The sequence below is a fragment of the Tychonema sp. LEGE 06208 genome, from assembly GCF_015207505.1.
Lineage (GTDB): Bacteria > Cyanobacteriota > Cyanobacteriia > Cyanobacteriales > Microcoleaceae > Microcoleus.
The window spans coordinates 1-57,671 of the sequence record NZ_JADEWT010000004.1; the positions used below are offsets into that span (position 1 = coordinate 1).

At 45.2% G+C, this 57,671-nt stretch carries 46 protein-coding genes (1 of these 46 running past the window's edge); 29 read left to right on the forward strand and 17 right to left on the reverse strand.

Annotated features, from left to right (window positions below; genetic code table 11):
* Nucleotides 1-165: 165 nt before the first annotated feature.
* The 4 genes from IQ263_RS01720 to IQ263_RS28120 all read left to right on the forward strand — a co-directional run bounded on the left by IQ263_RS01720 (nt 166) and on the right by IQ263_RS28120 (nt 2,952).
* A complete protein-coding gene (locus IQ263_RS01720) occupies nt 166-879 on the forward strand; it encodes an urease accessory protein UreF (protein WP_194065895.1) in 714 nt (237 codons plus the stop codon).
* A 574-nt stretch (nt 880-1,453) separates the two neighbouring features.
* Complete coding sequence (ureG, locus tag IQ263_RS01725; protein WP_194065896.1) at nt 1,454-2,050, forward strand: urease accessory protein UreG; 597 nt, start codon at nt 1,454-1,456, stop codon at nt 2,048-2,050.
* Nucleotides 2,051-2,105: 55 nt separating this feature from the next.
* Nucleotides 2,106-2,555: a Panacea domain-containing protein gene (locus IQ263_RS01730; protein ID WP_194065897.1), complete on the forward strand. Its 450-nt coding sequence runs from the start codon at nt 2,106-2,108 to the stop codon at nt 2,553-2,555.
* 253 nt (nt 2,556-2,808) lie between these two features.
* Complete coding sequence (locus tag IQ263_RS28120; protein WP_228049719.1) at nt 2,809-2,952, forward strand: hypothetical protein; 144 nt, start codon at nt 2,809-2,811, stop codon at nt 2,950-2,952.
* A 39-nt stretch (nt 2,953-2,991) separates the two neighbouring features.
* On the opposite strand, the gene murG is transcribed toward IQ263_RS28120, so the two are convergent.
* Entirely contained in the window at nt 2,992-4,083 is a 1,092-nt protein-coding gene (gene murG / locus IQ263_RS01740; RefSeq protein WP_370588920.1) for an undecaprenyldiphospho-muramoylpentapeptide beta-N-acetylglucosaminyltransferase, read from the reverse strand.
* Nucleotides 4,084-4,268: 185 nt separating this feature from the next.
* Between murG and IQ263_RS01750 the strand changes: the two genes are divergently transcribed.
* Nucleotides 4,269-5,216 carry a nuclear transport factor 2 family protein gene (locus IQ263_RS01750; RefSeq protein ID WP_194065899.1) on the forward strand — a complete coding sequence of 316 codons (948 nt, stop codon included), beginning with the start codon at nt 4,269-4,271 and terminating at the stop codon, nt 5,214-5,216.
* Between the two features lie 450 nt (nt 5,217-5,666).
* A complete protein-coding gene (locus IQ263_RS01755) occupies nt 5,667-6,455 on the forward strand; it encodes an SDR family oxidoreductase (RefSeq protein WP_194065900.1) in 789 nt (262 codons plus the stop codon).
* A gap of 604 nt (nt 6,456-7,059) precedes the next feature.
* On the opposite strand, the gene IQ263_RS01760 is transcribed toward IQ263_RS01755, so the two are convergent.
* From IQ263_RS01760 to IQ263_RS01775, 4 genes are all read right to left on the reverse strand, one after another.
* Nucleotides 7,060-7,467, reverse strand: coding sequence for a helix-turn-helix domain-containing protein (locus tag IQ263_RS01760; protein WP_194065901.1), 408 nt, complete (start codon nt 7,465-7,467; stop codon nt 7,060-7,062).
* Nucleotides 7,442-7,699 (reverse strand): type II toxin-antitoxin system HigB family toxin, encoded by a 258-nt coding sequence (locus IQ263_RS01765; protein WP_255515787.1) that lies wholly within the window; start codon nt 7,697-7,699, stop codon nt 7,442-7,444. Before IQ263_RS01765 ends, IQ263_RS01760 begins: the two co-directional genes overlap by 26 nt.
* Before the next feature lie 968 nt (nt 7,700-8,667).
* Nucleotides 8,668-8,889 carry a hypothetical protein gene (locus IQ263_RS01770; protein ID WP_194065902.1) on the reverse strand — a complete coding sequence of 74 codons (222 nt, stop codon included), beginning with the start codon at nt 8,887-8,889 and terminating at the stop codon, nt 8,668-8,670.
* A complete protein-coding gene (locus IQ263_RS01775) occupies nt 8,886-10,655 on the reverse strand; it encodes a S8 family peptidase (protein ID WP_194065977.1) in 1,770 nt (589 codons plus the stop codon). The genes IQ263_RS01770 and IQ263_RS01775 overlap by 4 nt, the downstream gene beginning before the upstream one ends.
* Nucleotides 10,656-10,910: 255 nt before the next feature.
* Here IQ263_RS01775 and IQ263_RS01780 point away from each other — a divergent pair, with 255 nt between their 5' ends.
* Both IQ263_RS01780 and IQ263_RS01785 read left to right on the forward strand, forming a co-directional pair.
* Nucleotides 10,911-11,327 carry a hypothetical protein gene (locus IQ263_RS01780; protein ID WP_194065903.1) on the forward strand — a complete coding sequence of 139 codons (417 nt, stop codon included), beginning with the start codon at nt 10,911-10,913 and terminating at the stop codon, nt 11,325-11,327.
* Between the two features lie 495 nt (nt 11,328-11,822).
* Entirely contained in the window at nt 11,823-13,529 is a 1,707-nt protein-coding gene (locus IQ263_RS01785) for a pentapeptide repeat-containing protein (protein WP_194065904.1), read from the forward strand.
* Nucleotides 13,530-13,744: 215 nt separating this feature from the next.
* On the opposite strand, the gene IQ263_RS01790 is transcribed toward IQ263_RS01785, so the two are convergent.
* The 4 genes from IQ263_RS01790 to IQ263_RS01805 form a co-directional block, all read right to left on the reverse strand.
* On the reverse strand, nt 13,745-15,871 hold the full coding sequence (locus IQ263_RS01790) for a HEAT repeat domain-containing protein (protein WP_228049720.1): 2,127 nt from the start codon (nt 15,869-15,871) through the stop codon (nt 13,745-13,747).
* Nucleotides 15,872-16,090: 219 nt separating this feature from the next.
* Complete coding sequence (locus IQ263_RS28125) at nt 16,091-16,297, reverse strand: Rieske (2Fe-2S) protein (protein ID WP_228049721.1); 207 nt, start codon at nt 16,295-16,297, stop codon at nt 16,091-16,093.
* Nucleotides 16,298-16,363: 66 nt separating this feature from the next.
* Entirely contained in the window at nt 16,364-17,152 is a 789-nt protein-coding gene (locus tag IQ263_RS01800; protein ID WP_194065905.1) for an ABC transporter permease, read from the reverse strand.
* A 248-nt stretch (nt 17,153-17,400) separates the two neighbouring features.
* Nucleotides 17,401-18,381 carry an ABC transporter ATP-binding protein gene (locus tag IQ263_RS01805; RefSeq protein ID WP_194065906.1) on the reverse strand — a complete coding sequence of 327 codons (981 nt, stop codon included), beginning with the start codon at nt 18,379-18,381 and terminating at the stop codon, nt 17,401-17,403.
* A 115-nt stretch (nt 18,382-18,496) separates the two neighbouring features.
* Between IQ263_RS01805 and IQ263_RS01810 the strand changes: the two genes are divergently transcribed.
* The gene (locus IQ263_RS01810) at nt 18,497-19,306 is read left to right on the forward strand and encodes a calcium-binding protein (RefSeq protein ID WP_194065907.1); all 810 of its coding nucleotides are present in this window, start codon (nt 18,497-18,499) and stop codon (nt 19,304-19,306) included.
* Between the two features lie 41 nt (nt 19,307-19,347).
* On the opposite strand, the gene IQ263_RS01815 is transcribed toward IQ263_RS01810, so the two are convergent.
* Together IQ263_RS01815 and IQ263_RS01820 are read right to left on the reverse strand one after the other, a co-directional pair.
* On the reverse strand, nt 19,348-20,382 hold the full coding sequence (locus IQ263_RS01815; protein WP_228049722.1) for an NAD(P)-dependent alcohol dehydrogenase: 1,035 nt from the start codon (nt 20,380-20,382) through the stop codon (nt 19,348-19,350).
* A gap of 473 nt (nt 20,383-20,855) precedes the next feature.
* The gene (locus IQ263_RS01820; protein WP_194065908.1) at nt 20,856-21,650 is read right to left on the reverse strand and encodes an SDR family NAD(P)-dependent oxidoreductase; all 795 of its coding nucleotides are present in this window, start codon (nt 21,648-21,650) and stop codon (nt 20,856-20,858) included.
* A gap of 445 nt (nt 21,651-22,095) precedes the next feature.
* On the opposite strand from IQ263_RS01820, the gene IQ263_RS01825 reads away from it, so the two are divergent.
* Nucleotides 22,096-23,022 (forward strand): DMT family transporter, encoded by a 927-nt coding sequence (locus IQ263_RS01825; RefSeq protein ID WP_194065909.1) that lies wholly within the window; start codon nt 22,096-22,098, stop codon nt 23,020-23,022.
* Between the two features lie 546 nt (nt 23,023-23,568).
* On the forward strand, nt 23,569-24,423 hold the full coding sequence (locus IQ263_RS01830; protein ID WP_194065910.1) for an Hpt domain-containing protein: 855 nt from the start codon (nt 23,569-23,571) through the stop codon (nt 24,421-24,423).
* A gap of 244 nt (nt 24,424-24,667) precedes the next feature.
* On the opposite strand, the gene IQ263_RS01835 is transcribed toward IQ263_RS01830, so the two are convergent.
* Nucleotides 24,668-25,057: a hypothetical protein gene (locus tag IQ263_RS01835; RefSeq protein WP_194065911.1), complete on the reverse strand. Its 390-nt coding sequence runs from the start codon at nt 25,055-25,057 to the stop codon at nt 24,668-24,670.
* 584 nt (nt 25,058-25,641) lie between these two features.
* Between IQ263_RS01835 and IQ263_RS01845 the strand changes: the two genes are divergently transcribed.
* The 6 genes from IQ263_RS01845 (at nt 25,642) to IQ263_RS01870 (ending at nt 38,953) form a co-directional block, all read left to right on the forward strand.
* Nucleotides 25,642-28,188 carry an ATP-binding protein gene (locus tag IQ263_RS01845; RefSeq protein ID WP_194065913.1) on the forward strand — a complete coding sequence of 849 codons (2,547 nt, stop codon included), beginning with the start codon at nt 25,642-25,644 and terminating at the stop codon, nt 28,186-28,188.
* Between the two features lie 96 nt (nt 28,189-28,284).
* On the forward strand, nt 28,285-29,748 hold the full coding sequence (locus IQ263_RS01850; protein WP_194065914.1) for a CIA30 family protein: 1,464 nt from the start codon (nt 28,285-28,287) through the stop codon (nt 29,746-29,748).
* Nucleotides 29,749-29,931: 183 nt separating this feature from the next.
* On the forward strand, nt 29,932-30,810 hold the full coding sequence (locus tag IQ263_RS01855) for a carbohydrate ABC transporter permease (protein ID WP_194065915.1): 879 nt from the start codon (nt 29,932-29,934) through the stop codon (nt 30,808-30,810).
* 424 nt (nt 30,811-31,234) lie between these two features.
* The gene (locus IQ263_RS01860) at nt 31,235-36,856 is read left to right on the forward strand and encodes a hybrid sensor histidine kinase/response regulator (protein WP_194065916.1); all 5,622 of its coding nucleotides are present in this window, start codon (nt 31,235-31,237) and stop codon (nt 36,854-36,856) included.
* Entirely contained in the window at nt 36,820-37,449 is a 630-nt protein-coding gene (locus IQ263_RS01865) for a response regulator (protein ID WP_194065917.1), read from the forward strand. The genes IQ263_RS01860 and IQ263_RS01865 overlap by 37 nt, the downstream gene beginning before the upstream one ends.
* Before the next feature lie 7 nt (nt 37,450-37,456).
* Nucleotides 37,457-38,953 carry a hybrid sensor histidine kinase/response regulator gene (locus tag IQ263_RS01870; RefSeq protein ID WP_194065918.1) on the forward strand — a complete coding sequence of 499 codons (1,497 nt, stop codon included), beginning with the start codon at nt 37,457-37,459 and terminating at the stop codon, nt 38,951-38,953.
* A 203-nt stretch (nt 38,954-39,156) separates the two neighbouring features.
* Here the strand turns inward: IQ263_RS01870 and IQ263_RS01875 are convergent, their stop codons facing one another.
* Complete coding sequence (locus tag IQ263_RS01875; RefSeq protein WP_194065919.1) at nt 39,157-39,582, reverse strand: DUF6335 family protein; 426 nt, start codon at nt 39,580-39,582, stop codon at nt 39,157-39,159.
* A gap of 363 nt (nt 39,583-39,945) precedes the next feature.
* On the reverse strand, nt 39,946-40,152 hold the full coding sequence (locus tag IQ263_RS01880; RefSeq protein WP_194009348.1) for a hypothetical protein: 207 nt from the start codon (nt 40,150-40,152) through the stop codon (nt 39,946-39,948).
* A 586-nt stretch (nt 40,153-40,738) separates the two neighbouring features.
* Between IQ263_RS01880 and IQ263_RS01885 the strand changes: the two genes are divergently transcribed.
* The gene (locus tag IQ263_RS01885; RefSeq protein ID WP_194065920.1) at nt 40,739-41,152 is read left to right on the forward strand and encodes a peptide chain release factor 1; all 414 of its coding nucleotides are present in this window, start codon (nt 40,739-40,741) and stop codon (nt 41,150-41,152) included.
* Between the two features lie 306 nt (nt 41,153-41,458).
* Here IQ263_RS01885 and IQ263_RS01890 read toward each other — a convergent pair whose 3' ends face one another.
* Nucleotides 41,459-42,970, reverse strand: a complete 1,512-nt coding sequence (locus tag IQ263_RS01890) for a hydroxysqualene dehydroxylase (protein ID WP_194065921.1) — start codon at nt 42,968-42,970, stop codon at nt 41,459-41,461.
* A 183-nt stretch (nt 42,971-43,153) separates the two neighbouring features.
* Here IQ263_RS01890 and IQ263_RS01895 point away from each other — a divergent pair, with 183 nt between their 5' ends.
* From IQ263_RS01895 to IQ263_RS01920, 6 genes are all read left to right on the forward strand, one after another.
* Entirely contained in the window at nt 43,154-45,373 is a 2,220-nt protein-coding gene (locus tag IQ263_RS01895; protein WP_194065922.1) for a hypothetical protein, read from the forward strand.
* Nucleotides 45,374-45,522: 149 nt separating this feature from the next.
* Complete coding sequence (locus IQ263_RS01900) at nt 45,523-46,266, forward strand: OmpA family protein (protein ID WP_194065923.1); 744 nt, start codon at nt 45,523-45,525, stop codon at nt 46,264-46,266.
* Between the two features lie 155 nt (nt 46,267-46,421).
* On the forward strand, nt 46,422-47,294 hold the full coding sequence (locus IQ263_RS01905) for an ABC transporter permease (protein WP_228049723.1): 873 nt from the start codon (nt 46,422-46,424) through the stop codon (nt 47,292-47,294).
* A gap of 365 nt (nt 47,295-47,659) precedes the next feature.
* The gene (locus tag IQ263_RS01910) at nt 47,660-48,517 is read left to right on the forward strand and encodes an ABC transporter permease (protein ID WP_194065925.1); all 858 of its coding nucleotides are present in this window, start codon (nt 47,660-47,662) and stop codon (nt 48,515-48,517) included.
* A gap of 50 nt (nt 48,518-48,567) precedes the next feature.
* A complete protein-coding gene (locus IQ263_RS01915; protein ID WP_194065926.1) occupies nt 48,568-49,629 on the forward strand; it encodes an ABC transporter substrate-binding protein in 1,062 nt (353 codons plus the stop codon).
* Between the two features lie 289 nt (nt 49,630-49,918).
* Complete coding sequence (locus IQ263_RS01920; protein WP_194065927.1) at nt 49,919-51,007, forward strand: ABC transporter ATP-binding protein; 1,089 nt, start codon at nt 49,919-49,921, stop codon at nt 51,005-51,007.
* A gap of 25 nt (nt 51,008-51,032) precedes the next feature.
* On the opposite strand, the gene IQ263_RS01925 is transcribed toward IQ263_RS01920, so the two are convergent.
* Nucleotides 51,033-53,249, reverse strand: coding sequence for a protein phosphatase 2C domain-containing protein (locus tag IQ263_RS01925; RefSeq protein WP_194065928.1), 2,217 nt, complete (start codon nt 53,247-53,249; stop codon nt 51,033-51,035).
* Between the two features lie 339 nt (nt 53,250-53,588).
* Between IQ263_RS01925 and IQ263_RS01930 the strand changes: the two genes are divergently transcribed.
* Nucleotides 53,589-54,020: an NfeD family protein gene (locus tag IQ263_RS01930; RefSeq protein ID WP_194065929.1), complete on the forward strand. Its 432-nt coding sequence runs from the start codon at nt 53,589-53,591 to the stop codon at nt 54,018-54,020.
* 182 nt (nt 54,021-54,202) lie between these two features.
* A complete protein-coding gene (locus tag IQ263_RS01935; protein ID WP_194065930.1) occupies nt 54,203-55,162 on the forward strand; it encodes an SPFH domain-containing protein in 960 nt (319 codons plus the stop codon).
* A 109-nt stretch (nt 55,163-55,271) separates the two neighbouring features.
* Here IQ263_RS01935 and IQ263_RS01940 read toward each other — a convergent pair whose 3' ends face one another.
* Nucleotides 55,272-55,664: a Fur family transcriptional regulator gene (locus IQ263_RS01940; protein ID WP_194065931.1), complete on the reverse strand. Its 393-nt coding sequence runs from the start codon at nt 55,662-55,664 to the stop codon at nt 55,272-55,274.
* Between the two features lie 268 nt (nt 55,665-55,932).
* On the opposite strand from IQ263_RS01940, the gene purS reads away from it, so the two are divergent.
* From purS to IQ263_RS01955, 3 genes are all read left to right on the forward strand, one after another.
* A complete protein-coding gene (purS, locus tag IQ263_RS01945) occupies nt 55,933-56,217 on the forward strand; it encodes a phosphoribosylformylglycinamidine synthase subunit PurS (protein ID WP_194065932.1) in 285 nt (94 codons plus the stop codon).
* Between the two features lie 2 nt (nt 56,218-56,219).
* A complete protein-coding gene (gene purQ, locus IQ263_RS01950) occupies nt 56,220-56,921 on the forward strand; it encodes a phosphoribosylformylglycinamidine synthase subunit PurQ (protein WP_194065933.1) in 702 nt (233 codons plus the stop codon).
* Nucleotides 56,922-57,091: 170 nt separating this feature from the next.
* Nucleotides 57,092-57,671, forward strand: the 5' portion of a protein-coding gene (locus tag IQ263_RS01955) for a DUF4058 family protein (RefSeq protein WP_194065934.1). The gene runs 224 nt beyond the window's last position; the window shows 580 of its 804 coding nt (coding positions 1-580); its start codon is at nt 57,092-57,094; the stop codon falls past the right edge of the window.

Below are 57,671 nucleotides of genomic sequence, written 5' to 3' on the forward strand. Positions count from 1 at the left end.
GGGGAATGGGGAATGGGCCAAACAGGGCATCGGCCAAACAGGGCATCGGGCATCGGGCATTGCAAACAACAACCAACAAATAACAAATAACAAATAACAAATAACAACAGTCAACAGTCAACAGTCAACAGTCAACAGTCAACAGTCAACAGTCAACAGTCAACAGTGAACAATCAACTTTTATGTTTGTTGCAGTTAGCTTTTGCGCCTGTGGGAGCTTATAGTTATTCTGAGGGAATCGAAAGTCTGGTAGAAACCGGTGCGATCGACAGCGAGATTAGTTTGAGGAATTGGTTGGAAAATTCGCTGCAATTCGGGGCGGTGCGAGTAGAAGCTGCTGTGGCGATACGGGCTTTGAGGGCGGCAAAAATTGGGGATTTGAGGGCTTTGAATTACTGGAATGCTTGGGCGACTGCTGCTAAGGAAAGTGAAGAGTTGCGCTTGCAAAGTTGGCAGATGGGACGGACTTTGACGCGGTTGTTGCTGGATTTGCGTGAAGCGAAGCTATCCCGCAGGGAATCGCCCGTTGTTTCTGATTTAACAACTATTGTCAAAGATTTGGTGGAATCTGGCGGCAATCCGTGCAATTTTGCGATCGGCTTTGGCATTGCCGCCGCCAACTGGCAGATAGAAGAGGAAGCCGCCGTGTTAGGATATTTGTACAGTTGGGCTGCAAATTTGGCGAGTGCGGGCGTGAAACTGATTCCTTTGGGTCAAACTGCAGGCCAGCAGTTGCTGTTAGATTTACAGTTTCAAATTAACTCTACGGCGCGAGAAGTTTTACAATTAGAAGACGATGATCTTGCTAGTTGTAGTTGGGGATTGGGACTGGCTAGCATGGCCCATGAAATTCAGTACACTCGATTGTTTCGGAGTTGAAAATTGGAAGTCATTAGTCATCAGTCATTAGTCATTAGTCATCAGTCATTAGTCATTAGTCATTAGTCATTAGTCATCAGTCATTAGTCATTAGTCATTAGTCATCAGTCATTAGTCATCAGTCATCAGTCATTAGTCATTAGTCATTAGTCATTAGTCATCAGTCATTAGTCATTAGTCATCAGTCATTAGTCATTAGTCATTAGTCATTAGTCATTAGTCATTAGTCATTAGTCATTAGTCATTAGTCATCAGTCATTAGTCATTAGTCATTAGTCATCAGTCATGTTTTGCTGTCGCCTCGGAGCTTTCCGTACAACGTCATCAGGAAGAAGGAAGTTCGGCAACGAGCAATGTACGGGATGTAACGGATGTAACGGATGTAACGGATGTAAGTCCGTCGGAAGAAGGAAGAGGGAAGAATGTTTGAACTTTCGACTTCCCATCCCCGATGCCCTGTTTGGCCGATGCCCTGTTTGGCCAATGCCCTGTTTGGCCGATGCCCAATGCCCTGTTTGGCCGATGCCCAATGCCCTGTTTGGCCCATGCCCAATGCCCAATTACCAAAATAATTATGAGTGCTTTTCGTGTAGGAATTGCTGGCCCGGTTGGTTCGGGGAAAACTGCTTTGCTTGATGCTTTGTGTAAGGCGCTGCGACTGCAGTACCAGATTGCTGTGGTGACTAATGATATCTATACTCAGGAAGATGCACAGTTTTTGGTTCGGAGTCAAGCTTTGGAGAGCGATCGCATTTTGGGCGTAGAAACGGGAGGCTGTCCCCACACAGCCATCCGCGAAGATGCTTCGATCAACTTGGTAGCTATAGAAGAGTTAGAACACAAATTTACTGATTTAGATTTAGTCTTTGTCGAAAGCGGCGGCGACAATTTGGCGGCGACTTTTAGCCCGGAGTTGGTAGATTTGACAATTTATGTAATTGATGTGGCTGCGGGCGATAAAATTCCGCGCAAGGGCGGGCCGGGAATTACTAAATCGGATTTATTAGTGATTAATAAGATAGACCTCGCGCCTTTTGTGGGTGCAGATTTGGGGGTGATGGAACGGGATGCTAAAAAGATGCGCGGGGAGAAACCTTTTGTTTTTACTAACTTGAAGACTCAGGATGGCTTAGCGTCGGTGGTTGATTTTGTGAAGCTGAATGTCGCCTAGGGCGATCGCATCTAGTATTATGGAAATAAGCCGTTTAATGATAACCAAGTAAGTTATGCTGAGTTGTGATGATACAGCCAAATACTTTTTGGCTCAGGTAAGTGAAGATGCTGGCGATCTGATATCTAATCTCAAACTTCAGAAATTGCTTTACTATGCTCAAGGCTTTCGTTTAGCTTTGTACGACGAACTGCTATTTCCTGAAGCGATAGAAGCATGGACTCACGGCCCGGTTGTTCCTGATTTATACCGTCACTATAAAAAGTATGGTGCTGGTGCAATTCCATGTCCTGAAGATATAGACTTTTCGATTTATGACGAAACAACTAAGAGCCTGCTTGATGAAGTTTACTCAGTGTTTGGGCAGTTTGCTGCATGGAAGTTACGCAACATGACGCAAGAAGAATATCCCTGGAAACTTGCAGCTCAAAATAGCGGTACAATTACTCATCAATCGCTTCAGGAATACTTCAAGACTCAACTCAATTGTCAAGAAGCAGTTTAAGGCAAATCAGGGCCAAGAAACAAGAACCAAGATTTCAGCTAGGGAAACTGTTGATTTAGGGCCCCAGCAGCAGTCGCCTTTATTTTCTTTGCGATACATGAATAAAGATTACTTTCTTTCTCAGTGTACAAAAGATGAAAAGGCAGCTTTTGCAGATACTCTCTACAAGTTAAGTCAGCTTACCTGAAGCCAGATTAATGCTTCTGGCCGTCACGGCTCTGGCTATGAGAAGATTGCTAAAAGTTCCATGAGAGTGGCTATTCCTAGCCATCTTCAGGATGATGTAAATTTTATTGCTTTTCGGTTTGGCGGGATGGCTCCGATGGTTGGTTATCGAGATGGGGCTGTGCTTTATATTATTTGGCTGGATAGAGACTTTACGCTTTACCCTGATTAAAAAATATCTTGTTAAATTAGTAGCGATGTCAAATTTTTACTACCGACTCAACAATTCTCTGACCAAATTTGCCAAACGTTCCGTACTGTCTGTCACCGCTAAGTGAGCAGCAGCTTGAGACATTTTGGCCAAATATTCGGAATCTTTTAATAAATACAACACTTTGCTTTGCAATACTTCTGCTGTGAGTTCGCTTTGACGGAATACTGCGGCGGCTCCTGATGCGGCAAATACTTCGGCGTTAAATCTTTGGTGGTCGTCAGCGGCGTAAGGAAAAGGAATTAAAATAGAAGGTACTCCGGTAACAGCTAATTCTGTCAGAGCACTAGCGCCCGATCGACTAATTGCTATATTTGCTCGCTGCAACAAACTCGCCATATTGTCGTAAAATGGCATTGACAAATATTGCTCGTGCTTCAAACTCTCAGCATCCGGGTCATTATTTCCGGTGAGGTGAACTACCCAAGCACCTGCATCAAACCAAGCCGGTGCACACTCGCGCACTAATTGATTGACTGCGACAGCACCTTGAGAGCCGCCCATGACTAAAATTACAGGTACGCTGTCAGGAATTGGTAACTTTAGAGGTTGCGGCGTGAGGAATTGCGATCGCACCGGTGTACCAGCAACCACGGTTTTCGCGCGGGGTAAATGTTTGGCTGCTGCTGCAAATCCGATCGCCACAGCAGTGCAAAAAGGACTAAACCACCGCGTCACCTTTCCGGGAATTGCGTTAGATTCGTGGAGAATCACCGGCAAACCCAAAGAGCGAGCCGCCAAAATTGTCGGTGCTGCGATGTAACCGCCGGTAGTAAACACTCCCTGAAAATTTCCTTCTTTAAGCAACTTTCGCACCTTAAGGATCGAGCCGAGCAGTCCGCCCAAAATACGCGCTGTACCGAGTCCAAATCGCTGCTGAAAGCCTTCGACGGCGATCGTGTGGAGGGGGTAAAGCGATGAAACTAACTGCGTTTCCATGCGGTCTGGGACTCCCAGCCATTCGATGTGACAGTCGGTCAACTCGGCGGCGGTGGCGATCGCTGGAAATAAATGTCCTCCGGTACCGCTAGCTGCAACCAACAACCGCAGGGGGGCTTTTGTCAAGGTATTTGTCTCTTTTACAAGTTCCACAGGTCGATCGATTTTAGATTAGAGGTTTTAGATTATTATGCTTATTATTCCGGCAGTTTCAGCCAATTTTCAATCAGCCATCTAAAATTAGATTGTGCCATGTCCCTCCTTCCGTTGTCAGTTTTCGTTGCAGGCGAACAATTGCCCGTGCCGCGACCCCTGACAAATAACCAAAGTATCATCTAATGCGTAATTTGTTGAATTTAGTGCCAAGTGTATCTCAGTATTTTTGCAGCCGTCGGGACGAAAAAGCCGATCCTCTTCGTTGGCGCAGCCCCCGTAGGGGCGGGCTGCGCCAACGCCCGATCGTTTTTGGCTTTAACTGCGGGCTGTCGATCGCTCAAATGTTGTTATGTTTAACAGCGGTAAGTGCTGGCGTGCTGCATCCAACTGCTGTAGGGGCGATCGCGCCGATGGGGGCTACTCCCAGGGCGATCGTCCAAACCCCAGCCAATGCGCCCGCCCCCCTCACCAAACTGCTAACAGAAATTGACGCAGCAGCCAACCGACGCGATGTCAAAGCAGTCATGGCATTTTACAGCGCAAATTTCACCCATTCTGACGGCTTAAACAGCCGCATCATGGAAAAAGCCCTCACCCAACTCTGGGATCGATATCCGAGTTTAAATTACCGCACCGATCTCAAATCTTGGAAAACCGAAGGTAGCGCCATTATCGCCGAAACCGTAACTACAATTACCGGCACTCAGAAAAAAGATGGCCTCGACTTAAATCTCAAAGCTACCATCCGTTCTCAGCAGCGTTTTGAAGGTGAAAAAATAGTTAAGCAAGAGATTTTAGCAGAACAAACTGAGCTGACTTCTGGTAAAAATCCTCCCACAATTCAAGTGAGTTGGCCCGAACAAGTGAAAGTGGGGGAAGAGTACCATTTTGATGCCATTGTTCGAGAACCAATCGGCGACGATATTTTAATAGGAACTGTTTTGGATGAACCGATTACCGAAAAAACATTGTTTAATCCGTCAGAAATCGACTTGGAGTTGCTGAATTCTGGGGGTATTTTTAAAGTAGGGAAAGCCCCGGCCACGCCAGAGAATCGCTGGATATCAGCAGTTTTGATGAGACAAGGCGGAATTGCAACGGTTAGCGTGCGGTTGCGGGTTGTCAAGTAATAAAAATAGGTGTTATGGGAATTGTTGAGTGTTGATTGTTGACTGTTGACTGTTGGCTGTTGACAGTTAGCAGTTGACAGTTGGCTGTGAATATTAATGTTATTAGTTATTAGTAGCCCCAAGTGAGTAACTAAGCTGTCACGCATTTAAATTGTATGTTCAGGGCGGGCGGTACACCCACAAGATTTAGATGTTTTTTGACATTCAATTTAACTGTCGCAACAGCTTAATAACAAATAACCAACAACGAATAACCAATAAACAACAACGAATAACCAATAACAAATAACCAATAACCAATAACCAATAACAAATAACCAATAACCAACAACGAATAACGAATAACAAATAACCAATAACCAATAACAAATAACCAATAACCAACAACGAATAACGAATAACAAATAACCAATAACCAATAACCAATAACCAATAACCAATAACCAAAAAATGATTTCTATCCAAAATCAAATTGTTTTCATTACGGGTGCGAGTAGCGGTATCGGAGCGGCTTGTGCCCAGATATTTGCCAAAGGTGGAGCTAAACTAATTTTAGCAGCCCGCCGCGTTGAAAAGCTCGATCGACTGGCAAAGGAACTTGTAGAAACAAAATCCGTCCCGTCGATGAACGAGATTTACTTGCTAGAATTGGACGTGCGCGATCGCCCGCAAGTCGAATCGGCGATCGCTGCGCTTCCCGATGCGTGGAAAAACATCGATATTCTGATTAACAATGCCGGATTGAGCCGCGGTTTAGACAAACTGCACGAAGGCAACTTTCAAGATTGGGAAGAAATGATTGATACCAATGTGAAAGGCTTGCTTTACATGACTCGCTACATCGTACCGGGAATGGTCAGCCGAGGCGGCGGCCACGTAGTCAATATCGGCTCAATAGCAGGCCGCCAAGCTTACCCGAAAGGTAGTGTTTATTGTGCTTCCAAAGCAGCGGTGAGAGCGATTTCTGATGGGTTGAAACAAGACCTTTTGGGAACAGCGGTGCGAGTGACGGAAATAGAACCCGGTTTGGTGGAAACAGAATTTAGCAATGTCCGGTTTCACGGCGATGCAGAAAAAGCGAAGAATGTCTATCAAGGACTGACACCTTTGACGGCGGATGATGTAGCCGATGTAGTATATTTTTGCGCCACGCGATCGCCCCACGTCAATATTAGCGAAGTCTTGCTAGTTCCGACAGACCAAGCTAGTGCAACTCTGGTTCACCGCAAAGAAATTTGAGTTTTTAGTGGCGACTGTCCGGATTGCGATGAAATTCCCAGGAAAGTGGATTGGTAGATGCACCCTGATTAATTAACTCCCGACCAATTTTGGCCGGGTTTTTTTTGGCAAAAGTTAGGGATAACGACAGGTAGCGACAGTTTGATGGCTGAGTCATCGGGGCCGAGAAACCCGGTTTCTAGGAGTTTTGGACTCTGTGACAAGAAATGTTGAAAGAAACCGGGTTTCTGAAATCATCAATTTTCCGCAATTGTCCTGAAAAAGGTGCTGTCGGGTGGGAGATTAGATTAGTAGATGCACCCTGATTAATTAACTCCCGACCAATTTTGGTTTGGGTTTTTTTTTTGCGGTATCCAAGCTGAGCCGCCAATTTTCGCAAATTCTGCCAAATTGTCCTGAAAGAGGTGCTGTGTTAGCGGAGATTAGATTAGTAGATGCACCCTGATTAATTAACTCCCGACCAATGAAGGCCGGGTTTTTTTTGCGATCGCACTTTTTACCACAAATCAGCACTAAATCAACGCCTGTCAGGGTCAATCTGCCTGTATCGCGGTTAAAAGTCAGATTTTCCCTGAAAAAGGTGCTGTGAGGCTAGAGAAAAGTTTTAGTCCACAAAAGCAGATGGCGAGATGTGAAATAACTCTCCGAGTTTTTTTAATTGACTGACAGTTAGTTCTCTCTTGCTCATCATAACTTCGTTAAAAATCTCTTCACTCTCAAAGATTTCTAACAATTTTTCTGGCGAAACGTTATCTTCATTTATTAATGTTTTCACCAGGGCAATTCCTTTCAAGGTAGGCCAAATTTCGTGTTCTTCTTCATAGTCATAGACCAGTGTACCCAACACTTTTAAATAATCCCGATCGTCGGAGGTGATACTCGATCGATCGAGAATTTCATTGATGCGAGTTTGCGTGGCGATTAATTCATCATCATTAGCGATCGGGCGCGGTGGAAAGGTGGTGATGAGTTCCATATAGTAGTTGCTAGGAGTTTTTAAACCAACTGTCATTTTTCCAATTCTCCTTGTTATATTCGGCATGAGTTAGTAGGCGACGGATGAAAATTAGCTGATATTCATAATCGATAAAGGTAATGAGTCGGTAGTTGTTGCCACTGATATTAAAAATTGTAAAATTTCCTACGATATCGGCACGCGAGAAAAACTTGGCGGACTTCTGCGAGGTTTTTCCATGCTGCCTCGGACGTTCGCTGATACCATTGTAATAAATTGGGTTCGGCATTGGGGTGTTTTTCCCAAAAGTCTCTCAGGGTTCTTTTGCTGATAACTCGCATAAATTTAAAAAAAACATCAGGTATCAATTCATCAAAATAAACTCATTGAGTATATTTTAAACTGTTTTATAAACCATCGCTGTAAAAACGATAACTAGATTAGTAGATGCACCCTGATTAATTAACTCCCGACCAATTTTGGTTTGGTTTTTTTTTGCGTATCCAAGCTGAGCCGCGAATTTTCGCAAATTCTGCCAAATTATCCTGAAAGAGGTGCGGTGTTACCGGAGATTAGATTAGTAGATGCACCCTGATTAATTAACCCCCGACCAATTTTGGCCGGGTTTTTTTTGGCAAAAATTAGGGATAACGACAGGTAGCGACAGTTTTATGGCTGAGTCATCGGGGCCGAGAAACCCGGTTTCTAGGAGTTTTGGACTCTGTGACGAGAAATGTTGAAAGAAACCGGGTTTCTGAAATCATCAATTTTCCGAAATTGTCCCGAAAGAGGTACGGTGCTACCGGAGACTAGATTAGTAGATGCACCCTGATTAATTAACTCCCGACCAATTTTGGCCGGGTTTTTTTTGTGTTAAGGCTGATGCTGAACAAATTTGAGGTGAGTTTCCGGATTGTGGTGGAATTCCCAGGAAGCTTAATTGGTAGATGCACCCTGATTAATTAACTCCCGACCAATTTTGGCCGGGGTTTTTTTGGCAAAAATTAGCTATAACGACAGCTAGCGACAGTTTTAGGGCTGACGTATGGGCCGAGAAACCCGGTTTCTAGGAGTTTTGGGCTTTGTGACAAGAAATGTTGAAAGAAACCGGGTTTCTGAAATCATCAATTTTATGAAATTGTCCTGAAAGAGGTGCGGTGTTACCGGAGACTAGATTAGTAGATGCACCCTGATTAATAAACCCCAGCCAATGAAGGCCGGGGTTTTTTTGTTTGAAAGCTGGATTAGTCGATCGAGCTACAAGACTTCAAAAGACTGCACCTCAAGCACCGGGCCGATCATCGCAAAAGTCATGATATCCTTGCGGACTATACCTTTGACACTAACTTTCAAACCATCTTTTTTCAAGTCAGAAGGAGCATCCTTAAGTTCATAAGTTTCTCCATTTTCGCCAACCAAAGCCCAGGTACCAGGGCCTAATCCTTGGCGTTCAATTTTGCCTTTGACAGTAATACTCATGCTGACTGCGCCTCTGTTTTAAGTGCTAAATGTGCCAATCCAAAACACAACAAAGCATTGACAATCAAGAATGTTTGTGCTACTAAACCAGTTCCCAATCCCCAAACTGCAGGAGAGATTACAGCATTCACTGCTAAACAGCTAGCAAAGCCGATCGAAGTGGCGATCGCAATCCACTTCCACTGTTGATGTCCCAACAGCAAAACAATCAAAATCCCCGGAATCAAAACACTAGCAAACAAAGGATTCAGCATACTGCTGCCATTAATTGCACCGCCGAGTTCGGGAATAGAACTGCCCATGATTCTCATCGGCCACTGCGGCAAGTCAAATACAAACAAGTTGCGGAGGAAAAAGAACCCAGAACTTCCAGCCATCAAGCCGCCGGAAAAGCCCCAAGTCCACTGGAACGGAAAATAATTCCGCATAATGAAAGCCAGCAGGTAAGAACCGAGCACCATTGCAATTTTCGGCAACAGGGCGACTGCACCGCCGTCTATCCAGAAGCGGGGGCTGAGATAGCCGTTGTCGCGCAGCCAGCGGAAGAAGTCGCGGAAGTTGATTTGTCCGCGCTGGGCTAGCTGAACTGCTGCGCCTGCGTCTAGGTGTCCCGAACCAAAATGGTTTAAGGGGTCTTCTGTGACATTTCGCGACGACTGCAAGAGTATGCTGCGAATTTGGTCTGGTTCTGTGACACCGGAGGCTTTGATCAGGGCTGCAACGCCGGCAACGTGAGGTGCAGCCATGCTGGTACCTTGGTAGCCTTCAAAGATTTCGGCACCGGTTTCTGGGTCGATGGTACTTTGGAGAATTTTGCCTAGTTCAGAACCGCCGGGGGCTGAAATGTCAACACCCGCGCCGAAATTGGAATAATCAGCTTTTTCTTCGTTGGGGCCGAGGGCGGAAACGCCGATGACGTGGGGATAGCGGGCGGGATAGGATGCCGAACTGTCGCCGGAGTTGCCGGCGGCGGCGATGATGACAACGCCTTTAGAGTGGGCGTAGTCGATGGCTTCTTCCATTAATTGACTTTCGCCGCCGCCGCCTAAACTCATGTTGATGACATCTGCGCCGTTGTCTGCTGCAAATTTAATTGCTTCAGCAATGTCGGAAACTGTACCGCCGCCGCTGCCGCTTAATACTTTCAGCGGCATTAAAGCTGCTTCGTAAGCGATGCCTGCAACGCCGTAGTTGTTGTTAGTTGATTGGGCGACAGTACCTGCGACGTGAGTGCCGTGGCCGTTGTCATCGTAGGCTTCGGCGCGATCGTTTACAAAGTCGTAGCCCGGTACAAATTTGGTTTCTTTTAAGTCGGCGACGGGAGTAATGCCGGTATCAATTACCGCTACTGTTGTGCCGCTGCCTTTTGTTTCGTTCCAAGCCGATTCTACGTTGATGCTGCGGAGATTCCACTGCTTGACATACATTGGGTCGTTGGGAATCTCGTAAGCGCTGTAAATGTAGTTCGGTTCAATGTATTCGGTATCTTTAGCCAACTTTGATTTTCTCAGGGCGTTTAGCAAAGTGCGATCGCCCTTGACAACATACACATTATCCTCTTTAGAAAACTCACTGTTGAGTTGCGGTGTGACTTTGTACTGCTGGGCGAGTTCTTCTACTCGTTTTGCAATATCAGGATTACCGATATCTTCGCGGAAATCCAGCACAATCGAGTCGTAGGTGCCTTGAGTAGCAAGTCCTGGGAAATTAGAAATTGCCCAGCCAAGCCCGATTAAAAATAAGCACAGAAAGAAAATTTTTTTCATTGCCGATCGTCCGTTGAGGGAAGGCTTGTTCACCACAATAACCGAATTTTCATCGCGATCGCCAGTTTTCTTGGTTGTGGCTGCGGTCAAACTCGCGGGCGGGCTTTTGGTATATGGTGGCGGTGGCTACCCGCGCGATCGCAAATGGGTGTAATTTCTAGTTTAAATTGCCAAGCAAGTTTGAGTAGTTCAATAAATTGTATCATTAAAGCAGATGGCAAAGAAAACCGGGAGTATTTTTCACAAGGATATTGCATGGAAAGAGGTTTAATGTGGTTGCCGCTGCTAGCAATTTTTATTGCTCTGGCTTGGGCTGGATGGAACGAGTATCAAAAGTTAGAAGCCTATCGCGTCTGGGCGGAACAATTCGCCAAGGCCAAGTACGATATTTATGCTGTACTGGGTCAGCAAGAAGACTGTTTGACTTGGGGGAAACCTACTCGCAGCGGGCCTGTGAATTTGCAAACTTTTTCTTTAAAAGATGTGCAGTCGCTCAGGTTGTTAGTTAACGGCGCTGTGGTAGATTTAGAGTCGCCACCGAATTCGGGAAGTGCGATCGCCCTAGAGTTTTTGTTGAAAGATGCTGCGGCCGTGCAGGTTCCTTTTACAGAAGTTCCTCTAGCAACTAAATGGGCCAAGTATTTGCAGGGAGAATTGCAGCGATTCCTCTAAAAATATCCTATTAGCACAAATTACGAATCACATAAATTCCGTGGTTCTAGCAAAATCAAAATGATTTGTCGTGAGGACTTGAGTCCGCAAACAATCAAAGGAATAAATTCTTAATTACTAACTTAAAAATGGTTCGTAGTGAGGAATGTATTCGGGAGCATCTCAGTTTGGCATTTGAGCGTGCGAGCGTCCCCGAAGAGCGAGTATAATAGACGAGTCGCGAGTATAATAAGGGAGCGGGGAGTATAATAGGCGAGGGTGGACGCTCGCACTACCATAAAAAAATGCTTTTTGCCAAACTGAGATGCTCCCATATATTCTGCAATAAAATAGAAAAATAAATTCCCAAATGGCAACCTAAAAATAATTTGTAATGAGGAATGTCTTCCGCAATAAATTAGAGGAATAAATTCCTCGCTGCCAACGGGATAACAGTTATTTTACAAGACTAGAGATAGTTGTTTCATTCCTATTCCCCTTCCCCTTCCCCTCCGAATGCAAGTACAAGAATTTTTGCTGCGCTACCAAGAAGGAGAGCGCAACTTTGCTCACATTGACCTCAGCGGTGCTAGTTTAAGCGGTGTCAACCTGCGAGAAATAAACCTCACAGGTGCTAACTTGACCGGTGCTAATTTGAGCTGGTCTTGTTTGAGCAATGCTAAGTTAATTGGAGCTTGTTTGCGCCGCGCGGATCTCCGCAATGCAGTGATGTCCGGGGCAAATTTGAGCGGGGCAAATTTGAGCGGGGCAAATGTTGCGAAAGCGGATTTGCGCTTTGCTTGTTTGGAAGCTGCAGAACTCAATTGGACGGTGCTTTCTGAAGCGGATTTGGGCGGTGCTAATCTTCAAAAAGTTAAATCTGACCAAATTAATTTGGAGAAAGCTAAACTCGACGGCGCGCAGTTGATGGGGGCGAAGTTGATGGAGGCGAATCTCAACTGCGCCAGTCTTGTTGGTGCTAATTTAACGGATGCTAATTTGCGGGAAGCGCATTTGGTGGAAGCAAATTTGCGATCGGCAATTTTGAGCGGTGTAAATTTGATTGAAGCTGATTTAAATGGTGCTCAAATGCGATCGGCAAATCTGGCGGGCGCTGACTTGCACCGAGCTGTGCTGGCGGGGGCGGATTTGACGGAGGCTGTACTCGATAATGCTGATTTGAGTCGGGCTAATTTGGCGGGTGCTTATTTGTTGAAAGCGAGTTTTAAGAAGGCACTTTTGCTGCGAGCTAACTTGCAAGGAGTGTATTTGCTGCGGGCGGATTTGAGCGAGGCTAATTTGCGCGGTGCTGATTTGCGGAAAGCTGATTTGAGTGGCGCTTATTTGATGGATGCGATGTTAGGTGAGGCGGATTTAAGAGAAGCTTGTTTGATTGAGTGTCGTTTGATTCGGACGAGTTTGGAGGGGGCGCAGCTTACGGGTTGCTGCATTCAAAATTGGCAGGTTCAAGATGTGGATCTGTCAAAAGTTGACTGCGGGTATGTTTTTACTCAGTTTGATTATGCTGCGAAAGTTGCGGCAAATCGCTTTCCGGCGGCTCGCGATTTTGAGTCTGGGGAATTGGGGCGGCAGAATCAAGAGGAAAGTTCTATTGTGGAGGTCTATTTTGCTGATTTTCCTAATTGGGAGGCTTTGGTGTTTACGGTGCGTCGGGTGGAGTTGGAGAGTTGGCAACTTCAGTTGAATGTTCAATTTTTTGAGTCTGCTGGAGAACAAAATTTACTGCGGCTGAGCGCTAACCGTTTGGTGAATGGCAAGATTTTGGGCGATCGCATTTTGGCGCTTTATCCAGATATGTTGGAAAAGGTTTTAGCCAAGCGGGCAGAAATTTGGGGTTTGCTAGATTTGGCTGTTGCGAGTAACAGTGTGGAGCCGCAGGAGCCAAGTCACAACGAAGTGTTGGTCAGAAAACAGGAAATCTACCAGCGAATGGTGCGTCAAATTTCGTTTATTTTGATGTCTCAAACGCCGGATAAATTCTCTGAAAGTGTACAGCGGCTGTTGGATTATTTGAAGCAGCAAGGTATTCCGACTATTCAGATTCAGAGGAAAGTCATTAGTCAGGCGATCGTGCAGCGGGCCAAGCAAGACCCTGGTTTTCGGGAACAGTTGATTTTGTGGGAAAAAACGGCGCCCGCCAACGTTCGCGGCTCGATGATGGGGGAAGCGGTGCGGGGTGCGATCGGGCTTTTGTCGGAATGATATCGTTTCCCCTTGCATCGTCAGGTGATTTAACCTTATTAGTACGCAGAGTACACAGAGTCCGAGAATATATATCTGAATCATTCCGATGCTACCGGATTTGATATGAATTGAGTTTTTGGTGGAACCATAACCCGCGCTCCGGGGCAAAAATTAACATAAATCGCGCGGAAAAATCAACATAAATCGCCGCAATTTATGTCCCAGCTAACCACTTACCAGTCTTGGCTCCTGAGTCGGCGGCCCGCTAAGGCTCGCACTTGCTCGTCGGCGTCGGAAACGGCCAGCGATCGCACCAGAGGCAAAGTTTCCGCATTTTCGGGATAATGTTCGATAATTGCTTCGAGTGCTGTAAATCTGGGATTGTAAGCAAAAGAACCTGTTCTATCGTAGGAGTCAGTCAGAGCTCTCTGGCGCAAAAACTCAAACATTCCAGGCTCGTCTTTCCACCCCCGCATTAACTCTACCAGAGCGATCGCCCGCACCTGAGAATCTTCATCCTGCGCTGCCCGAATTTTCAGCCACTCAAAAGTTTGAGACTCATTTGTCCGCCCGCGAGCTAACTTTTGCAAAGCGATTTGCCTAACCGCCGGACTCTCATCGCCCTCTGCTTTAACCTCCAGCATCCTCCAAGTTTCAGCACCCGAAGGCCAGTTGCGAGCGAGTTCCTGCACCGCCACTTCCCGCACCTCCTCCTCGCCAGAATCAAGCTGAATTTTCAACCACAGCAAGGTTTCCGGCTCTTCGGGCCATTTCCGCGCTATTTCTCGCACCAGCACGCTCAGCAGGTGAGCGTCTCCCTCCGACTCCGCGAGTTTTTTGAGAAAAAGCAAAGTCTCGTCGCGGTGTCCCCAGCCCCTTGCTATCTGTTCCACCGCAGTTTCTCGGACGTTGAGGTGTCTGTCTGACTCGGCGAGATTTTTCAACCACTCAAAGACTTCGAGACTGGCTGACGGTAAGGTGGCTGCGGCTGCTACTACTACTTGGCGCACAGTCCAATAATCCTCTGAGGCCGCTATTTTTTGCAACAGGGGCAATGTCTCCGGGCTGTCGGGCCATCCTGCGGCAATCTGTTGCAGGGCTATTTCGCGCAGTTCGGCGTCGCGATCGCCCGCAGCTATATTTTGCAAAAAAGGCAGAGTTGCGGGGTTAGACGGCCAGCCAGAGGCAATTCCTTGGACTGCTGCCTGCCGGACGGTGGAACTCTGGTCGGACTCGGCGATACTTTTGAGCAGCGGGTAAATCTCTGGTTGGGCCCGCCAGCGCGAAGCTAATTCTTCGATCGCTGCTGTCCGCACTTGTTCGCTGCTGTCGGATACGGCTAGGGTTTTCAGCAGCAGGCCAACTTCTGCCACGGCCTGCCAGCCCGCTGCCAACTCCCGCACAGCTAATGTTCGCAGGGTAGAAGTTCCTGTCTCGGTCAAGTTTTTGAGCAGGGAGAAAGTACCTAAAACGCTGTGCCAACCTCTGGCTATTTCTTGCCACGCTGCGACTCGCACTCCCAAATTTTCGTCGGATTCGGCGGCGGTTCTCAGCAGCAGTAAGGTATCTGTTCGATCGCGCCAACGACGGGCCAACAGTTCCAGCGCGCAGGTGCGGACGGTCGGACTGCGATCGAACTGAGCCAGGGCGGTCACCACTTGCAAGGTATCCTTTTTATCGGGCCAACCCGCGACCATTTCTGCGATCGCAGCCGATCGCACTGCCCAACTTGTATCGAATTTAGCGAGTTTTTTGAGCATCAGGTAAATTTCTGGCTCGTCAGACCAACTGCGGGCTATGGCTTTGACTGCTGTGGCCCGGACTTCGCCGCTGTCGCTGGAGTGTGCGAGTATTTTCAGCCAGGGCAGGGTTTGGGGGTCGTTTTTCCAGGTTTGGGCGATCGTTGCGATCGAGCGATCGCGAATTTGATAAGTTTCCTGCAATTCTTGAGCGTTTTGATAAAGAATCAGGAAAGCCGTACCGTATTGTGATAGCTTTTTTAAAGCATTTAACAGTTTTTTTTCGGTGTTTTTATTGATGCCATTTTTAACTTTTAACAGGCAGCCCGCTGCTAAAAACAAATTAATAAATTTTTCCGGTTGACCGTTTTGATCCGTCAAACATTCTATCAGTTCGCTCGCTGTTTCTCTATCTAATTTAGCTGCAATTTCTGTGAAGACATCCTGCAAAGATTCGTCCCGCCAGTGCTGCTCGAAAACTTGTGTTTTGAGTTGAGTCCAAGTCAGTTGACCAGTTTTGAGTTGTGCGTCGATTAACTCTGCAACTGTCTGGGGATTATTTTCGCAAACAAGTTTTTTTAACAACATACCAATATCTTGTCCCCTAGAGTTTGTTTGCATTTAAAAAAGACTCGGCGGTTGACATCAGGTTTATACAGGCTTGAACCATAAAAGAGTGGCTTGAAGAAAGGGCGATTAAAATTACCTTATTTTCTTTACACCGCAAAGGTGTTCGCCCTCGATGGCCCAAGCAAACGCAAGTTTGACGCTGGCGGGGTTTCAACCTTCCTCTGCTCCGTATTGTAGTATGCAGCCGATCGACTCTATTTTATACCACAATTATTTACCAGCGTCGCGCCTCAATGCAAAAGCCGCCAGCACCCACAGAAATATTGGGTTTTGGCGGAGGGTGATCGAACAATTCAGGCGGTAATTGCTCAAAGCATTAACTTCATCACCGTTTCCGACTCGCAAAATCCCCACTTGTTTTGCAGCAACCAAAGCACAAACACCTGTATTCGGGGCGATCGTTGGAGGCGATCGCACACCTACCCAAAACCATCGATATCTTACTGGGACGCACTCTACAATTTTTTAAATTTTAATGATTATTTAAGCTCCCATGCTGGAATACTGCTTTAAACCCTGCCGCCACAGCCAGCGATTCCACACAAAAAACACCGCACTCCAACCCAACATTACCAGTAAACCGCGGCCTACATCTACGGGCAATCCTATCAAGATTGCAGCGGGAAAATGAATTAAATAAGGAAACGGTGTCCACAAAACTACTTCGCGCACGGCTGGGGGAAACACTTCTAGCGGCGCGACAAGTCCCGATAAAAACAGGTACATTAAAAACCAGAATTGTTCGATCGCACTTGCCCTCTCGATCCAAAAAGCAAACAGCGCAAAGGTATACTGAATCAGGAACCGCAAACAAAAAGCGAAAACGAGAACCAACAAAAACAGCAAAAATCTGCCCAAACTCGGCAGCCAAAAAGACTGCGGGTAAAGTGCAAAAAATAGCAGCACTAATCCTAATACAAACGGTAGCCTCGCAAACCTTTCGGAAACGTGAGATGCGAAGTGATGCCATACGGGATCTAGAGGCTGCAACAATCTATTAGATAACTTACCTTCCACGACTTCTTTTTCAAACTCCCAAATCACCCAAACCACATTAGTTTGTCTGACTATGAAAGCTGCTAAAAAGTAACGGGCAAAGTCGATCTGCTTCAGCGCAAATTCACCACTTTCGGCCGCTTGCATCCACACACCCATCAAGATAAACGGCAAAGCTCCCGACAGCGCCCACAAAAACAATTCCTCCCGGTATTCGAGCATATAAGCGTAGTAGGTGACGAGCAAAGTTTTAGCAATTTTAATGTTTTTTTTCATATTCATTTTCACTGAAAGAATACTGAATTTAACTCAAGGAAAGAAGAAATAGGTAGAGATTCTTAATGTGCGCTACCAGGCAGATTCTGGTAACGAGACACGAGCAGGGTAAAAAGGCTGGTAATAATAAATCACGATCTCCCGAAATCCCCTTTCTTAAAAGATAATTTGATGCTTTCTTGACCCCTTAACAAAGAAAATGTTTGACGGTTGTTTGCTCCCTTTGTCAAGGGAGATAGGAGTAAGATCTACACTTTACCCGTGCGAAAAACTCGACCGATTACCTCTTCAATTGGCGGATCGGTAACACTCAAATCGATAACTTCTAATTCTGCTAAAATCTTCGACACGCTTACCGTCAGTTCCTCCCTTTTTACCAAAAACCGCACGGAATTACCTTCAATTGATTCTACCTCGCCGTAACCAAAAGCGCTATCTTTGGCCAAGGGTTCGGCTAATTTTACTTGAACTTCCCGATAAGGTGCAAACCTGTCGAGCAATCCGTCCAAACTGCCATCATAAACTAATTGCCCTTCATGGATTAACAAAACGCGCTTGCACAAAGCAGTAATATCAGCCATGTAGTGACTTGTCAAAAGTACCGTTGCTTGATAGCGCTCGTTATATTCCCGGAGAAATTGCCTGACGCTAAACTGTGCGTTGATATCCAAACCTAAAGTCGGTTCATCTAAAAATAATACCTCCGGCTGGTGCAGCAAGGCAGCCATGAATTCTGCTTTCATGCGTTCGCCCAAAGATAGCTTTCGCACTGCTTGATTTAACTTGCCTTCTAGTGACAGCATTTCTGTCAATTCTCCGACTCGCCGCCGATAATCTGCATCGGAAATTCCATAGACAGCGGCGTTGATTCGCAGAGAATCGAGCACTGGTAAATCCCAAATTAACTGTTGTTTCTGCCCCATCACTAAGGTAATTTTTTGCAGAAAATCTGCTTGGCGGCGGAAGGGAGTGCGATCGCACACTGTCACTGTACCATCAGAGGGATAAATTAAACCAGTCAGCATTTTCAGCGTCGTAGTTTTGCCCGCACCGTTAGCGCCGAGAAACCCCACCACTTCTCCGGGTTCAATACTGAAAGAAACGCCGTCAACTGCTTTGATATTGCGGTAAGTGCGGTTAAAAAAGTGCTGGACTGTTCCCTTAAGTCCCGGTTGTTTAATCGCTACTGGATAAACTTTGCTCAAGTCTTCTACAAAGATAATTGACATCGGCTTTAATTTTAACTTTAATTTTAACTTTTATTTTAATCTGCGATTTTGCGATCGGCTGTGCCAAGATGGAAATAATTGTCAGATATCCATTAATCGCAAAAAATTTACAACTATGGTACTCACTCCCGATCGTTCACGCATCTCTCGTTTGGTAGGAGACAATTCTCCTGAAAATATTACACTTGTACCGGGACAACTTGCTAGTTTTTCTGGGGGAGTTTGGATGCTGGGCGGCAATGATACTGTCACGGGTTCATCGGATGCAGAACGGATTTTCGGCAACGATGGTAAGGACAGTCTGTCAGGCGGGCCCGGCAATGATTCTATTTACGGCGGCAAAGGTGATGACGATATTTTGGGAAAAAGTGGGAATGATGTTTTGACAGGGGATAGAAATAGCGATTTTATTGATGGCGGTGTGGGAAATGATTTGCTGCGCGGCGGTCAAGGTGTTGATTTGTTAGTTGGCGGTGATGGTAACGATACTTTAATTGGCGACAGAGATGTGGATATTTACAAAGGAGGTGCGGGGAGAGATGTTTTTGTTTTTCGAGTCGATCAAGCGGGAATGGGAGTAGGGGGAATAGAAGTTCCTGATGCAGTAATTGTGGACTTTGATAAGTCGAATGATTCTATCGGACTTAGTGTGGATTTTAGCACTACTCTTGTCTTCTTGGAACAGACAAGTTATAGCTTGGACGATCCGAGACTGCTGCTGCTAAATCCTGGAACTATAACGGGGGGAATGAGTTTGTTAGCCAAGGGCGGTATCTCGCAGGAAAGTCTCGATCCAGACGGCAACGGGCGCGTGGAAGCTACTAATATTAGATTTGGTTCTAATCAGGCTTTGTTGGGTACTGTGCTGAATGTAACGCCTGCTGATTTAACCGGCCGTTTGATTAATGCTAGTTCTCTGCTGTAATTTGTAGGTCTGGGGTGCGAATTACGCACCTTACTAAGGATCTAACTTACTGTCAAAACTGCGCGATAGCGCACTTTATTGTCGCGGACTTTCTGGATTGCTTCATTCGCTTGTGCGATCGCAAAAACTTCGACAATCGGCTCAATTCCAAACTTCTCTGAAACTGACAGCATTTCATGAATCATAGCGCGACCGCCGATCGGAGAAGCCGTAATTCGGCGGCGCTTCGCCAGCAGCGAAAATAACGGAATACTCAAAGGTGCGTCGGGAACTCCCACAAAAGCCAGGGCACCGTCAGAATCGAGAAAATCAATGTAGGGAACCCAATCCAAAGCAGCAGGAACAGTGCTCAACAAAATATCTAATTTACTGCTAGGCGGTTGAGGAACTTCGCCTTTTCCTACTACAATAGCTTCGTCCGCCCCCATTTTATGGGCAAATTCTGCCTTATCTTGGGAAGTAGTAAAAACTGTAACGCGGTTGCCTAATTTTTTAGCAAATTGCACGGCCAGATGTCCCAAACCGCCGATGCCGAGAATGCCGATTTCTTGCCCAGAACTCATTCCCGCGTTTCGCAAACCGGCGTAAACAGTAGTTCCGCCACACAGCAACGGCCCGGCTACTTTGGAATCGATGCCTTTGGGAATAGGAAAAGCAAAGCGGGAATCTACCATTAAATAATCGGCTAAACCGCCGGGCCCTGTAACAATTAATCCCTGGTTTTCATCGCAGAGATTTTCGTTACCGCGCAAGCAGTCGCGACAATGCAAGCAAGACGACCTTTGCCAGCCGACACCAACGCGATCGCCTACTTTTAAATGAGTCACTTGCGACCCTATTTCTGCCACTTCTCCGATAACTTCGTGACCGGGAACCAGGGGATATTTTGATTGACCCCAATCGTTGTCAATCATGTGCAAATCCGAGTGACAGATGCCACAAATTAACACTTTTATTAGACATTCGTGCACCTTGGGCGCTGCGACATCAAATTTGTATTCTTCAAGCAACCCGCCTGCTTTTTTTGCTGCTAATGCTGTGATTTGCATGGTGATATTTTCTGGTTTTTTTGTCATTATAATAGTATTTGGTCTGGTTGAACCGTCTATTTTTTGAGAAATTTAAATTTAATAACTCAAACTATCTGCCACACTCCTCTCTCCCGAAGCAGAGAGGTCAACAGAGGCTTTTTTTCGCCCCTGAAGCGCGATCGGGTTCTGCCTGCTGACAAGCACTAATAACGTTCGTGGGGGACAGCACTAATAATTAATATAGCCTTTCTCAAAAAGGTACAGGCCTAGATTGAAGGATTGAAGGATTGAAAGATTGCGCGATCGCTCATCGAAAGTGAAAACTGCTATGACTAATGACCAATGACGAATGACTAACCTTCGACTTCGCTCTTCGGCTAAAATAACTAATAACTAATAACTAATAACTAATAACTAATAACTAATAACTAATAACTAATAACTAATAACTAATAACTAATAACTAATAACTAATAACTAATAACTAATAACTAATAACTAATAACTAATAACCATGACTAATTACCCATGAATAATTGCATCAAACCGGGGAATAATCGATAGGCTTCCGATGCAAAGAAAGCTGGGCCGACGGTAACTTCTGCACGCTGATTCTTTACAGCATCCCAGATTGCTTTAGCAATATCTTCCGGCTGAGAAGCCCAGTTTGATTTCAACATTTCGGTCATTTGTTGGCGGCGCAATTCGACTGCTGGTTCGTCTCGATCGCGAAATTGAGCTCTTTCCAAAAAATCGCTGTCGATCAAACCCGGATGTACGGCACAAACGTGAATGCCTCGGGGCGCTAATTCCAATCGCAAAGTTTCTGTTAAACCGGTTACTGCATATTTGCTGGCGCAATAAGCGGTCATTTGAGGCAAGGGCATTTTGCCGCCTATGGAACCAACATTGACGATTGTACCCGTTTTGCGATCGAGAAAATGTGGTAAAAGTTCTTGAATTGTGTTAACGCAGCCCCAAAAATTGGTATTCATTAATTGCTGCCAATCTTCGGAGGTGGTTTGCTCGATCGCCCCCGCGAGACAAATCCCGGCATTATTCACCAAAACATCAATGTTTCCGCAAGTATCTAGGGCTTTTTGGACGATCGCCCGCACTTGTTGAATGTCGCCCACATCCCCCGCAATAGGGAAAGCGGAAGTGCCTTCACGCTGCACCTGAGCCGCTGCTGCTGCCAATCTCTCTGGCTCGCGAGCCACCATCACTACATCGTAACCTTTGCTGGCAAATAACAGTGCCGTTGCTTTGCCGCTTCCTTGAGAAGCGCCTGTAATCAAAACTGTAGGAGCCATAGATAGTTATACTTTGTAAGATAAATTCCGGTTCAACCGGAATGACTGTTGACTGTTGACTGTTGGCTGTTGACTGTTGGAACAATACCGATGCAACTAAAAACGAAATGATTCGGACTTGTGTGATGTTGAATTTTGTAGGGGCGGGTTCGCCAACAATAATTGCCCACAATCTACAATCTCATAAACCCGCCCTGCCCTGCGGTATTGAAACTATAGCAGATTTAAGGTTATTTTAGGCGCGCTCTAGATTGTTGTTTTTGATTGTGGTAATTTTTAAGGATTGGCGATGGGCTTTTTTTTAACGAACCGCGAAGGCGCAAAGAACGCGAAGAAAGAGAGGAGAAGGTAAGATAAAATTAAAAGTTATGATTGGCTGCACAGATTGGGATCTAGATTTTACTAATTACCAATTACCAATTCCCCATTACCAATTCTCGAAAAAATGAATTTTCCGAAACAACCGCAGAATTGGTCGATCGCCCTATTGTTAATTATCGGCGTTTTGGCAGTCTCAACTTCTTCGATTTTAATTCGGCTGGCGAACATGGAAGCAGGCGCGGGCGGCCTCGGTTTCAGTCTGATCCTCGCCGCTTCTCGCTTGAGTTTGTCTTCCTTAATTCTGCTTCCGGCTTGGCAGAAAATTCAGTGGAATTCTTTGCAACCGGGAGCTCGGCGCTATGCTGCGGCGGCTGGTTTGTGTCTCGCCCTGCACTTTGCTCTCTGGATTACCTCACTTTCTTATACTTCGATTGCGGCTTCGACAGCCCTCGTCACCACAACTCCGGTTTGGATAGCGCTGTTGTCGCGCTTCTGGTTTGGCGAAAAACTCACCAAAATGTCGATCGCTGGCATTACTATAGCCCTTGCAGGGGGAATGGCGATCGCCCTGGGGAGTGCGGGCGCAGAAAGTGCCGGCAGCAGTAAACTCCTAGGCGATTTCCTGGCTCTGGCTGGTTCCTGGGCTGTCAGCTTGTACCTGCTGTTGGGGCGCGAAGCTCAGCGGCGGGGACTGGGAATTGGCGGTTATATCGCGATCGCCTATACTGTTAGTGCGATCGTCCTGCTGCCTCTCCCCCTCGCCTTGGGCACCCGTTATACCGATTATTCGCACATTGTATATTTTTATATTTTGTTGACGGCTGTCTTGCCTCAATTAATCGGCCACACCATTTTAAACTGGGCCGTAGTGCAAATTTCCCCAACTATAGTAACTCTTGCCGTATTGTTTGAACCAGTAGCGGCGAGTTTTTTGGGTTATTTGCTGTTTCGGGAAGTGCCCGCGCTGGCGGTACTCGCAGGTGCTGCGATACTGCTATTTGGCGTAGCAACCGCTACAGTCGGAGCAAAAAAAAGCACAGTCAACAGTTAAGAATTCTCAGCCTTGCCACTACAGTTGGCGTGAGTCAGAATAAAAAAGATTAGAGCTACAAAATACAAATCAGTGGGGAGCATATCAAGGAGTTTCCACAGTTTATAGCAAACAGCATACAGGTTGATAGTTACCTCGGACTTACGCGCGAGGAGATTGCCAGCGAGGGCAATTAATTTTTCCTTTCCCTCCTACAAGGGCTTGTGATTAATCACATTTTGGATTTTTCGTTTACCGACTAGCTCGCATTGGGTTAAAAAAAACTAAAAAACCCAGAAAATGGGTGGGTTTTAACCGACTTACACGCCTGCTCTCAGGGAATAAATTCCCTGGCAGAATTGGTTGGTAGTGCGGACTAAAGTCCGCAATCCGGGAACGGAATTTAGTCTGCACTAGGAACCTTTTTTGTTACGATCGTAGACCGAACGTGATATGACCAATGACGAATGACTAGCCTTCGACTTCGCGAGCAGCTAAAATGACTAATGACTAATGACTAATAATTAATGACTAATAATATTTGGGTGCATTTCGGAGAATAAAATTATGCTGCCAGAACAATTACAGCGGGTCATCGGCTACTTTCTAGAAGAAGCCACAGAACACATCCAAATCATCGAACAAGGCTTGCTTGGCCTGCAAAACACTGTGCAAGCTCCCCAAAGAATACACCAGCTCATCCGAGCCTCGCACTCGATCAAAGGGGGAGCTGCTATGCTCGGATTTAGCAGCATTCAGCGAATTGCCCATCGCTTGGAGGATTATTTAAAAGTGCTTAGAGAATGTCCGATCGCCGTTGATAACAGGCTGCAATCGCTGTTAACTGAAGTATCTGATATTTTAGCAGCCCTCATGCACAAGGTTTCTAAATTTTTTGGCCTCAACCACGAAGATGCAAATCAAATGCTCTCCCTCGCTGAACCGGTTTTTGACGAACTCGACGCTTATTTGAGAGTGCTGATTCCGACTCGCCTGACTGTGAGAGTTACTACCGACGAACACATTCACATTTTCTCCGGTTACTGCACATCATTGGATGAATTTTCCTCCGCCATTGCGTCGCGCGTCGGTTTGCTCCGAGGTACTATTACTCGCCACGAGCAAGAAGGCGATGGCCTTCGCCTTTATCTTGACATTTACCTGCCTCCTTACACCAGGATCGAAAACATCCGCCAAGCTGTCGAACTCTCGGGCGCTATTATCGGGACTTTTCAGACTCAGCGAGACTTTTCGTTACTGGTGACGGATTATCCGCTTTACCCAAGTGCGATCGAGCCTCCCGCAATTTGCAACGGATGTCGCTACTATTACGGCAGAAGCGACGGCGGCCATGCGCTCAACTGCACGATCCATCCCCGCGGCCCGGAAGATGAAGATTGTCGCGATCGCGAACCAGAATAAGGATTATAAAAATCAGATTGCGAACCAGGATTAGCCACCAAGGAATATTTTAGAAAAAATCAATATTCTCCATCAAACTTTTGATATAGCTCGCTATCAAATTCTTCTTTCTTCCTTGTTAATGCTATCAAATGCCAAGTTCTTTCTTCTTCCTTATTCCTTCTTCCTGATGACGTTGTACGGAAAGCTCGCGGGGGACAGGACTAATACTAATGACTAATGACTAATGACTGATGACTGATGATTAATGATTAATGACTTCTTCCTTCTTCCTTCTTCCTTCTTCTAAAATCCCCCTGAAAGCTGATATCACAACTTTAATTAATTGCATCATGCTGGAAGGATGCGCCACTGCCCAGATATTGATAGTCAGACAAGCGATCGCCATAGCTAGCAAGATGTATGTCGGAGGCATTACAACCCCGATCGCGAACCAGGTAAAAACGTGAAATAACATTGCGGCAGCCCAAAATCCAGCCACAACAGCAGACGCCCAAACTTGCATTCGAGGTCGGTTTAGTCCGATCAAAATCCCTGTTTGCAAAGTAGTCAGCAAGTTTGCCGGAACTAAAAAAGCACAGATACCTATGCAGTAGGTATGGGAAAACTGAGTAGCTGTATTGAAGTCGAGCATTAGTCTAATTGTCGGGCCTGTTGGATATACTTAAAGAGCTTAACGTAACTTGACTTTCAGCTCCTGTCATCATTAGCTTAACTTAATATTTTCCTCCCAGGGCCGGTCGGAAGACACATCTCTCTCTCCCCGTTCCAGCGAGCCATATTTTACCACAAAATTAACTTTGTGGAAAATTATTAAAAGTTCTTGAAGAATAGTAAGAAGTGCTGGCATAATTAACAGGGGGGATCGATCGCAACTGAAGAGCCAAGTCTGCAAAAATATCTAGAATGCCCGGGCCGGTAGAGCAGCAACACAACTGCTGGTTGATTTTTGACTAGATCGTTTTCGACTAGCGGACGCTCGGATGATTAATTGCTAGGGTCAGTCAAGGAATCGAGCCGTTACGCGATCGAACACTTCTGGAGATGATTGCAAAGCCCATTTTCTAGCAACTACCAAGGTAACGCCCGACAAATTATAGTAGGGGCTCCCCTCACCAACAAATCAATCCACCAGTCTAGAGATATCAACCCGCCCCCACGACTCAAATCTCAAATCTATAGAACCCTCTCAAAATTTTACAGAACCAAATAGAGAAAATGAATCGACAAATCACAATCCCAGCACTCGAAGAAGTTGACTTAACAAACTGCGACAAAGAGCCCATTCACCTATCGGGACACATTCAGCCGCACGGGGTGCTAATTGTTGTGCGAGAACCTGAACTAGAAATACTGCAAGTTAGCGAAAATACGCAAGAGTTGTTGGGATTCGATGCCAAAAGTGCGATCGGTCAAAATTTGAGCTTATTATTCGATCGCGCTCAGCTAGAAAAATTTAATGCTTGCTTGGAAAAGGAAAACTTAAAAACCGTCAATCCCATTAAAGTCTCCATCGAACAAGCAGGTAAATCATTAAAATTTGACTGCATACTCCACCGAACAGAAGGAGTTTTGATGGTCGAATTAGAATTAGCCACTACCACAGAAAGTCTTTCGGTATTTAGCTTTTATCATTCAGTAAGATCCACTGTCAGCCAAATTCAAAACGCCACAAATCTCCAAAATTTATGTCAGCAAACTGTCAAAGAAATCAGAAGAATTTCCCAATTTGATAGAGTAATGGTCTATCAATTTGACCCCGACGGTAACGGCGCTGTCATCGCCGAAGACAAAGCAGAAAACCTGACTCCTTTCTTAGGATTAAACTACCCCAATACAGATATTCCAAAACAAGCCAGAAAACTGTATTCGTTAAATTGGTTGAGGTTGATTCCCGATATTAATTATCAACCAGTCCCCCTCGTCTCCGGCAACAATTCTATTCCCAACAAACCTGTAGACCTCAGCTTTTGCGTATTGAGAAGCGTTTCTCCCATTCACATAGAATACCTGCAAAATATGGGTGTGACAGCTTCGATGTCAATTTCATTAATCAAAGATCAAAAACTGTGGGGATTGATTGCTTGCCACAACTATACACCAAAATATCTCAACTATGAAGTGCGCGCCGCCTGCGAATTTATCGGACAAGTAATGTCCTTAGAACTGCAATCAAAAGAAGGAAACGAAGACTACGATTACAAACTTTATTTAAAATCAATTCAAACCAAGATTTTTGAAGACATATCAACCGCCGAAAACTTGTCAGAAGTGTTCGGTAAATGCCAGCACAATTTGCTGGAAGCAGTCAACGCCCAGGGAGCAGCAATAATATTTGGAGACAATTGCTATCGAATCGGAGAAACACCTCAAGGAGAATCTCTTAAATGCTTAACTAATTGGGTGCAAAAAAACCTCAAAAAAGAAATATTTTATACAGACTCGTTGACCAAATTCTATCCAGAAGCTGAGGCTTTTAAAGATACAGTCAGCGGGTGTTTAGCCGTAGCAATATCGCCAATTCAAAAAATATACGTTTTGTGGTTTCGCCCAGAAGTAATTCAGACAGTCAATTGGGCGGGAAACCCCAACAAAAAACTTGAAATAGATGAAGATGGCAGCCCCAGACTGTCTCCTCGCAAATCCTTCGAGCTGTGGAAAGAAAATGTTAGTTGCCAATCATTGCCTTGGAAACCATGCGAAATAGAAGCAGCATTGGAACTAAAAAAAGCAATGATTAATATAGTCCTGCGCCAAGCCGACAAACTCAACAAATTAAATACAGCATTAGAAGCATCTGTCGCCAGAGAACGCGAAAAAACCGCTCATTTAAAAATAGCGATGTCTGAGCTTAAGCGCGCTCAAACTCAATTAGTGCAAAGCGAAAGAATGTCGAGTTTGGGACAGTTGGTGGCGGCGGTAGCCTATGAAGTCACTAACCCGATTAATTTCATTTACGGAAATCTTACCTATGCCAACGAATACAGCGAAAAACTCATCAATTTATTGCAGCTTTACGAACAGCACTATCCCTCGCCTTCGCCAGAAATTAAAGTAGAAATAGAAGCAGCAGAAGTAGAGTTTATAGTTGAAGACTTACCCAAGTTGCTGGGTTCAATGAAAGTAGGAGCTAACCGCATCCGCGAGATAGTTCAGTCGCTGCGAAATTTCTCTAGAATTGACGAAGCAGAGATTAAACCAGTTGACATTCACGATGGATTGGACAGCGCTTTGTTGATTTTGAGCAACCGACTTAAGCCGAAGCCCGTGAAGCAAAGCTATCCCCTTGGGAATCGCCCTGCAATTCATCTCATCAAAGAATATGGCTCTCTGCCTTTGGTTGAGTGTTACGCAGTTGAGATTAACCAAGTGTTTATGAATGTGCTGACAAATGCAATTGATGCCCTAGAAGATGCCTTTGTCAACAAGCACTTATCGTCGCAGCGCGGCGGCAAAGAAGAGCCAGCCAAGAGCGGACAAATTCGGATCGTGACAGAAGTTTGTTCGGAAGAAAAAGCCGTAAAAGTTCGGATCGAGGACAACGGTTGGGGTATGGAAGAAACAGTCCGCCAGAAAATATTTGAGCCGTTTTTTTCCACCAAACCGGTGGGTAAAGGTGCAGGAATAGGTTTGGCAATTTCCTGGGAAATTGTGGTGAAACAACACGGCGGCAAATTGAGCTGCATTTCTGCCCCCGGAGAGGGAACCGAGTTGATTATTGAGATTCCGCTGAGACAAATTCATCCGAAACCGATTGTTAAATGAAAAAAAGTGCGATCGCCTCCCAAATCCACAAATCGAAAATTCGACTAAAATACAAAAGCAGCTAAGTAGATTTGAGCCAAATTTGAGGAAGCGACTGTGACAGAAAAAAATACCGCCCAATGGGATGCCGGCAGATTTGTCAAAACCTTGGCTTATTTCGGCGTTATTCCCTTCATTGGCAGCATTAGCTGGCTGCAACAACTGTTCGGAAGCAGCAGCAACCAGAAAAAAGACGAACCCAAACTCGTACTCGTAGCCGGTGCGACTGGCGGGGTGGGAAAGCGAGTTGTCAAGCGGCTGCAACAGCGGGGATATAAAGTCCGCTGTCTCGTCAGAGATACCAAAAGAGCAACAGAAATTCTCGGAAAAAATGTTGAATTAGTCGAAGGAGATATCACTCTCGCCGAGACGCTAACGCCCTTAGTAACCGAGGGGGTAGATGCAGTTATCTGCTGCACCGGCACCAAAGTTCAACCTGTAGAAGGAGACACCCCAACCAGGGAAAAATACTATCAAGGCATCAAGTTTTATATGCCGGAAGTTGTGGATGTTCCCGAAATAGTTGAATACAAAGGCATCAAGAATTTAGTGCAAGCTGTTCGCAGCCAGCTCGTTAAAGCAGGCGAAAAAATCATTTTCGACTTCACAAAACCTACCCAAGATTTAAAAGAAACTTGGGGCGCTCTCGACGATGTTGTGATGGGCGGCACTAGCGAAAGTTCGATCGTCCTTACAGACAGTACAGCTATATTCACGGGCAATGTTTCCACGGCAAACTCCGGCGGCTTTGCTTCCGTCCGCACCCGAAACTTCGATTCTCCCCTCAATCTCACAGGATTTAGCGGCCTCCAACTGCGGGTAAAAGGGGATGGTAAGCGCTACAAGTTGATCGTGCGTAGCGAGGCTAAATGGGACGGCATTGGCTATAGCTATTCGTTTGATACTGTTTACAATACTTGGATTACTGTCACCGTTCCCTTCGATAAGTTAATTCCAGTATTCCGGGCGAAAACTGTGAAAGATGGCTCGAAATTAGATCCGAGCAATATTTATTCTTTTCAGTTAATGCTGAGCAAGTTTGAATACGACGGCGGGCTGAATCCAAAATTTACACCGGGCGTTTTTCAACTGGAATTAGAATCTATTAAAGCTGATGGCGGGCAGACGTTGCCGCGATTTGTGATGGTGAGTTCGGCTGGAGTGACGCGCCCGGGCCGCCCTGGACTTAATTTGGAAGAGGAACCGCCGGCTGTGAGGATGAATGATATGTTGGGGGGAATTTTGACTTGGAAGTTGAAAGGTGAGGATTGCGTGCGATCGAGCGGCATACCTTATACTGTTGTCAGACCTTGTGCTTTGACTGAAGAAGCGGGCGGCAAAGCTTTGATATTCGAGCAAGGAGACAATATTCGAGGTAAAGTTAGCCGGGAAGATATTGCAGAATTGTGCGTGCAAGCTTTGTCAGAACCGCAGGCTTGTAAGGTGACATTTGAGGTAAAAGAGGGGGAAGATTCTCGTTCTCCGGGAGATTGGGAGGCTTTGTTTTCTGGGGTTAAATAACAATTATGGAATAAGATTAAACGAACCGCGAAGACGCAAAGAACACGAAGGAAGAGGAAGAAGAAGATGCAGTTCTTCCTTCGCGCTTTTCGCGTCTTCGCGGTTTAATCATTCCGATGAAACTAGATTTGGTATGATGAGTAAAATAATAACTAATAACTAATAACCAATAACAACTAATTTATGCATTTGAATTTTTCCCGACGAAATCTGACGCCTTATTTGTTTTTGTTTCCGGCTTTGTTTATTTTGACTTTAACGGTTTTGTGGCCGGCGCTGCAAGCTTTTTATTTGAGTTTTACTAATTACGAATACGATTTAACTCAAATGCCGCAGTGGGTGGGTTTGAAGAATTTCGATCGGTTGTGGCGCGATCGCACTTTTTGGCAAACTTTGACCAATACGCTGCTGTATCTGATCTGTGTAGTGCCTGTATTGGTTGTTATACCGCTGGGAATGGCCATTTTGTGCAATCAAAAGCTGCGGGGGATGAACTGGTTCCGCGCAGCATACTACACGCCTGCGGTGATTTCGATGGTTGTCGCCGGGATTGCTTGGAAGTGGCTGTTTGCTGAAACTGGATTGCTGAATCAGTTGGGGGAATTGTTAGGTTTACCTCCGGTTTCTTGGCTGGCAAACCCCAAGGTGGTACTCTTTAGCGTGATGGCAGTTACTATATGGAAAGGCTTGGGTTATTACATGGTGATTTATTTGGCGGGGCTGCAATCTATTCCGGCAGAACTTTACGAAGCTGCTGCGATTGATGGTTCGGAAGGTTTGCGGAAACACTGGGATATTACTGTGCCGCTGATGAAGCCTTATTTAGTTTTGGTGGCGGTGATTTCGGCGATTTCTGCTACTAAGGTTTTTGAAGAAGTTTATATTATGACTCAGGGCGGCCCTCGCAATAGTTCTAAGACTGTTGTTTATTATCTTTACGAACGGGCTTTTAAGGATTTGGAAATTGGTTATGCTTGTACCATCGCCCTAGTGTTATTTTTGCTGATTTTAGGTTTGTCGGTTTTGCAAGTTAGCCTTCAGGGTTTGACTCGCAATGATTGAGGAGTCATTGGTCATTGGTCATTAGTCATTGGTCATTGGTCATTTGTCATTAGTCATTGGTAATTTGTCATTGGTCATTGGTCATTAGTCATTGGTCATTGGTCATTAGTCATTGGTCATTGGTCATTGGTCATTGGTCATTAGGAAGAAGATAAGACGGCGGTTTCAACCGCAGAATCTCATTTAATTAAGTAAAATTTAGCACATTTTCCCTACGCAATAACACGCAAGTACCAAGCCTGTTTAAAGATTAAGTTAAATAACTAATGACAAAGCTCTGAGACTTGTACTAAGCTTGAGTATATCTCGGAAGTTTTGCGATCGCCCGCGCCGACCACCCCTCTGACACAACTAATTAACTTTCGTCAATAGTACAACTCGTGCAAATGGGCTGCAAACCCTTTAAATTCAAATTTATTAAACTATGATTTTACTAACAGGCTATCAAATCACTGAAAAGATTTACTCTGGTGTCAATACTGCAATTTATCGGGGAATCTGGCAAGAACAGGATTTGCCAGTCATCGTCAAAACCCTGAACAGCGAGTATCCAACTCTGGAAGAAATTACCCGATTGAGACATGAATATAAAATCCGAGAAAATCTGAAAGATATCGAAGAAATTGTCAATTGCTACCGTCTAGAAACCAATCAAAATGGTGTAGCGCTGACCTTAGAAGATTTTGGAGGCTTGGCTTTATCTATTTTTTTAATGGCGACCAAACTTGACTTAAAACAATTTCTGGAAATTGCCGTTGAACTAGCCAAAAGTTTAGGCAAAATCCATCAAAACCAAATAATTCACAAAGATATTAAACCGCACAATATTATTATCCATCCCGAAACCTATCAGGTCAAAATTACTGACTTCAGCATCTCCTCGCACTTGGTTCGAGAAAACGCAACTCCCAGCTATCCCAATTTGCTCGAAGGTACGTTAGCTTATATTTCGCCGGAACAAACTGGTAGAATGAATCGGGCAATTGATTACCGCAGCGATTTCTATTCCTTGGGTGTTACTTTTTACGAGATGCTGACTGGTGAATTGCCATTTAGGGCGATCGACCCTTTAGAATTAGTTCACTGTCACATCGCTAAAATCCCCCCCACTCCCCGCAGTTTGAAGCCGGAAATTCCCGAAGCAATCTCTGCCATCGTGATGAAGTTGTTGGCGAAGATGGCGGAAGATAGGTATCAAAGCGCTGACGGGCTGAGATTTGACCTCGAAACTTGTCTGGCGCAACTACAAGCTACTGGCAATATATCTGATTTTACTGCCGGAAATGCCGATCGCGCCGGTCAACTCCTCATCCCCCAAAAACTCTACGGTAGAGAAGCTGAAGTCGCCGCTTTACTCAGCGCTTTCGAGAGAGTTAGCGGTGTAGAACCCCCCCAATCCCCCCTTGTTAATGGGGGGATTTCGGAGCGAATTCCCCTTGTTCAAGGGGGAATTTCGGAGTGGCATTCCGTTGGTAAAGCGGGGCTTTCAGGGCTTTCTTCACCCCCCTTAGCAAGGGGGGCAGGGGGGGTCGAATTAATCCTGGTTTCCGGTTACTCCGGCATCGGCAAATCCTGCTTGGTAAATGAAGTTCAAAAACCCATTGTTCGGCAGCGCGGCTATTTCATCTCCGGTAAATTTGACCAATTCAAGCGCAACATTCCCTACGCTTCCCTAATTCAAGCATTCCAGTCATTGATTCGGCAGTTGCTAACAGAAAGTGCAGCATCTATTCAGACTTGGAAACAAAAATTGCTAGCCGCTTTGGGAACCAGCGGTAAAGTTGTCACAGACGTGATTCCCGAAGTCGAACTAATTATCGGGAAACAGCCGGAAGTCCCGCAATTGGGGCCGGCAGAATCGCAAAACCGATTTAATCTGGTGTTTAAACAATTCCTTAGCGTTTTTACTGCCAAACAACACCCGCTAGTGGTTTTTCTCGACGATTTGCAGTGGGCAGATTCCGCATCGCTGAAATTCATTGAACTGCTAGTGACGGATTCAGAAAGCAAATATTTGCTGCTAATTGGAGCCTATCGAGATAACGAAGTCAGCGCCACCAATCCGCTGATTCAAACCATCGAAAACATCCAAAAAAATGATGCAGGACTTCCAGCAAAAGTCACTAATATTGTTTTGAATCCCTTAGATTTGAGTCATGTAGAGCAATTAATTTCTGAAACTTTAGAAAGCCAAATTTCCCCAAACATCAAAGTTTTAGCAGAGCTACTTTTTAACAAAACCCAAGGAAATCCCTTCTTTCTGACTCAGTTAATCAGAACTCTTTATCAAGAAACACTGTTAGTTTACGATTTTCCATCGAGTAGGTGGCAGTGGGATATCGGGCACATCCAAGCAATCGGGATTACTGACTGCAATGTCGTAGAGTTAATCGCTCGAAATATTCGGAAGTTGTCCGCTGCAGCGCAGTCAGCCTTAAAATTAGGGGCCTGTATTGGCAACCGGTTTAATTTAGAAGTCCTGGCAATTGTCAGCCAAAAATCTCAAAAAGAAACAGCATTAAGTCTCTGGGATGCTCTTCAGGCAGGGCTAATTTTGCCGCTGAGCAACGATTACAAAATTCCGCTGGTTTTTGAAGGTTCGGAAACCGGGCTGTCGGGGCTGCAAGATGTTAAGGTTGGCTACAAGTTTTTGCACGACAGAGTGCAGCAAGCAGCTTATTCTTTGATTCCCGATGAGGCCAAGCAAGCAACGCACCTCACAATCGGTCAACTGCTGCTGGAGAATACTCCCGTCTCCGAGATTGAAGAAAATGTCTTTGATATTGTCAATCAACTTAATTTTGGTGTTGAATTACTCACAGAAAAATCCGCAAAAGATCAACTGGCAAAACTGAATCTGATTGCTGGTAAAAAAGCTAAAGCATCCAATGCTTACGAAGCTGCTGTCAGATATTTAAATGTCGGTTTGGAACTGATTAATTCCCCTCAGTCCCCCGTAAGTATAGGGTCAAGTTGGCAGACGGATTATGACTTGACGCTGAACCTGCACGTAGAAGCGGCGGAGGCTGAATATCTCAATACTAACTTTGGGCGATCGCAAGAATTAGCCGATATCTTGTTGCAACAAGCCACTATCCTGCTCGACAAAGTTAAGGTTTACGAACTCCAAATCCAGTCTTATATATCTCAAAACCAGATGCTGAAAGCCATCGATACTGGTTTAAAAGCTTTGGAAATGTTGGAATTTTCCCTGTTGGAAATCCCCCCAGAGGGTTTGGGTGGAGTTAATTTACCTCAGATTGAGGAACTAGAAAATATTCCGGTAATGACTGATGACTATGAGTTGGCGATAATGCGTATACTTTCGGTTCTGCTTTCTTCTGTTTTTACAACACAACCAGAACTATTGCCGCAAATTGTCTTCACAATGGTTGATTTTTCGATTAAACGGGGTAATTCAGCACTTGGGGCGATCGCCTATAGTTGGTATGGCTTGTTGCTGACTGGGGCCTTAGGAGATATAGACGCTGGATATCATTCGGGACAATTAGGTTTGAAGTTATTAGAGCAATTTAATGCTAAAGAACTGAAATGCAAAGTTTATACTATGTTTAACACTTTTATCCGCCACTCGAAAGAACACGGTAGGGAGATCATCGCACCTTTGAGCGAGGCGATACAAAGCGGTCTAGAAACAGGAGATATGGAATATACTTGTTATTCTGCTCTCAACAGTTGTTCTGCTTCATTTTTGATTGGAGAACCCTTAGAAAAGGCACTACAAAAACAATTACAATACTTCACTTTAGCACAGAATGTAAAACAAGACGTTTCTCTAGAAATGCTGGGAATATGGGGGGGGATTATTTTAAATTTGCGAGATATATACCCAAACAAATCTCAATCAACAGGTAAAGATTTTAAAGGGACAGAAATATTGGCTCGCCTGCCACAAGTTAACAATTATCTGTCAAATTTTAATTATTATCTTGCTAAATTGCTGCTAAATTACTTATTTAAAAAGCCAGAACAAGCAGTTATTGATGGATCTGTAGCAGCCAAATATGCACCAGCAGCAATTGGCTTCATGATGCTAGGTACGCACAATTTTTACTATTCCCTCGCACTCCTGGCTGTGTATCCAACTGCTGACAGTGCAGAACAGGAAAAACATTTGATGCAGGTAGCAGCGAATCAGGAAAAAATGCAGAAAAGGGCGCACCACGCACCGATGAATTACCAGCACAAATACGAGTTAGTTGAGGCAGAAAAGGCGCGGGTGTTGGGAGAAAAAGACCGGGCGATGGATTTTTACGATCGCGCAATTCAACATTCCGGCGAACAGGAATACATTCAGGAAGAAGCTTTGGCTAATGAATTAGCCGCCGAGTTTTATCTTTCTCTCGGTAGGCAGAAAATTGCTAAGGTTTACATGACTGACGCTTACTACGGTTATATCCGCTGGGGTGCGAATGCTAAGGTTGCTGATTTAGAGGAACGATATCCGCAGTTAATTGTACGGAGGCCGGAAAGTGAAAATTTAACAAGTAGCAGCCAGACTGTGAATGCAACTTTTGCAACCGTTATTGGCAGTCACAAAGCTTTAGATTTCGCGACAGTTATGAAAGCATCTCTTGCTATCTCCGGCGAAATTGTCGTCGATGCTTTGCTGCAAAAATTGATGCAGATTGTGCTGGAAAATGCGGGTGCCCAAAGTGGGTATCTGATCGCGCCGAAAAACGGTGATTTTGCGATCGAGGCTGCGGGAGAAGCGGGCGCAGATGTGCGAGTGTTATCGGGCGCGGGCTTGGATTATCCGTATCCGCGATCGGTCATCAATTTTGTCGATCGCACTCTCGAAGATATTGTCCTCCACGATGCCTGCAGCGAAGCAATTTTCAACAACGACCCCTACATTATCGAACACCAGCCGAAATCGGTGTTATGCGTGGCGATCGTCTATCAAGGCAAATTAACAGCCATCCTTTATTTAGAAAATAATTCGATCGCAGGCGCTTTTACTCCCGATCGATTGGAAGTATTAAAACTGCTTTCTTCCCAAGCTGCGATCGCCCTGGAAAATGCCCGCCTTTACACAAACTTAGCAACGGCGAACCAACAACTAGCAGAATACAACCTTACCCTAGAAGCAAAAGTTAAAGAACGCACCCAAGAATTAAACGAAAAAAATGCCCTGCTTTCCGAAGAAATTCAAGAACGCCAAAAAGCCGAAGCCAACGCGCGAGATGCCAGCCGCGCCAAAAGCGAATTTTTAGCTAACATGAGCCACGAATTGCGAACGCCCCTCAACGGCATTTTAGGTTACGCTCAAATCTTTAAGCGCGACAAACATTTCTCAGCCCAACAACAGGAGGGAATTGGCGTTATTCACCGCTGTGGCGAACACTTGCTCGCTTTGATAGAGGATATTTTAGACCTTTCTAAAATCGAAGCTAGAAGAATGGAACTCGTGCCAACAGAATTTAATTTTCTAGATTTTATTCAAAGCATAACTGCCATTTTTAGCATCCGAGCCGGTCAAAAAAATATAGCTTTTAATTGCGAATATCTTTCATCTCTTCCCGCTACAATCTTGGCTGATGAAAAGAAGTTACGGCAAATTTTAATTAATTTAATTGGCAATGCAGTTAAATTTACTGAAAGGGGTGGAGTTACTTTTAAGGTTTCCGCAGTCGATTGTGTAAAGGATGGAACCCAGACTGAAGTTCTTACTGCGAACGTGAAGATTCGGTTTCAAGTAGAAGACACGGGAATTGGCATCGCTACCGATGAATTGCTAAAGATATTTGCACCTTTTGAACAGGTAGGTAATAGTCCGCGCCATACTGAGGGAACAGGCTTAGGATTGGCGATTAGCCGCCAATTAGTGGAGATTATGAGCGGTGAATTGAAAGTAGAAAGCACCTTAGGCAGAGGTAGCATTTTCTCCTTTGAGTTGGAGTTGCTGGCAGTTGACAACCCAGCTCAAAATAATAAGTATTATCCCAAAAATATTAAGGGTTTCAAGGGTGCTGATAAGAAAATTTTATGGCGGACGATCGGTGGGAAAATCGCTCGATTTTAATTCATCTACTGGAACCGTTGGGTTTTGAAATAATTGAGGCGACCAACGGTCAAGATTGTGTGAATAAAGCTCTAGAATTTCAACCGGATTGTATTTTGATTGATTTGGTGATGCCGGTGATGGACGGATTTGAAGCGATGCGGCAAATTCGGAAGTTGCCCCAACTGCAAAATGTGGTGGCAATCGGCACTTCTGCTAGTATTATGGAAGCGGAAAAGCAGGAAAGTCTATCAGTAGGATGCAATGCTTTTATTCCCAAGCCGATCCGGGCTGAGGAACTTTTAAATTGCTTGCAAGTTCATTTGGGTTTAGAATGGATTTGCGAGGAGCTGCAATACCCGAACGCGGAATCTGAAGTTTTTCACAACCAATCTCAAATTCAGCATGAAGAAATCATTGCTCCTCCGGCAGAGCAAATCGATTTACTCTTTGAATTAGCCATGATGGGTGACTTAGGAGGTATTCAAAAACAAGCAGAAAAATTGGCACAACTTGATATTAAATATGTCTCTTTCGCCAACCATCTCAATCAATTAGCTAAAAACTTTGAAGAAGAAAAAATTTTAGAATTTGTAGAAAAATACAGGAATTAGTAAAACTATGAGCATCTTATCTTGGGAAGAAAGCGCAATTTTGATCGTTGATGATAACCCGAATAATTTGGCATTGCTGTTTGATTTTTTGACGGAATCGGGATTTAAAGTGTTAGTGGCGCGGACGGGAGAGAGCGCGATCAAAAAAGCTGAATACTCGCTGCCAGATTTGATTTTGTTGGACGTGCTAATGCCGGGAATTGACGGTTTTGAAACTTGCCGGCGTTTGAAGGCTGGCGATTTGACCAAAGAGATTCCGGTGATTTTTATGACGGCGCTGAATGAGACGGAAGATAAGGTAAAGGGATTTAGTTTAGGGGCTGTTGATTACGTTACTAAGCCGATTCAAAATGAAGAAGTTTTAGCTCGCGCTAAAGCGCATTTGAGCGTCTGCAAGCTGACTCAAAAACTTCAGCAGCAAAATGTGCAGATGGAGCAGGAAATTGTCGATCGCAAACAAGCTCAAATTAAGCTGGAACAACTGGCTGCTGAGTTGGAACAACGGGTGGACGATCGCACGGTGCAACTTTCTCAAGCCAACCTGCAGCTACAAGCAGAGGTTAACCACAGGCAACAAATACAGGAAAATTTGCAGAAGTCCCTGCACGATCTCAAGCACGCTCAATCGCTATTAATTCAAAGCGAAAAAATGTCGGCTTTGGGGCAAATGGTAGCAGGAATTGCTCACGAAATTAACAATCCGGTGAATTTTATCTGCGGCAATCTCAATTACGTTCGCGATTATGCTGAAGATATTCTCAAGGTGCTGGAACTTTACCAACAGCACTATCCCGCTCCGGCACCGGAAATCACATCAACAGCAGAAGCCGTGGAGCTAGAATTCATCCAGGAAGATTTGATGAAAATACTCAGCTCGATGCAGATAGGGGGCGATCGCATTCGCGAGATAATTCTGTCTCTGCGGTATTTTTCGCGGCAAGAAGGGCGAGAAATGGAGTTGATTGATATTCATGAAGGTATCGACAGCACGCTGATGATTTTGCACAATCGGCTGAAATTTAAGGCGAACCGTCCCGCGATTGAAGTTATTAAAGAGTATGACCCCAATTTAAAAAATGTAGAGTGCTGCGGCGGGGAAATCAATCAGGTATTTATGAATATTTTAGCTAATGCGATCGATGCGATAGAAGAATCCTGCAGTGAAAAAAACTTCGAGGAAATTAAAGCAAATCCCTACGTGATTCGGATTTGTACGAAAGTCAGCAACTCCAACACAGCAATCATTAAAATTTATGACAGCGGGCCGGGAATGAGCGAGGAGTTGTGCGATCGTATTTTTGACCCATTTTTTACCACAAAGGCGATCGGCAAAGGTACCGGAATCGGCTTGTCAATTAGCTGGCACATTGTCACAGAAAAGCACGGCGGCAGTTTGCAGTGTTGTTCGACACCAGGCCAAGGAACAGAATTTGCGATCGAACTTCCAATCCGACAAAAAGCGCGACAAATGGCGGCCTCCGGTGTCCAAATTGGAGGCTGCTAACCAATCGCAGATTAGACATCTTGCATTCATACCATATCCGGTCAATGACCATAACGAAAGCCGTTCGTAGTGCGGACAGTCGTCCGCATTACGAACCTTGAAAATATCGGCATTGAAAGAGCATTGCATCGGCCTTCAATCTGCGTTTTACCTATTAATCAAATATTTAGGCAACTGCTCCCCTAGAGTAACAACAAATAAACCTATAAATCCGGCCTCTCCTGATAATCTTCCGCAGAACTTGGGTCTAATTCCCACCGACTTTCATCTCGATGTTCCAACATATCTGTTGTGTGCAAAATAGCTCCGTCCGCCATTTCAATGCCCGCTGCAGCTCCGAGTTCGTCAACCATATCTTGGTCGGGAGTTGGAGCGCTTCCCCCCACCAATTCCTCGCCAGTCGCACGTTCTTGTTCCGCCGCCGCAACCTCGCCATCGTCGCCGCTGAGTTGGGAACTGCTCGAACCGTATTCCGAACCGCTGTCGTTCAAGGTTGTGATTTCATATTGCTTCAATCCCGGTTCAACGATAACGCCAGTGCCGTAAGATTCAGTAATTTCTTGAGGCAAATCGCTGGAATTCTCGCGCTCTTCAGTTGCTTGTTCAGCTCGTTTATTTGGCTGTGCCATGATATCTACTCCAGATTTTTTTGGATTTTATTCAATAGTTGGAACTTTTGCTATTGGCTTTATCTTAATTGTTATTAATTGCCAACTGCTGTAATTAATTGCAACTATAACTGTTTTTATTTTTTTTAGCTTCTATCCCAAGAAATATCTTGATTTGGCTCGGCTATAGCGGTTCGATCGCGTTGTGAGGTATGCCCAATCCCTCCGCTTCGCTCCGCCCTGCGCGGGCCACGGAGCCCCATCCCTCCGCTTCGCTCCGCCCGACAGCACCTCATATGAGAGATCGAAATGCTATATTTCATTGGGAATACAAAAAACATCGCCCTTTCCAATGGGCGATGCTTTTTCTAAGTAGCGCTAACTCTATTCGGGAAAATCAGGAATTACCCATTTGGGAGGTTCCGTCCGTTTCCTTCTGATCGCTTCCTCTGCCATTTCCAGCATTTTGTCGAGAGAGGTATTTTCAATAAAGTTTGACGTTGCCGCCGCGTATTCTCGCTTCGGGCACTTGTCGCCCAAAACGCAGCCATTGACGCAAGCTACAGCACAATCGACAGTGTTCTCCACCATAACTTTTTTCCTTTCACGGTTCCAACAACAAGCAGGCAGATGCTCTTGGTGAATTTGTCAAGAGACTGCCCTTTGTCTTCATTTTACTTTACAAATAGTCGTTAATGTCGATCGCCCGGACAAAACTGTTTTGACACTCAGGGCGCGTGAATGCACTCCTGATTCTTGGCTCTACGAACGACTTTAAAACCCACTATCCACAGCGGCAATGCTTAAACCAATTAACCGTGCAGTAGCACCAATTAACGAGCCTAACTTAGTGAATCTCAGAGAGTCTATCTCCCCAAGCGTAGTAGGATACGAACCTACTGTTTGGGCGTGCCCCGCCCTACACTTCCTGTCAAAAGTATTACTTCTCTGATGGTGGGATGTTATTTTTTAATCCCTAGCTGTTTTAAGAGTTTTCGCCGCTCTTTGCCCAAAATTTGACGCCTAAAAGTGTGTCTCTCAACCGTTTCACGATGGCGAAGGAGTTCAACCTTGACAATTATTATAATCATAGCACCTTAAAAGTCGTCAAGCTGATCGTGGGGTTTTAGCCCCAAATTTCTGATAAAATCAAAGCAACCTACCGAATCAGCCGATTATGAGCAATTTTCTGCGCCGCTTAAAACTTTTACCTTGGCGAGAAATGCTGCAAATTGCCGCCCTCGTCAACTCAATCGTGATTGGAGTTGAGCTATTTTTAGCCTGGGGTTTCACGCAATCGCGCGCAATCCGCAACGTCGTGACGCTTCTCTACGGCTCCTCCCTCGGAATATTGATACCTTTCGTTGCCGCAGTGGGAATGGGAGCTTTAGCAGTGTACTTTTTAGAGCATTGGCACCAGCAATATTTGCTCAATAAAATTAATTTGTGGGTTTTAGTTTTGTGCGTGCTATTCGGTTTGCTGTTAAAGTCATTTCTGCCCATACCTCCTTTGTTAGCAAGTTTATCGGAAGCCTCACTAATCGGAATTACGGTGGGAGTTTTTTGGAAAGGCAGGCCTTATTGGCGATAGTTTTTAGTCAGTTGTCAGTTGTTAGTTGTCAGTAGGCAGTAGGCAGTTGTTAGTTGTCAGTTGTTAGTTGTCATTAGTCATTAGTCATTAGTCATCAGGAAGAGGGAATTTATTGCTTTAAGCAGTTATTGTAAAATGTGCATTTAGCACCCTACAATAACTGTCAATATCGGTAAAAACCCCGGTTTCTTTGATCTCATTAGTAGGGTGCGTCATCAGAGAAAACCATAGCTTTTTGTACTAAACCTAAAAAATACGCACCCTACAATGACTACTGACTACTGACTACTGACTACTTCCTTCTAATTATGGCAGCCAAAAATCGGGAAGAAAAGTATTAGTCAAACTGCGAGCAAACTGATTAATCTGTCTCCCAACTTGAATGTGTGGCTCATCAGCCTCTACAGGAATAATGGCCGCTTTTTTGCCAATTCCGAAACGCGAAATTACCAAATTTGCCGCCTCCAAACCAGTAACATAAGCCTTTTCCTGCGACCAAGAACCGTGACGGGTAACAACCCAATCGCCGCTCATAAATACATTATCATAACTTGTTACCGCCGGCAACAAATACTGATAACTTCCCGGTGCAAAATGCGTCACCGCCCGCGACAAGCGAATCGCGCTGCTGTCAATTACTTTTGCATCCCGAAAAGCGGGAATACAAGTCGCTAAATCCCGCTGCACTAAAGCAACAATTTCCTCATCTTTCAGGGGAATTAATTGATTGGCGTGATAAAAGTCAGCTTCGACAACTGTTCCCGGTTCCGCTCGGAATTCGTCGTGCAAAGCATTCAAATCAAAAAATGTCCAACCCGTAGTTGAACTAAATCCAAAACAGGCATTTGAAGGTAGCGGAATGTTAATTTTTCTGTCAAACCAGAGACGGACAGCTAACACGTCAACAGCACCCAAATTCATTACGTCCCTAAATTCTTGGCGGCTTTGCAAAGCGGGGCTGGTGCTAATAATTTTTTGCATTCCAGTAACGCCAACTGCAAAAATAATTGCATCTGCCTCGAAGGTTTTATCGCCACAAACCACGCCTGTAGCTCGGTTGTTGCTATCAACGATTAAATCAGTAACTCGTTGATTTGTCAATACTTTAGCGCCGATTTTTTCCACGCGATCGACCCAGGGTCGAAAGATTTTTTCCCCGACAGTACCGCAACACCAAACTACATCAAAATCCGCTTGGTGTGCTAAGATGAAATAATAAAGCATTCCCAAAGCTGCGGCGGCAGAACATTGTTCTCCTGGTGCAAATAAACCTACTAATAACATCGGCTCGAAGGCATCGCGGTACAGCCTCGCAGAGACGCCAAACTGTTTGAACAATTCGCGGGCTGTAACGCGATCGTACCTGCGCCAAGCTGCGTCGGAGTTGTCGAAATCTAGGACGGCGTAGAGTAAAGGTAAGGCTGAAAGTCGATCGACTAATGGCAGTCTTTTAAATTTGGTGTAGAGAAAGGTTCCTAACGGTGTGGGAAGTCGCGGCTCGTCCTGAAATATTGGCGATTCTACTTCCAAGCCGGCGGGGGAATACTGACAGGAACGAGTCCAAGGCGTAAACGGATCGAGTCCTAATTCCTTGACTAATGAAAAGATATTTTTGTAGGGATACCAGAAGCCGTGAATGCCTGCTTCTACGGAACGCCCACCGGCGGTTTTCCACCCCGCAACTAAGCCTCCCGGCTGAGGGCCTGCTTCTAACAAAGTTACGTCGTAGCCTTGCTGGGCCAGGTGATAGGTGGCTCCTAAACCGGCCCATCCTGCGCCGACGACGACTATTTTTGGGGCTGGCGATTCTGCTGACATTTTGTACCTCTTCATTTTTGATTTATGATGACATAATTTATGAATAAAAGTGAAATATGCGATCGATTAGCTGAAAGTTATAGTGTTTTTTTGACGGTGGGAAATGTTATATTAAAACGTTAATGTTGGTTTTTTTGATAATTGAGATTCGAGTAAAATACACAAATTAAACGGGTTGTCAATATGCAATTAATTAATTATTTGACTGCTATTTTTGGGGTAATTTGGCAGAACAGCATTTTTCACTGGGCGGCGCTAATTTTGCTGGGCGTGGCTGTTTGGGGCGAGTATACTTCTGTGAAGCAATATCAGCGGTATCTGGGGGCGAAAAGCCGATCGACTTCTGATGCGATCGACTATTTGAGCTCGAAGTCAGACAGCGGTACATCAGGGGCGATCGCACTGCAGCAGCGGGAAACACCTGCAGATACCTGGAAACTGCTGCTAGACTGGTTTAGCGAACACTTGGCGGGCGAAATTACCGCAGGCGGCGATGCTTACAGGGCGCAGGTAAAATCCGGGCGGTTTGTGTTGTTTCAGTATCCCGCAATTTTAGGGCGATCGGCACCTCGAAGTCAGTGGCGGTTTGTACCGAGCACCTTAGTCGCGCTGGGGGTTTTAGGTACATTTTACGGCATTCAAACCGGCTTGCAAGATGTTAACTTGGGTTCTTTGCAAGATACCAAAGAATTGCTACCGTCGATCGGCACGTTGCTGGAGGGAATGAAAACAGCGTTTTCGACTTCTTTGATGGGTTTGGGCTCTTCTAGCATATTTACGCTTGTCTTGGCTTGGGGCGATCGCGCGCGCATTGCTAATCGCGATAATTTACGCAATAAATTAGATAAAATCGCCAAATTACAAACCCCAGAACAAATATTTTCCCGCGCCAATTCTAGCGGCGATGTTGAAAGTGCGATCGCCCTTGCAACCGAAACAATGAGAACCGGATTTGCTCAAATTGTTGAAGCCCAAAGCAATGTCAACTCCCAGGAACTCGGACAGCAAATCGGTTTAGCAATGGCCCCAGTTTTTCAAGATATTCGCCAAGAGTTATCCTTACTCAAACAAATTAAAGCCGACCAAGGCGAAGAGATATTAAACAACCTACTTTCAGGACTCCGCACCGAAGTAATCGAACCAGTAGTAGGGCGGTTAGATCAAAGCGCCCAGTTAACTCAATCAGCATCCGAAGCTGTCAGAGAACTCAAGAACGAATTGGGCGGAATATCTTCTAGTTTAGCACAATCTATCCTGACAATTCAAACTTTCCAGCAAGATACATTAGTGCAGTTGCAGGAATTTGCCACCAACTTGCAGCAGATTTTAGGACAGTTTCAGACAGACACCCACGGCGTTTTGCAAGAAATGGCTACCGAAATGCGATCGGGAGTTGGAGAAAGTATTGAAGGCATGAAAGCCCAAAGAACAGCATTCCAAGAAAGCGCCCAAGAAGCCGCCAACACCTTTAGAGGAATCCAAGATAACTTGCAAGCATCTCTCCACACTCAAGCAGCACAAGAAAAGGAAATGCTAGAAGGAGTTGAAGCCAGAATGACCAATATTTTAAATGCCACCCACGCAGCTTTTCAAACTCAGTCAGATACCATTAAAGCAGTTGGCGATGAAGCTTCCGGACTGATGGACAAAGCGCGAGAAAATCTGGTTGGTAGTTTGCAAAATGTTGACACTATGCTGCAAAATACCCGCGTTACAGTCCAGGAAGAATTAGACAACTTCCGGGTTACATATCAATCCTCTCTCCAGCAATTCTTTACCGCACAAAACAACTTATTAGAAGGTACTTTAGGTAAACAGCAAAAAGGTTTAGCGCAGGTTGTACTGGGCTTGCAAAAAGTTTTTCAAGAAGAATCGCAGAAGCGCAAATTGATGTCGCAGCAAGTTGACGAAAGTATGGACAAAATTTTGACAACAGCCGCAGAAGTGAGCCAGTTTGCTAATTCTGTGGGGTTGAATTCCAGCCAGCGTTTGGCACAGTTGCAGGAACTAGCGAAGATAACCGGACAAGAAGTGTTGCGGGTAGAAAGCGTGTATGAAAAAATGGCAAATCAGTTCAATGCCGAAGGGGAAAGGTTGCAAACTACCTATACAAGTTTGGTGAATCAATTAAATGCAGCTTTGCAAGCGGAACAAGAACAAGTGCGGCGGGTTGAGAGTGCGTATCAAAATATGAGCGATCAGTTCGATCGCGCGCTGCAGTCTGGTAACAATCAATTAATTGGCTATTTGGAAAAAACTACGTCATCCCAGCACAAGTTTTTTGAAGAAGCGGATTCTTCGATGGCAAAAGTATGCAGCGGATTGCAAGAAAGTTCTGATGGTTTAATGCAGGTTGCTCATTATTTGGTGGCGGCGGCTGATAATTTGGGAACGAAGAAATAAGCTATCAACAGTGAGGTTTGTATTTAGACTTTACTCCTCATAAAGAAGGACTGAAGTTCTCATCCAGTTAGAGACTACGATCGCGCTTGGGATGATATTTAGAGGTTGAGGACTGAAGTCCTCACAACAAACTAATTAACAGTGCAAAAATGAAAGATTTATCCGATTTAGATAATTCACCGGAAATAGAAGAAGAGGAAGATTCCAGCGTCTTGCTGTCCATCGGCGATTTAATGTCCGGCTTGCTGATGTTGTTCGCCCTCCTGTTCATCACCGTGCAAATTCAACTCAGCGAAAAGGTGAAAATGCTCGATGAAAAAATTCTTCAGGTGGAAAAACTGCGGCAGGAATTGCAGCAATATCAAAACGCATTTAAAGGATTACCGCAGATTATTGTCAATGCTTTAGAAGGGAAACTTGGAGACAAAGATATTTTTACAGTCGATCCCGGAACCGGAGATGTCAGTATTCGCGATCGCATTTTGTTTGATAATAACAGTTCGGTGCTCAAACCAGAAGGAAAAAAGTTTTTGCAAGCCTTCATTCCCATTTACAGCCAAGTCCTTTTTGCTAACCAACAGTTTGAAAAACAAATTTCTCGTGTTGTCATTGAAGGACATACCAGTTCTGCCGGTGCAGAACCAAAAAATCTGGAACTGAGTTTGCGGCGGGCTTTAGCTGTTTCTAATTATATGTTTTCCGAGGAGGTAAATTTTCCTAAAAAAGCCCAATTGCAGCAGAAAGTATTAGTTTCTGGGCGGGGAGAATTAGATGCGAATCCGAATCAAAATGCAGCGGGCGATCGCAAAGTAGTCTTCCGCTTCCAATTCCGCCGCGAAAACTTGAATGTTGACTTAAACCGCCAATTACCATCCTCCGAAGGTAAAAAATGAAAATTCCCGATCGCAATTTACCGCTGAAACCGCTACCGCACAACTCTCGTTTGCCTCCGCAGACTGAGAAATCAAGAAAGTATTTAAGCCTGATTTGATATAAAATGTGTTGCATCATTATTAGCCAGAACACGCGCGGGTAGCCACAAACCCTTATGAAATCGATCCTTCCCAATCGAAAATCGAAAATCGAAAATCGAAAATTGTATAGCCTGTTACTGCTATTATTCCCCGCCACTGCATGGCTGATTGTTTTCTTCATTTTGCCAGTGCTAATTGTACTTTTGTACAGTTTCTTAGAACGCGGTACTTATGGCGGCGTTACTGCGATATTTACTCTCAACAATTACCAGCGTTTGTTCAGCGGACTTTTTTTAGGAGTAATTGGCCGATCGCTCTTTTTAGCTTTTTTAACAACCGCAGCTTGCCTTTTAGTTGGCTATCCCCTAGCATTTTTCATCGCCACCCGTCCTCCCCGCTGGCGAAATGCCTTGCTTTTGCTAGTAATTATTCCATTTTGGACTAACTTTTTGGTAAGAACCTACGCCTGGATAATTTTGCTGCGTAGCGAAGGAGTAGTTAACACAGCCCTGCAAAGCCTGCAAATTATTAGCGAACCGTTAAACTTGCTTTTTACACCTTTCGCTGTGGCGATCGGTCTGATTTACGGCTATTTACCTTTCATGGTTCTACCTTTATATTCTAGCATAGAACGCTTCAATTTTTCATTAGTAGAAGCAGCTCAAGATTTAGGAGCAAATGATATTAGAACATTCTGGCGCGTATTTTTCCCATTGACAACTCGCGGAATAGTTGCAGGTTCAATCTTAGTGTTTGTCCCCTCAGTTGGCGCTTTTATTACTCCCGATATATTGGGCGGATCTAAAACAGTAATGGTGGGAAACTTGATTCAAAATCAGTTTATGAAAGCCCGCGATTGGCCCTTTGGTTCCGCCCTTTCTATGTTATTAACAGTAATCATATTGATTCCTGTTTTGGTTTACTTCCACGTCTCTGATGAAACTTAAAGAGGTATAGCCTTTCGAGCCTAACATGAGGTGCTAGGAGTGGGCATTGGGCATAGGATATAGGGCATTGGGCATACCTCACTAAGCTTGAAAACCGCTATAAATTGAGATTTACAGTTAGGTGAGGGCGGGTTTATGAGATTATTTATTTGAGGCGATGGTTTTTGGTAGTTGATTGTTGGTGGCGGGCAGTTGATTATTATTTTTTATTGGTTGGTTCTAATTCCGAATTACCAATGACTACTGACTGTTGACTACTGACTGTTGACTGTTGACTGTTGACTGTTGACTGTTCACTAATAATTACTGCTAACTAATAACCAATAACTAATAACCACTAACCAATAACCACTAACCACTAACTAATGACTAAAACAAAACTAGATTTGCTCGTGCGGGCGACGGGGAAAAAGTGGCTATGGGTACAAGCTATACTAGCATTTGCCTTTCTTTACTTGCCAATTCTCATCTTAATTATTTACTCCTTCAACACCTCCAGATTCAATGCCGTTTGGCGCGGTTTTACCCTCGATTGGTATCGCAGCTTATTTAGCAATACAGGTGCGACGATTGCTAGCAGCAGCAGCAGCGGAATTTTGCCCGCACTCAACAACAGCTTGCTGATTGCAGCTATTTCCACTGTGGTAGCGACAATTTTCGGTACAATGCTGGCGCTAGCGTTGGAACGCTTTCATTTTCCGGGACGGAAAGCCGTAGAAGTTTTACTGTTTTTGCCGATTATTATGCCCGAAATTACGATCGGCATTTCGCTGCTAGTTTTCTTTACTCTCGCATTTCGGATCGTAGAAAATCTCACCGGAATTCGCCTCAATCTCGGCTTACCTACAGTAATTATCGGTCACGTTGTCTTTAATATTTCATTTGTGACGATTACTGTCAGGGCGCGTTTGGCGGAACTCGATCCTCAATTAGAACAAGCAGCTTTTGACTTGGGCGCTAACGAATGGCGGACTTTTTGGCGCATCACTTTTCCGCTGATTTGGCCCGCTATTTTTAGCGCAGCATTGCTAGCTTTTACTTTGTCCCTAGATGATTTTGTCGTGACATTCTTCACCACTGGCATCGGTTCCATGACTCTGCCACTATTTGTTTACGGCATGATAAAATTTTCAGTAACGCCAGCGATTAATGCTATTTCAACTTTGATGTTGCTGGCTTCCTTGTTGCTGGTTGTATCGTCGCTAAAAGTTCAAAAAAGTTAAATAAATGTTTTTTGTGTCATAATTATTGTTCGATATAACTCACCAAACCTATGAAACGCCTGCTGAAATTTTTACTTTTGTTTGTGATGAGTGCAACGGTAGCTTTCGGCTGCAGCCCCACAGGTGGCAACCAACAGCAAGTCCTCAACATTTACAATTATGCAAGTTATATCGCCCCAGAAGCGATCGCCCAATTCGAGAAAGAGAACAATGTTAAAATTCAATACGACACTTTCGAGAACAGCGACGCACTCTACGCCAAACTCAAACAGGGAAACCCCGGTTACGACTTAATATTTCCCGCCGATTACATGGTAAAAGTCATGGCAGCGGAGAATATGATTGAGCCGCTAAATTTGCAGAACATCCCCAACAATATCCACCTTGATGCTAAGTTTATTAATCAATCTTTCGATCCCCAAAATAAGTATTCTCTACCCTACCAGTGGGGAACAATGGGAATTGGCTACAACTTGAAAGCCACCAAGGGCGATATCAACAGTTGGGCGGCGATGTTCGACCCCAAATATAACGGAAAAGTCGCATGGCAAGATGATGCCAGATACACTTTTGCAGGAGTTTTAATGTATTTAGGATTTGATCCAAATACCACAAATCCCGAAGAAATTAACAAAGCCCGCGATTTGCTGATTAAAAATAAAAATATCATTGCCGCTTTTGTCCCAGACACTGGTCAAACTCTGCTGGAGCAAGGAGAAGTAAATTTGACAATGGAATGGAGCGGCGATATTTTTCAGGTGATGAAAGAGAGCCCAAATCTCCGTTACGCTATTCCCAAAGAAGGAACCATTGTGTTTTCTGACAATATGGCAATTCCCAAAGGTGCAGCCAACAAAGAGTTAGCCGAGAAATTTATCAACTTCACTTTGGAACCAGAGATAGGAGCAAAAATTTCTAATTTTACCCACTTTGGCTCGCCGAATAAAGCAGCCCTCGATCGAGGTTTAATCGATCCTAAAGATTTGAAAAATCCTCAAATTTATCCGCCGGCTGAGGTGCTTGCTAAAATGAAGTTTTTGCAGGATGTCGGGAAAACAACTGCATTGTACGATCGAGCTTGGACGGAAGTTAAAGCAGGATCTGGAAAGTAGATATCAAACAGGTGGCGGGCTGGTTTGCTTAAATTTTTAGTTTGTATTGGAGTTGCGCCATCGTTAAGAACGGGCTCTCCGGCCCGTTCCACAATAAAATTAAGTTTTGTGGAACAAGCATCTTGCCCGTTCCTAAACAAGTAATTAAGAATAGTAAAATATATCAGTTTAACCGGACTATAACTCATATTTTTTATTGCTCATATAGCAGTTCGATCGCGTTGTGAGGTAATGCCCAGCGGCACCTCATCTTTCGCTCGAAATGCTATAACTCATAGATACTAACACAATGCACGCAGTCGAACTTGTCAACATTTCCAAAATATTTAAAAGTGTCCGCAGTCAAGATTTCTTAGCTGTAGATAACATCAACCTGCAAATTTTCGATCGCGAATTTTTTTCTTTGCTCGGCCCTTCCGGCTGTGGCAAAACTACAACTTTGCGAACGATCGCAGGTTTTGAAACTCCCACAGCAGGCGAAATTTACATTCACGGCCAACCGATGCAAAATCGCCCGCCATTTCACCGCCCAGTGAATACGGTATTTCAAAATTATGCTTTATTTCCGCACATGACAGTAGCACAAAATGCTGCATTTGGGTTGGAAATGGAGAATTTGCCTCAGCCAAAAATTCGCGATCGCGTGGCGGCAGCCTTAGCATTAGTACAGTTGACAGATGTAGAAAAACGCTATCCCCGCCAACTGTCAGGGGGACAGCAGCAGCGAGTAGCGCTGGCGAGGGCATTGGTCAAAGAGCCTTCTGTTTTGCTATTAGATGAACCCCTGGGAGCGCTGGATTTAAAATTGCGTAAAGAGATGCAATTAGAATTAAAAAAAATGCAGCGCAAATTGGGAATTACATTTATTTATGTAACTCACGACCAAGAAGAAGCGCTCACAATGTCGGACAGAATTGCAGTGATGGAAGGAGGAAAACTGCAACAAGTCGGGACACCTGTTGATATTTATGAATATCCGAAAACGCGGTTTGTTGCTGATTTTATTGGCGACAGCAATTTTTTGACCGGGCGAGTAGTAGAAAGGCAACAGGGTCAAGTAGTCGTGTTGGTTGACCAAGAGTTGCCCGTGTTAGTTGCGACTGCAGAAGATTTGCCGGCCGGGAAAACTGTTACCTTGGTGTTGCGGCCGGAAAAAGCTGCTATTTATCCGGCTAATTACGATGCTGAAAATAGCTGGCCGGGAACAGTAGAAGAGGCGATTTATATTGGCACTGATACGCGCTATAGGGTGCGCTTGACTGCTAAAAGCTCGATCGCCCTTCGCCGACAAAACTTGCACCGAGATGACTTACAGCGGCACCAAATTGGCGATCGAGTTCGAGTTACCGTGCCGCCGGAAAGTATCTGCATTCTTTAAAACGTCCCGCTGATTGAAATCTCCTTTATTGCGGTGAAGGCGAAGGAGTTTCCGCTTCCGGCGCGGGAATTTCGGCAGGAGTTGATTCGGGCGACGGCGAGGGACTTTCGCCAGAAGTTGATTCGGGCGACGGCGATGGACTTTCGCCAGAAGTTGATTCTGGCGACGGCGCGGGAATTTCGGCAGGAGTTGATTCTGGCGACGGCGAGGAACTTTCAGCACCGGGCGAGGGACTCTGTGAACCGGGCGAGGGATTTTCTGCAGGACTCGGGACGGAAGTTTCCGGCGGTGGCGGAAGTTGTTCGGGCTCTGGCTGAGGGCTTTGGAGGCTGCGTACCCACAAACCTAAACCTGTAAAGGCTAACATCAGCCCCAACAGCCCCAGCAGCGGCAACCAACGTTTGGACTGTTGTTTTTGAACTGGTTCCGGGGCGGGGGCTGTTTCGGGATACAGCAACTGTTTGGACGATTCTGAAAGCTGAGATTCTGGGATCTTCCCGGTCTTCTGGAGAGATGCTGACCCTGACATTGGCAGGGACACCGACTGGAGAGACACTGGCGCTGACACTGCTGCTGAGGTTGGCGCTGAGGCGGGAGGAAACAGTACCAATTTCTCCGGCGAAGTCCGACAGTAAGTCGCCACGACAGAGGTGTTATCGTAACCGTTTTTCTCGTTGGCGAGGCTAATCCAAGACTGAACAGCAGCTTCCAAAGACATTTGACCCTCTAGCACCGGAGGGCCGTAATTCTCCCAAGATTGCTCTACCCAGTCGTTGTCGGCCAAACCGTCGGAACACAGCAGCAGTAAGCCTTCCTCTTCGAGAATAAATCGCTGAATCGTCGGGCGCAGGAAATCGCCGTCTCGCGTGCCCAAAGCTTGAGTCAGGGCTCCTGCATCCGATCGCAATTGAGTCTCCCAGTATAAACTGTGTCCTAGCTTGACTTCCCTTGACGCTACGTCATCGTCCACAGTCAGCCGCTGACAGTAATTTTTACCAATCCAATAAGCGCGGCTGTCTCCAACATTGATCAAATAAAGTTCGTGACTGTTATTCGACGGTAAATCATCGGAAACTTTAATTTTTTGAGGCAACTGGAGGGCCATCACCAAAGTCGTGCCCATCCGCTGCCGCAACTCTTTTCCCTGCTCGTTATTTTGATTGGAAATCACATTGTTCACAACTCTGACTATTTCTTCGAGTTGTTTGATTACCATTTCTGGCGTCATCAACTCTTCTTGTTCAGCGATTTCTGCGAGCAAATTTTGGACTAAAGCTTTCAGGGACTGCACGGCTAATTGACTGGCAACTTCTCCTCCTTCGTGGCCTCCAACCCCATCGCAAACCATTGTTAAGTAAGGAATTAGTTTGTCGCCATCTGAAGTTTTACTAAATTGTAAATCCGCAGCAGTCGGATAGCAACTGTCTTCATTTTTGGCGCGCTGCGGCCCGGTATCAGTCATGCCTACTACTTCTAAGTGCAGGGGCAATAAAGCCGCTTGTTCTAATAATAAATCGTTGAGTTCTAGGGCGATCGCCTCTAAATTCATGCTGCTGCGGCGCATAAACAGACAAATCTCTCCGAGTCTCGACTGCACCTCTGGCGCGGCAGATTCCACCAAACCAGACCAAACATCTCCCAAATCCTTAACCGTCGGTACAAAATTTCCAGGGTGCAGTTGCAGCAGGCGTACCCGCCAACCTTCCACCCGCAAATTTTCCGGTACCAGCAAACTCGCAGCGACTCCTTGTTCCGAAAGCGGTGTCCACAGTTGAAGCATTTGCCACAGCCAGTAAACTTGGCGCGCCGCACCGGTGTGAGCCCAAGCTTCTAAAATAGAAGGATGCAGGCTACCAAAATTATTAACTGGCACATTTTCCAGCAACAGCACCTCAGTGGCTTCGGGTTCTTCCCCCACGGAACAAAAACCGTATACTTCCGGCGTATGCAGCCGTTGGGGATACAAATGCAGGTATGGCGCGATGCTATCGGGCAGTTGTTCGGGGACGCTAGGAGGAATAGATGGACGGCTTTCTAGCCAGAGTTGGGGTGCAATGACAAAATATCGATCGGCTATTACCTTACCCGCCGGCACTTCCTCGGCTGCTGGGCCCACAGCCCACAAATACCGATAAATTAAATTGGTTTCGCAAGCTGCACAGTGCTGGCGGCCAAAGGTATTGCGGGGTTCGGGACAGCTCAGATTCGGGCAATAAATGGGTTCTGAGAAACTACTAATCATATCGAAAGAGTTTGTGTAAAAACATTCTGAAGATATTTGATTCTCCAGCTCCAATTCACGAGCTTGAGAATAAACTGATTTTAGCCCCTATCAATTTTTTAACTGCCTTTGGGGCGCTAGAAATTGTAGTTGCTGCCAATGGAGATCGGCTAGAATTGTAATCTAAGTTACTAAAACTTTAACTTTGAGTACGATCGAACCCTGACTGGGGCCGGAGCAGCCTCAACCCGATACCGCGATCGGGCCAGCAATTCGCAAACCCTTGCAGAGTCTGTTGTTGGCACTTTTAAAATCTCAAATTTCCAATCTAAGATATTTCATAGTATCACCAATTCTTTTATGATCTTGACTCCCACGCTTCTTTGGCTGCTAGCTGGGACTTTGCTCTGTTTGGCAGAGTTATTTCTCCCGACTGCTTTTGTGGCTTTTATGATGGGGCTGAGCGCCTTCGCTGTAGCTGGATGCTCTCTAGTTTTACCTTATGTTAATTTACAGATATTCCTGTGGATGGTATTTTCGACAGTTTTTGTGCTGGTCTCCCGGCGCTTGATACCAAAAGGCAAGGTAAGGGCGATCGCAGATTCTCACGAAGCTAAAACTTTAACAGAAATTCCCCCCGGCGAAGCTGGACGGGTGATTTATGAGGGGAATTCTTGGCAAGCTCGTTGCGAAGACACCAAGGCCACCATCCCTCCCAACCAAAACGTCATTGTCGTGGGACGAAAAGGCACTACTTTGATAGTTTTACCAGAAAACTTATTGCATTCTTAAACCAAATGCGTAATTAGTCAGTAGTCAGTAGTCAGTAGTCAGTAGTCAGTAGTCAGTAGTCATTAGTCAGTAGTCAGTAGTCATTAGTCAGTAGTCATTAGTGAACAACAGTCAACAGTTAACAATCAACAGTCAACAGTCAACAGTTAACATTCAACATTCAAAATTGATAGGAGGCAACTGTGGAACAATTATTTTTACTCGTGTTTTTAGCATTAGGCGGTTCAGCCCTCGCAGGTTCCGTCAAGATTATCAATCAGGGAAATCAAGCATTAGTAGAGACTTTAGGTAAATATAATGGCAAGAAACTCGAACCTGGTTTGAATTTTGTGACACCGTTTTTCGATCGCGTAGTTTACGAGCAAACTATTCGGGAAAAAGTCTTAGATGTTCCCCCGCAAGCTTGTATTACCCGCGACAACGTTTCGATCACGGTTGATGCTGTGGTTTACTGGCGAATTGTAGACTTGGACAAAGCCTGTTACAAAGTTGAGAATCTTCAGTCAGCAATGGTAAATATGGTGCTGACTCAAATTCGCGCGGAAATGGGTCAACTGGATCTCGAACAAACTTTTACGGCTCGTTCTCAAATTAATGAAATCTTGCTCAAAGATTTAGATATTGTTACCGATCCTTGGGGAGTGAAAGTAACGCGGGTAGAATTGCGCGATATTATCCCTTCTAAAACTGTACAGGAATCGATGGAATTGCAGATGGCAGCCGATCGCCGGAAGCGGGCGTCGATTTTGACATCCGAGGGCGAACGCGAGTCAGCAGTTAACAGCGCCAAAGGTAAGGCGGAAGCGCAGGTTTTGGATGCAGAAGCGCGCCAAAAAGCTACTATTTTGGAGGCGGAAGCTCAACAAAAGGCGATCGTCCTGAAAGCCCAAGCAGAACGCCAAAGTCAGGTTTTGAAAGCACAAGCTACTTCTGAGGCTTTGCAAATTATCGGCAAAACCCTGCAAAATGACCCCAATGCGCGGGAAGCTTTACAGTTTTTGTTAGCTCAAAATTATCTGGATATGGGCTTAAAAATTGGCAGCAGCGACAGCAGCAAGGTGATGTTTATGGATCCGCGCAGCATCCCCGCTACGATGGAAGGATTGCGATCGATCGTTGGGGAAGGTAATAAGATTGATTAGTCATTAGTCATTAGTCATTAGTCATTAGTTGGGAATAGGTAATTGGTAATTGGTTGCTTTTTGTTGAGAAAATTAGCTATTCCCAATTCCCAATTCCTAATTACCAAATTTAAGATTGTTGAGCGAGAGTACACCGATCGCACAATCCGAAAAACTCCAAAGTATGATAATAAATCTTGAAAGAATGAGATTGTTGTAATTGGCTTTCTAGGTGATGGACGGGGCACTCATCGATCGTGATGGACGCGCCACATTCGAGACAAGTGAGGTGATGTTGGTCTTGGTGGGCGGCACCGTAGAGAGATTCGCCGCTAGCGAGGGTTCTGACGTGAACGAAGCCCTCCCGCTTCAAACCGTCGAGGGAACGGTAAACAGTTGCTAAACCCATGCTTTGGTCGCTGTTTCGCAGTTCTAGATAGATATCTTGCGCTGAGAGCGATCGATTCAGGACTTTGAGCAAGTTTAAAATACGCTCCTGACTGCGGGTGCGGTTGGTTCTCATAATTTTTTTGTGTAATCTGCTGAAATCACATTTGTCCCTGCTTCTAGGCTATCTTACTCGGGAGAGTCAGTTGGTTTTAGATTTGAGATTTGAGATTTACTTGCTGCAGATCGATCTGGGAACACCAACAGCAGTCTAAAATTTTGGGTACTCCACGACGATTTTCCGGGGGTGGTAGCAGTTTCTTGGAGTTCCCAGGTCGATCGCGCGCAACCTGGTTGTAGAATACAATGGCGCTAACTTGCACATCACCCACCGCAACATTCCCGTGACTCAGAAATATCTTGCCCAAATCTATGTTACCCTCCGCCCTTCGGTTTTAGACCCGGCCGGTACTGCCGTACAGTCCGGTTTGCAACACATGGGATACGACAATGTTGAGGGCGTCCGCATCGGAAAATACGTTGAATTGACGCTGACTGCTGCGGGCGAATCGGAGGCCCGCGAACAACTCGATCGCGTTTGCGACCAACTTTTGGCAAATCCAGTTATTGAAAACTATCGCTTTGAGTTGACTGCAATTCCTGTTGCTGTAGAAACAGCGGGGGTATAGGAATGAAATTTGGAGTTATTGTTTTTCCCGGTTCAAATTGCGATCGCGATGTGGTGTGGGTGACTCAAGGGTTACTCCACCAACCGACGCGGATGATTTGGCACGAAGATACCGATATTTCGGATATTGATATCATTGTAATTCCCGGCGGTTTCAGTTACGGAGATTATTTGCGGTGCGGCGCGATCGCCCGTTTTTCTCCGGCGATGCGAGCTACGGCAGAACACGCCAAACAAGGTAAACTTGTACTCGGCATCTGCAACGGTTTTCAGGTGTTGACAGAAGCGGGTTTGCTCCCCGGTGCTCTGGTGCGGAATGCGGGATTGAATTTTATTTGCGATCGCGCTTCGTTGAAAGTTGAACGCGGTAATACTCGTTGGACTGCAGCTTATACTACGGGTGAAATCATCGATTTGCCGATCGCCCACGGTGAAGGCAACTATTATGCTGATGCGGATACTTTGGCAGAGTTGGAAGAACACGATCAAGTGTTATTTCGCTACTGCACAGAGGCGGGCAAAATTAGCGATGCAGGGAATCCAAACGGTTCGTTAAATAATATTGCGGGCCTTTGCAATCGGGCTGGCAATGTGTTAGGAATGATGCCGCATCCTGAGAGAGCATCCGATCCGATGTTGGGCGAAACAGATGGGGTGAAATTGTTTCAAGGGTTGCTGATGGCAACTGTGGCGGCTGTTTTGTAGTTCATATTTACGACATTGTTGTAGATACCGTAGGGTGCGTCGCTCTTGTAGGGAAACGGCATTGCCGTGTCCCTACTTTTCAGGGACACTCGAAAATCTCGCAGCGACGCATCCTACAAAATTAAAAATGCTAAAATGATTTGAGAGTCAATACATCGGAGAACAGTCCTATGCCTTCACCTTTTCCTGGAATGGACCCCTACTTAGAACACCCCGATTTCTGGCAGGAAACTCACAATCGATTGATTATCGCGATCGCTGATACCATCATGCCTCAAATTCGCCCTAAATATGAGGTGGCAATCGACAAACGCATCTATGAAATTACCGATCCAAATGACAGTAACAGCGACTCGCTTTTAGTCGGTATCCCCGATGTCGCGATTAAGCGTCAATCTAATAACCCCAATATTCCTACAGGTTCAGTTGCCACTTTAACTATAACACTTCCGACTACCGTTAAAGTGCCTGCTCCTCAAAAAATCAAACAGACTTACTTGGAAGTGCGAGAAATGGCAACTAAACAAGTTGTCACCGCTATTGAAATTCTTTCTCCTGTCAACAAACGTAGTGGAGAAGGAAGAATTACGTATCTCAAAAAACGCCAGAGTATTTTAGGTAGCTTAACCAATTTAGTGGAAATCGATTTACTACGAAAATGGGAATCTATGCCCATTCTTAACAATTCCATTCAAAGCGATTATCGGATTTTAGTCAGTCCCAGTAATCGCCGTCCGTTTGCCGAACTTT

Bases quoted from the DNA above. Each gene is read 5' to 3' on its own strand.
- ureG (WP_194065896.1), top strand. From the start codon at position 1,454: ATGAGTGCTTTTCGTGTAGGAATTGCTGGCCCGGTTGGTTCGGGGAAA.
- IQ263_RS01730 (WP_194065897.1), top strand. From the start codon at position 2,106: ATGCTGAGTTGTGATGATACAGCCAAATACTTTTTGGCTCAGGTAAGT.
- IQ263_RS01750 (WP_194065899.1), top strand. From the start codon at position 4,269: ATGCGTAATTTGTTGAATTTAGTGCCAAGTGTATCTCAGTATTTTTGC.
- IQ263_RS01755 (WP_194065900.1), top strand. From the start codon at position 5,667: ATGATTTCTATCCAAAATCAAATTGTTTTCATTACGGGTGCGAGTAGC.
- IQ263_RS01760 (WP_194065901.1), bottom strand. From the start codon at position 7,467: ATGACAGTTGGTTTAAAAACTCCTAGCAACTACTATATGGAACTCATC.
- IQ263_RS01765 (WP_255515787.1), bottom strand. From the start codon at position 7,699: ATGCCGAACCCAATTTATTACAATGGTATCAGCGAACGTCCGAGGCAG.
- IQ263_RS01770 (WP_194065902.1), bottom strand. From the start codon at position 8,889: ATGAGTATTACTGTCAAAGGCAAAATTGAACGCCAAGGATTAGGCCCT.
- IQ263_RS01775 (WP_194065977.1), bottom strand. From the start codon at position 10,655: ATGAAAAAAATTTTCTTTCTGTGCTTATTTTTAATCGGGCTTGGCTGG.
- IQ263_RS01780 (WP_194065903.1), top strand. From the start codon at position 10,911: ATGGAAAGAGGTTTAATGTGGTTGCCGCTGCTAGCAATTTTTATTGCT.
- IQ263_RS01785 (WP_194065904.1), top strand. From the start codon at position 11,823: ATGCAAGTACAAGAATTTTTGCTGCGCTACCAAGAAGGAGAGCGCAAC.
- IQ263_RS01790 (WP_228049720.1), bottom strand. From the start codon at position 15,871: ATGCAAACAAACTCTAGGGGACAAGATATTGGTATGTTGTTAAAAAAA.
- IQ263_RS01800 (WP_194065905.1), bottom strand. From the start codon at position 17,152: ATGAAAAAAAACATTAAAATTGCTAAAACTTTGCTCGTCACCTACTAC.
- IQ263_RS01805 (WP_194065906.1), bottom strand. From the start codon at position 18,381: ATGTCAATTATCTTTGTAGAAGACTTGAGCAAAGTTTATCCAGTAGCG.
- IQ263_RS01810 (WP_194065907.1), top strand. From the start codon at position 18,497: ATGGTACTCACTCCCGATCGTTCACGCATCTCTCGTTTGGTAGGAGAC.
- IQ263_RS01815 (WP_228049722.1), bottom strand. From the start codon at position 20,382: ATGACAAAAAAACCAGAAAATATCACCATGCAAATCACAGCATTAGCA.
- IQ263_RS01820 (WP_194065908.1), bottom strand. From the start codon at position 21,650: ATGGCTCCTACAGTTTTGATTACAGGCGCTTCTCAAGGAAGCGGCAAA.
- IQ263_RS01825 (WP_194065909.1), top strand. From the start codon at position 22,096: ATGAATTTTCCGAAACAACCGCAGAATTGGTCGATCGCCCTATTGTTA.
- IQ263_RS01830 (WP_194065910.1), top strand. From the start codon at position 23,569: ATGCTGCCAGAACAATTACAGCGGGTCATCGGCTACTTTCTAGAAGAA.
- IQ263_RS01835 (WP_194065911.1), bottom strand. From the start codon at position 25,057: ATGCTCGACTTCAATACAGCTACTCAGTTTTCCCATACCTACTGCATA.
- IQ263_RS01845 (WP_194065913.1), top strand. From the start codon at position 25,642: ATGAATCGACAAATCACAATCCCAGCACTCGAAGAAGTTGACTTAACA.
- IQ263_RS01855 (WP_194065915.1), top strand. From the start codon at position 29,932: ATGCATTTGAATTTTTCCCGACGAAATCTGACGCCTTATTTGTTTTTG.
- IQ263_RS01860 (WP_194065916.1), top strand. From the start codon at position 31,235: ATGATTTTACTAACAGGCTATCAAATCACTGAAAAGATTTACTCTGGT.
- IQ263_RS01865 (WP_194065917.1), top strand. From the start codon at position 36,820: ATGGCGGACGATCGGTGGGAAAATCGCTCGATTTTAATTCATCTACTG.
- IQ263_RS01870 (WP_194065918.1), top strand. From the start codon at position 37,457: ATGAGCATCTTATCTTGGGAAGAAAGCGCAATTTTGATCGTTGATGAT.
- IQ263_RS01875 (WP_194065919.1), bottom strand. From the start codon at position 39,582: ATGGCACAGCCAAATAAACGAGCTGAACAAGCAACTGAAGAGCGCGAG.
- IQ263_RS01880 (WP_194009348.1), bottom strand. From the start codon at position 40,152: ATGGTGGAGAACACTGTCGATTGTGCTGTAGCTTGCGTCAATGGCTGC.
- IQ263_RS01885 (WP_194065920.1), top strand. From the start codon at position 40,739: ATGAGCAATTTTCTGCGCCGCTTAAAACTTTTACCTTGGCGAGAAATG.
- IQ263_RS01890 (WP_194065921.1), bottom strand. From the start codon at position 42,970: ATGTCAGCAGAATCGCCAGCCCCAAAAATAGTCGTCGTCGGCGCAGGA.
- IQ263_RS01895 (WP_194065922.1), top strand. From the start codon at position 43,154: ATGCAATTAATTAATTATTTGACTGCTATTTTTGGGGTAATTTGGCAG.
- IQ263_RS01900 (WP_194065923.1), top strand. From the start codon at position 45,523: ATGAAAGATTTATCCGATTTAGATAATTCACCGGAAATAGAAGAAGAG.
- IQ263_RS01905 (WP_228049723.1), top strand. From the start codon at position 46,422: ATGAAATCGATCCTTCCCAATCGAAAATCGAAAATCGAAAATCGAAAA.
- IQ263_RS01910 (WP_194065925.1), top strand. From the start codon at position 47,660: ATGACTAAAACAAAACTAGATTTGCTCGTGCGGGCGACGGGGAAAAAG.
- IQ263_RS01915 (WP_194065926.1), top strand. From the start codon at position 48,568: ATGAAACGCCTGCTGAAATTTTTACTTTTGTTTGTGATGAGTGCAACG.
- IQ263_RS01920 (WP_194065927.1), top strand. From the start codon at position 49,919: ATGCACGCAGTCGAACTTGTCAACATTTCCAAAATATTTAAAAGTGTC.
- IQ263_RS01925 (WP_194065928.1), bottom strand. From the start codon at position 53,249: ATGATTAGTAGTTTCTCAGAACCCATTTATTGCCCGAATCTGAGCTGT.
- IQ263_RS01930 (WP_194065929.1), top strand. From the start codon at position 53,589: ATGATCTTGACTCCCACGCTTCTTTGGCTGCTAGCTGGGACTTTGCTC.
- IQ263_RS01940 (WP_194065931.1), bottom strand. From the start codon at position 55,664: ATGAGAACCAACCGCACCCGCAGTCAGGAGCGTATTTTAAACTTGCTC.
- purQ (WP_194065933.1), top strand. From the start codon at position 56,220: ATGAAATTTGGAGTTATTGTTTTTCCCGGTTCAAATTGCGATCGCGAT.